The following is a 57,454-nucleotide window of genomic DNA, read 5'->3' as shown; positions in this document are numbered from 1 at the left end:
TCAAAGTCAGCGTCGTCGGCACAGAAAGCCTGTCCATCTAAATTGCGAAGATAACGTAAAATCGACGACGAATCGTGTAATTTTAGCTCATTATGATGGAAGTACGGCACACGTTTTGCCGGTGACTGCTGTGCACTTTGCGCATAGTCGGTAGGCACCAACTCAAACGGATGTTGTTGTTGGGCCAATACGATTCGACAATGGCGCACAAAAGGTGAGGTATAACTGCCAAATAGTTTCATGTTGCGTCCTGAAAAAGCTAAGCTAGAACAAACTTACAAGAGATTAACACAATGAAAAAAGCCATACAGTATTTACTTCGCGGCCTTGCGATATTGTTACCGATTGTCGTGACCATCGCCATTGTGCGCTGGCTTATCATGACCGTGGAAACCACGTTGCGCCCTATTTGGGAAGCCATTGTCGGGCAAGCCTACTACTTCCCTGGCTTAGCCACGCTCAGTTTTCTGGGGCTAGCCTTGCTGATTGGATTTAGCTCACGCTGGATGTTTGTCCACAAAATCTGGCAATTCCCCGGCCAAATCATGAATAAAATGCCGGTGTTGAACAGCGTTTACGGCACCATTAACGATGTCATCGAAATGATGTCAGGGAAAAACTTCGCGGAAGAATCCGTTGTCATGGTGACACTCCCTGGTGGCGACTTGAAACTCATTGGTATTGTTACCAAAAAGAGTGGCATTGAAGGCGACCGTTTATCGCAGTGCATCGATGACGACCACGTCGCAGTGTTTTTACCGATGAGCTACAATGTCGGCGGTTATATGGTCATGGTGCCACGCAACTGTATAGAGCCTATCGATATGAGCCCTGCCGACGCCTTGCAACTCACCATAAGCGCAGGATTAGGGAAAAAAGTTTCAGAAGTGAAGGAGAAGTAAATGGCCTACTTGCCATGTGTTGAAATTGAACCGCAAGAACCCGCAAACCGTGCTGTCATCTGGTTACATGGCTTAGGTGCTGATGGCAATGATTTTGCCCCCTTAGTGCCACATCTACAAATACCTGCAGGATGCCAAGTACGCTTTGTGTTTCCTCATGCGCCGCAGCTTGCGGTCACCATCAACGGTGGCATGCGCATGCCAGCATGGTACGACATTCTATCCGCCACCCTTGAGCGAGAAATTGATACGGCGCAATTACGGGCTTCAGCAGCTGCGATCAGCGCACTTATTGAACGCGAACAAGAGCGTGGTATTGCCCCTGAACACATCTTCTTAGCAGGGTTTTCTCAAGGTGGAGCTGTTGCTTACGAGGTGGCACTGAGTTATCCACAGCGCCTCGGTGGTTTGCTGGCATTGTCGACCTATCTGGCGACCCAAGACAGTGTTGCATTAGCGCCAGCCAATCGCGATTTACCAATTTTAATTCAACATGGTAGCCAAGACCCCATCGTTCCAGAGGCCTTGGGTCAACGCGCAGCAACATGGCTAACTGACGCGGGCTACAAGGTGACGTATCAAAGCTTCGCCATGCAACATCAAGTCTGCGGCGAACAAGTGCAAGCCATCAACGCTTGGTTAGGCGAGCACCTGTAACTTTTCACGCCACTGTTTTACCCAAGTTTTCGCTGTCGCAATATTGGCTGTACGTACGTTCACGTGGCCAACTTTGCGGCCTGGGCGCGCTTCTTTGTTATACCAATGGCACTGCACATCTTGATGATGCCACAAGCCGACCGGTAATTGTGCCACACCAATAGCGTTCAACATTAACGTAGGTTCAATACGGAGCTGCGGGAAAGGCATCCCCGTTAAGGCACGTAAGTGCAGATCAAACTGACTGCAGTTCGCCCCGGTCATGGTCCAATGCCCAGAGTTATGTACCCGAGGCGCAACTTCATTAATAAGGAGCTGCTGTGCGTCACCGTCACCCACCACAAAGAACTCAATGGCAAACACCCCCACATAATGCAATGCATCGGTGAGACGATGGAATGCCGCTTCAGCTTGCTGCTGCAAGGCTTCAGGAACCTCTTCTAAGCCGCCGAAGCTATAACTTAAAATACCCTGGGTATGCACATTGGTGGTGAGTGGATAACAGCACACGCTGCCGTCTTTACCACGGGCACCAACTAAAGAGACCTCTTTCACAAAGGGAATCTTGTGCTCGGCAATCCCTGGGGCACGCCCCGCTTCAGCCACGATGTCATCGATAGCATCACCAGGTTTATAGTGCCACTGGCCTTTACCGTCATAACCACCCTGAGCGGCTTTGAGGACAAGAGGTTGTTGCGCGGCACGTAACAGCTTCTCTAATTCATTTGGCGTGCTATAGCTTTGCCACGGTGAGGTTGCGACACGACAGTCGTCAAACAGTTTTTTCTCAGCACGGCGGTCGGTAAGGCTTTTAATGCGCGCTGGGTCCATCAAAAACTTATCATGTGCGGCAGCAATAACATCGGCTGGAATCGCCTCGTGCTCCCAACTCACCACATCGGCCCAAGCAATCGCTTCTTGCAGGGTCCAAGGCAACGCAACCTGTGCCGATAGCGGCTTCACTTCTTGCGTGCGCGTACTGTACAGCAAACACTCATGGCCATAGCTGATGCCACTGGCACCCAACATCTGACCAAGCTGCCCATCACCTACAAATAAGACCTTCATGCTTCTGGTAACTCCAACTTCGGGCCGTTCATTACTTTTTCACGTTGTGCTTTGCGAAATGCCTGCACACGCTCACGTACTGTAGCATCAGTCGTGCCAATGATTTGTGCCGCAAGTAGACCAGCGTTTGCAGCACCCGCTTGGCCAATGGCCAAAGTGCCGACCGCAACGCCTTTTGGCATTTGCACAATCGATAACAAGCTATCTAAACCTTTCAGCTGCTTACTAGGCACAGGCACGCCCAGCACAGGAATCGCCGTATATGCCGCCAACATACCAGGTAAGTGCGCAGCACCACCGGCGCCAGCAATGACTACCGGCACGCCATCTTGCTCGGCTTGAGCCATTGAAGATTGCAGAAGGTCTGGGGTACGGTGGGCAGAGACCACCTCAGCACGCCACTCAACGCCAAGGTCTTTTAACATTTGCGCGGCGTGTTGCATCACGGGCCAGTCAGACTGCGAACCCATAAGAATTAGTACAGGTGCCATGAACTGCTCCTTTTTTCGAAAGGTGCGAATTGTAGCTAGGCGCGCAGCGCGGTGCAAATTTATTGCGCGACTTTTAGCCTGTTCCGGCCTTGGCTTTTTGCTTGAAACAACGCTGCGTCGGCAGCTTCAAGCCACTCACTCCAATGTTGGCGTGCGCGATACAGTGCCAAACCACCGCTGGCGGTTACCGTCACCGTCAATGATTTAACGGCATAAGGCTCTAAACGAATACGATCGAGCATTTCGTTGGCCAGCTCGGTTGCTTCTTCAAAGGTTGTATTTGGGAAAATCGCAATGAACTCGGCGCCATTGCTACGGATCACGCAATCGCCCTCGCGCGCAACATTCAATAAGCGCCGCGCAGTTTCAGCCAAGACTTTATCGCCAAGCAAATAACCATAGCGATCATTGAGTGCCTGAAACGAATCCATGTCGATTTGCACCAAAGCTAACGGCTGCTTTTGCTTCATCGCTTTCTCAACAGCGGCCTGTACAAAGTCACTCAGATACTCGCGTTTATAACACCCCGTTAGGGAATCGGTCGCTGCTGCGGCAAACAAGCGTTTTTGCATGCTGCTCATCATAACGAGAAAAGCGGCGCCAACGCCAATCAGTACAAGCATCGAAACGGCGACACGCCACGCATAATCGAATGGCAACACTTGATAAATAACAGCGGCAAATAAGGCGTAAATCAGCATGATGACGAGGACGAAAATCGTCTTATCAAACATGAAAAACACCATTGCTAAAATCGGGTACATCCAATACACGCCAAGGATGCCGGCAGACTTCATCGACACACTCACCAAAGTGCCAAGACAGCAAATAACGAGGAAATTAATCCATTGCGGTGCCAATTCGTTACGGTAGAGAAAACCGATAATGAAGAAACCAGACGAGACACAAAGCAGCGCCAACCCAGCAAGCCAATTACTCGCCAACAAACTGTAAAGGCCGCTCCCCGCGATGACCAGCCCTGAACCGAAGTAAATCGTACGCATTGCGAGCAAACGAAAGTGTTGCCATAAGTCGTGCGTGGCTGAGGTTTTACTCGAAGGTACCGGTGTCATAACATTATCCATTGTAAGGTTATTATTATTTTCGCCTACTTTACCTGCTTCACCGCCATTTGCCTATATTTTACAGTTGTAGACTTGCATCCCGACTGACACTGCTGGCTTTTCGTACTTGATTACGCCCTTTGCGCTTGGCTTCTAATAATGCAGTATCAGCACGATTCAGCCATTCAACCCAAGACTGATCTTTGACCACCTCGGCAACACCGAGTGACAAAGTAACTTCAACTTGCGTCGTTTTACCACGAAACGGTGTCTGCGAGATGGTGTTTTTCAGTTTATCCGCGACGCGCAAGGCGTCACTCAATTGCGCCTCGGCAAGTACAATTAAAAACTCTTCACCACCGACCCGAAATAGCTGATCATTTTGCCGCAACACACTGCGCATACGCTCGGCCACTTGCTTTAAAATCTGGTCACCAAAGAGGTGCCCGTGGGCATCATTTAATTTCTTAAAATGATCCAAGTCAGCCATGATAATACTAGACGGTCGCCGATATCTTGCAAAACGATAGCTTGCTTCTTCCAATACTTGGGTCACTAAGTGACGGTTTTGCACGCCAGTCAACGTATCGGTGACCACCAATTTACGTAAGAGTTGTTGCAGCTGCTCTAGTAAGACTGCAAACACCGCGCCTAGCACCAAAATAATGGCTAATGAGGCACAGACGCGCCAGCTGTCGTTCAACGGTAAGCTAACAAACACCACCGTACTGAAAAGAAGTGTCAGCACCGCTGCAGCGCCAATGCCTTGGCGACCACTGAACAAGAAAAAGCATGCCACCAACAGTGGGTAGGTCCAGTACACCCCGATATAACTATTCAAAACAATAGACATCGCGGTAATTGCAGAAAGCAATCCAATAAAAGAAAGGCGAATAATGATAGGGATGCGGCGACCGTGATAACGCCAAGCCATGCCGATAAAAAACACGCCCGCGACGAGCATCACACTGCCCTGCGCAGTATTACCAATCAACAACTGGGCCACCGTCAATAAGAGTACGGTAATGCCTCCCGCCCACATGATGTTACCGGTAACTTTAATCTTAAACTTCTGCAGCAAGTCATCTGCAGATTCGGTGGATAGCTTTTTCGCGATGCGCTGCATGGTTCTTCGTCAAAATTTCGTCTAAACGCCAAGCTAGCGCCAAGCGCTAGGAATAGCAAGAATATTGCGGCACAATGCATGCACCTATTTCATTCTATTTTGCAGGTAGTCGTTATGCTTCTAAATGCTTCAGAGACCCTCTTGGTCATTGTCGACGTGCAAGAAAAACTTGCGCCAGTGATTCACCAACGCGACAAATTGATCGGACGCATGCGCTGGCTCGGTGAGATTGCCGACGAACTCAATGTCGCCACCCTCGTTACTGAACAATACCCTAAAGGTCTCGGTATTAGCGTCGATGACCTCTCGGCAATTATCGAAAATGCGCGGGTCATTGAAAAGCTCCACTTTAGTGCTTGGCAAGAACCGCAATTCGTTGATGCCGTAAAACAATCAAGCAAACAGCAGTTGGTGCTGATGGGCATGGAAGCACACGTTTGTATCTTACAAACAGCGATCGACCTCAAAAATGCCGGATTTGATGTTTACGTCGTTGAGGATGCGGTTGGATCACGTCGCGAATCAGATAAAAGCACTGCGCTGCAACGTATGCAACAGTATGGCATTGAGATTATCTCATCTGAGATGGCGGCGTACGAGTGGCTGCACAAAAGTGGCACCGACACTTTCCGACATATCACCAAACACTGGATCCGCGGATAAACTTAAGGTTTCGCTAAAAAACTTCATTTGACAGAGGGGGCGATCAGCGTATACTGAGAGTCGCTAGAAAAAATTCGGCTGTCTAATTGTGGCCTGTTACGAAGTCTATTGCTGTACCTCGTTTTGTAAGTCCCAAGTAATACACGTATTTTTATTAGCAATACCTTAGATTTTCACATGCATTACGAGGAATATTCAGCATGTCTACTGTAACTGGTAAAGTAAAATTCTTTAACGAAGCTAAAGGTTTCGGTTTCATCGAGCAAGAACAAGGCGCAGACGTATTCGTACATTTCAGCGCTATCCAAGCTGACGGTTTCAAAACCTTAGCTGAAGGCCAAACTGTTCAGTTCACTATCGCTCAAGGTCCTAAAGGCCCACAAGCTGAAAACGTAGTACCTATGTAAGACGTTGCTTTTGCAACGCTAAACTAGCGAAACGAATTTTAAAAAGCCGCTCTATGAGCGGCTTTTTTTATGGTCATCTTCTCGCTGCTTGGCAGCCTCTTGCTCAGCATTTAAGAAATCAACGTCATCGACGTCCACTTCTGGAATTTCTTCACACACATTGCCACCGAGTTGATTCACTGCACAACACAAATCCGATACCTTCTGATCTAAGAAATGCACATGATCAAGCATACGGCCAATCGCTGTCGCTACCGGGTCGGGGTTATCAGGGGAAATAGCATAGGCATCAAAACCATACTGCTTCGCCATTTGTGCACGGCGCTCATTCAATTCAGGTGCAACTTTGGTATTCGCAACCCGTGCTGGGATACCCACCACAGTCGCATCGGCAGGTACATGCTTGACCACTACCGCATTTGAACCAATGCGAGCATTTTTGTGCACCGTAATTGGGCCCAACACTTTCGCGCCTGCACCGATCACCACCCCGGTCTCTAACGTTGGATGACGCTTGCCTTGATTCCAGCTTGTACCGCCAAGGGTGACGCCATGATAAATCGTCACGTCGTCGCCAATTTCAGCCGTTTCACCAATCACGACGCCCATCCCATGATCAATGAAGAAACGCCTGCCGATCCGTGCGCCAGGATGGATTTCAACACCGGTAAACCAACGCGCTAAGGTCGACGTAAAGCGCGCCAACCAACGCAATCGCCAGTTCCACAACTTGTGACTAAGTCGATGCCACCAAATCGCATGCAAGCCAGGATAAGTCGTTAACACTTCAAACCAATGACGTGCAGCTGGATCGCGAGCATAAACACTACGGATGTCTTCGCGGAGGCGTTTGAACATTACATTTGTCCCATGACTGGATTAGACGGTAATTATATCAAGTTAATGGCGCTTGTGCGTTCATTGCACCACTATCTGCGGTCTGCACGCGTCATAGCTATTGATTTGCTAACGCGGCTGCGCTTACATTGGAGATTACCCCCAATGACCAGCTAGAGGATCTCATGAAAAAAAATAAAAATAAATTCCTAATCAACGCGATCGTTGCCAGCCTTGCACTTGGTATGGGTAGCGCATCTGCAGATACCCTCATTCATGCAGGCCGCGTCATTGACGGTACAGGTGCAGCGCCAGTGACAGAGAAAACTGTAGTGATTGTTGATGGCCGCATTCACGCCATTGTGGATGGCTATCAAAAGCCCGAACAAGGTGACACCGTGATTGATCGCCGAGATAGCACTATTATGCCTGGCTTTATCGACATGCACACCCACGTCACTTCACAGCTGGCACAAGGCAGTTATATTCATAAATTCACTAAAAACGCCGCTGACGTCACTCTTGATGCAGTGACCTATGCCGATAAAACGCTGCAAGCGGGATTCACAACAGTGCGCGATTTAGGTGACTCTTACAACGCAAGTATTGCCTTACGTAATGCGATCAATGCAGGAAAAATCGAAGGCCCGCGCATCTTTACTGCTGGTAAATCTATCGCTACAACCGGTGGCCACGCAGATCCAACCAACGGTGCAAAGGCTGATCTGTACCCTTCACCAACGCCCGCTGATGGTGTCATCAATGGCCCTTATGAAGCTCGCAAAGCGGTTCGAGCACGTTACCAAGATGGTGCAGACCTAATTAAGCTGACGGTGACTGGCGGCGTCTTAAGTGTTGCCAAGAGCGGCCAAAACCCACAATTTATGCTCGATGAAATCCAAGGTGTCGTCGAAACAGCCAATGACTATGGCATGAAAGTTACCGTACACGCACACGGTAAAGAGGGCATGCTACGTGCCATTGAAGCCGGGGTTGCCTCGATTGAACACGGCACCTATATGGATGAAGAAGTCATGGCGGCGATGAAAGCCAAAGGCGTCTACTATGTGCCAACGATTACAGCGGGTAAAGCGGTCGGCGAACGCGCAGAGATCCCGGGGTTCTTTCCTGCAATTGTTGAACCCAAAGCACGTGCTATCGGCCCCAAAATTCAAAGTACCTTTGCGGCCGCCTACGCGTACGGGGTAAAAATTGCCTTTGGTACCGATTCAGGCGTCTATGACCACGGCGAAAACTATCGCGAGTTTGAATATATGGTTGAGGCGGGTATGCCTGCACTTGAGGCGATTAAAGCAGCGACCTTCGATGCTGCGACCTTACTCGGTACGATTGATGACTTTGGTACCCTAAGTAAAGGTAAGCGCGCAGACATCGTCGCGGTGAAAGGCAATCCACTGGACGACGTGCGCACGCTTAGTGATCTCAACTTGGTCATGAAAGACGGTAACGTCTATCGCGACACCGTTAAGTAAAATCTTTTAAGAGCTGGCGGACGTCTGCCAAAATGACATCTTCCAGCTCTTTTTCGTACCCTTCACGCTCGTTATCCATTTTACGAATTTCTGCCTTAGGATAGGTTTTACGCGCTTCATGCGTCGGCATATGCTTGATCTGCTCATACATCTGATGAATTGCTGCGTAGCGGCTACTGTAATCAGGTTTATCAGCTTCTACACGCAAGTCGAGGAGAACCACCAGTCGCAACGCCCCCTCAGAAAGTGGGCACTGTCCCTGGTCCATCGCCTTTGCGATGGTGACGATGCTTTCGTGGAGACGCTCATTACGTTTAGCAATGGCTTGCTCGCGTACTTTCTTTTGATCATGCAACTGCGCAAATAAACGTCCTGCGATAAAGGCCAACACGCCAATCACCACAACACCAGCAGCCAGCGCAAGCCACAGCCACCATGGCATATCAGTCATCCTCTTCGTCCTCCCAGATTTCGTCATCTTCAAGGTCGATACCCAGTTGCTCTGCAAGCTGCTCAAAGCGAGCGGTACAGGTGTCAACATAGGCAAGGTCGTCACGTGTCAATTCCTCACCCTCTTCCATGGCTTCGAGAAGGCCTTGTAAGCGATGATCATTTTCAAGTTGCTGTAATTCACGTTCTGCAGCTTTGCGATCAAAGGTTGCGGTTGCTGCTTCTGCCTCTAGCGGCGCAGGTTTACTGCTGACCAATTGAATCGGCTTCTTGCTACCGTGACGAGGATCATTCGATGCAGTGCTTTGCGAAGCGCCTTGGCTTGCGGCTTGCGAGGCGACATTAAAACGTGAGCCAGGCTTCTTGCCTTTGCCTTTGTGTTTCGTCTGCTCGGAAGCTGCACGTTGCAAGTTGGCTTTCGGCGCTTTCGATGGGGCGAGTGGCCCAGTTTTGCGAGTCTTCTTCTTACGCGTCATAACCTGTTATTCCTCATGAAGTGATGACGCGTAGTTTACCTGAGAGTGAGGGGAAATAAAAAGGCGATGCATAAAGCATCGCCTAGGGTATTCTCTCTTTAGTCACACAGCGCACGTGCGATTATCGAGAACGGTTGTCAATTCATCCATGTTCTTAATTATATCTTCCGTATGCGTTTTTATTATTATTGTTATTTTTTCGCGCGTTTACCAAGCCTTAGTCTTGTTATTGTTCGCTTGGTTAAACAAGGCCTCCTGGCCTTTTTATTATTCCCTGGATTAAATAAATTATTCGCTTATTTAATCTTGAGACCTCGCTCTGCTGGCGATTTGCTCAAATTGGATGGCATTCAGACTACTGATTCAGAATAATTTATCAATGATTTTTATGATCTAAAAACCACTTTTCTTATTACTTATAAGTTTATGCCTTGGTTTCTAAAGACTTTCTTAGCACTTCTTGTAACAAAAAAACAAAAAAAGCAGCACCTAAGTGCTGCTTTTTTGTTCGCCAAGTTGGCTAAACTTAGTACAAGCCAGCCAAATACTGCGAAAGAATTTCAATATCTTTGTCAGTTAGCTTCGCAGCTACATCACGCATCATCTCGTTCATGTCGTTGCCACGCTGGCCACTACGGAACTTCTCCAATTGCGCTTTAATGTACGCTGGGTGTTGACCTGAGATATCAGGGAACTTAGCTAACCCCATGCCATCACCACGTGGACCGTGACAAGCAACACAAGCTGCGATTTTACGCTCGGCATCACCACCCATGTATAAGGCTTGACCTGCCGCAACAACATCTTCAGAAGCAGTCCCTTCCATTGGATCCTGGCTCGCAAAGTATGCCGCCAAATCTGCAATATCTTGGTCATTCAAGTTCGCGACTTGTCCCTGCATGATTGGATCAGCGCGTCCTTGTTCACCGTTGGTTTGCGCCGCCAACTGATAATCGTGCAGCTGCTTTTCAAGATAAGACGCATGTTGTCCGTTCAATTTCGGATACATGTCTGATGGTGAACTGCCAGTTGGACCATGGCACGCAGCACATACTTGTGCTTTCGCTTTACCAGCTTCAGCATCACCAGTAGCTGCCATAACAGCGCCGCTTAAACCTAAATACAGCCCAACGAACAATGCAATTTTTTTCATGGTCGGTTTCTCTGCTTTGGATATATAAATACAGACGCTATTTTACACAAAACTTCTAAGGATTAAACGCCTAATCGTGTTAGCATAGGCATTCCTTCGCAGCATTTTGAACATCATGGAACCGACAACCCTCAACTTTCAGCCAACAACCTTCATTACCAGCGCTCCAGATATTCGTCAGTTACCTGCCGATGATGGTGTTGAGATCGCCTTTGCCGGTCGTTCAAATGCTGGTAAATCAAGTGCTTTGAACACACTTACCCGTCAGCGGAACTTGGCACGTACCAGTAAAACACCTGGCCGTACCCAACTGATAAACGTGTTTGAGGTACTGCCTGGCAAACGTTTGATCGATTTACCTGGTTACGGTTACGCAAAAGTACCTCTGGCAGTCAAAGAGAAATGGCAACGGGCGTTGAGTGAATACCTTGAAAAGCGCGATTCCTTGCGTGGCTTGGTGATTTTGATGGATATTCGCCACCCTTATCGTGACGTCGACCAAGAGCTGTTACATTGGGCCACGGCATCTGATATTCCAGTGTTAGTGTTATTGACCAAAGCTGATAAGCTCAAGCCTGGCGCACGTAAAACCACGTTGCTACAAGCGCGCGAAGCTGCACTTGTGTTTGGCGGCGATGTCACGGTGGAAATGTTTTCTTCATTAACCAAAATTGGCCTGCCACAAGTGGAGGCTAAGTTAAGTGAGTGGTTGATGACTGATGCATCATGAGACGCCTCCGTTAAAAGCATGGCTTCTTCTTGGTTTACTCGCATTAATTTGGGGCAGTTCTTTCCTTCTTATTAAAAAAGGACTGCTCGCCTTCAGCCCCGATCAACTTGCCGCTATTCGAATAGCCTCTGCTGGCTTCGTACTGCTACCCTTTATCCTACAACGGGTTAAAACCGTTCGCGCACGACATTGGTTGAAACTCATTAGCGTGGGTTTAGTCGGGAGTTTTATCCCAGCGTTTCTGTTCGCCTTTGCACAAACCGAATTACCCTCGGGGGTCACCGGGGTCCTCAATACCTTCACACCATTGGCAACCTTAATCATCGGCGTGGTGCTTTTTCATCAACGTGCGGTGGCGCAACAATGGATTGGCGTGCTGATTGGCTTAGTGGGGACGACCTTATTGGTCACAGCAAGCGCGTCAGGAGCTTTCGAATTTAATCGCTACGCGCTGCTTATCATCGCGGCGACCATTTGTTACGGGCTAAACCTGAACCTGATTAAACATCATATTCATGACCTTAGCGCCCTAACCATTACTGGGGTGTCACTGTTTTTGGTTGCGCCGCCAGCACTGGCCTATCTGCTGTTAGCAACGCCATTTACATCGCAACTGGCGACACCCGAACAATGGTTTTCACTGAGTGCGATTTTAATCTTAGGTGTGGTCGGTACCGCTATGGCGCTCGTGATTTTTAATACCGTGGTGAAAATGACCGACACAACCTTCACCAGCTCGGTAACCTATCTTATTCCTATCGTGGCATTAGTGTTGGGGATTATTGATGGCGAGCCTTTCTTTATTCAACAAGCACTTGGCTTAGGCGCCATCCTAGGCGGGGTTTGGATTGCCAATAAGCGCAAACGGCAACCCTTCAATACGCAACGCTAACGCTGCGCTTATTTGCGTTCAGAAAAGAAAAAGCCCGGCGAGGAGCCGGGCAAAAAACTTACAATCCAGGGAGAGAACATCTCATTGAAAGGACTTCCCATCGAGACAATCTGTCTCACTTAATGCGCCTTTCACTAATTCAGACTCGCGCTTTTTCAGATAGTTCAAAAAAATTTCAATTTCTACCAAAAAAATTAGTGCGCTTCGTCCCAGTCCGCGCCAACTCCCGCTTCCGCGATGAGAGGCACATCCAATTTCACTGCATTCTCCATGATTTCGACCAATTTTTTCTGCAAAGATTCCACCACATCTTCACGCACTTCAAACACCAGTTCATCATGTACCTGCATAATCATCCAAGCTTGCTCGCTAGGTACTTCACGACGCAAGTAGTCCGCTACTTTGATCATCGCATATTTAATAATATCTGCGGCTGTACCTTGCATCGGTGCGTTGATCGCTGCCCGTTCAGCAGCTTTGCGGCGCATGGCATTCTGAGCCCGTATTTCAGGTAAGTGCAGACGGCGGCCAAAGATGGTTTCAACGTAGCCATCACGCTTCGCTTGCGCCCGCGTTTTGTCCATATAATCCTGCACCCCTGGGAAGCGCTCAAAGTAGCTGTCCATATACTGCTGTGCTTCGTGACGAGGAATATCGAGCTGACGCGCTAAACCAAACGCAGACATCCCGTAAATCAAACCGAAGTTGACTGCTTTCGCGCGACGACGCTGCTCAGCAGTGACCTGCTCTAAGGGCACGCCAAACACTTCTGAAGCAGTAGCTTTGTGGATATCACGACCTTTCGAGAAAGCCTCAACAAGGTTCTTGTCTTGCGACAAGTGCGCCATGATTCTTAATTCAATTTGGCTATAGTCAATCGCCATAATCCGATAATTTGCAGGCGCCGTGAACGCCTTACGCACACGACGACCCGCTTCGGTGCGGATCGGGATGTTTTGTAAATTTGGATCACTCGATGACAAACGTCCTGTCGCAGTCACCGCTTGGTGATACGAGGTATGAATACGCCCCGTCCGAGGGTTGACCATTTTTGGCAGCTTATCGGTGTATGTTGACTTCAACTTACTGAGTCCACGGTGACGCATAATCACGTCCGGCAGCGGATAATTCAAGGCCAGTTCTTGCAGTACATCTTCTGCAGTTGACGGCGCCCCTTTCGGGGTTTTCTTAACGACCGGCAATTGCAGTTTCTCAAACAAGATCTTTTGTAGTTGCTTTGGCGAGCCCAAATTAAATTCTTCACCGGCTATGCTGTAGGCTTGCTGCTCAAGCTCCGCAAGTTCTAACGCAATTTCATTGCTTTGTTTTGCAAGCAAATGCGCATCAATTTGCACACCACGTTGTTCAATATCTACCAACACAGGAATCAGTGGCAACTCAATCTCTGTCAACACGCTAAGCAACGACGCATGCTCGGCAACAAGCGGCCATAATTTTTCATGCAAGCGCAGGGTTACATCCGCATCTTCAGCGGCATAAGGCGCTGCTTCGGCGAGATCTAACTGATTAAACGTGAGTTGCTTAGCACCTTTACCGGCAATGTCTTCAAAGGCTATCGGGCGGTGGCCTAGGTATTGGAGACTTAAGCTGTCCATGTCATGACGCGAACCCACACTGTTGAACACATAAGAAGCCAACATGGTGTCGTTTTTAATGCCCTGCAGACGAATACCATAGCGCCGTAAAATATGGCTATCGTATTTCAAGTTCTGGCCTATTTTGGTTGTACGTGGATCTTCTAAAAGTGGCTGCAATTGTTGCAAGACAGCCGCCCGCTCCAATTGTTCAGGTGCATCCATATAGTCATGGGCAAGCGGAACGTAAGCTGCTTTCCCCGCTTCACAAGCGAAGGAAATACCAACCAGCTCAGCTTCCATATAGTTCAAGCTGGTGGTTTCAGTATCGAATGCAAAAACATCTGCTTGGGCAAGTTTATCTAACCAAAGCTGCAACGCTTCTTGGGTGAAAATCACCTCGTAGTTGTCACGCTCAATGGTCACCGCCGCGCCACTGTCCGACGTTGCTGCACTGGATTGTTGTTCAGTTACCGGGCCGTCTTGCAAGACTTCATCGAGCCAACGGCGAAATTCACACTGGGTATAGAGCTCAACCAATTTATCGCGGTCAGCATGGCGAATCGCTAACGCTTCAGGAGCAACCCCGTCAAGTTCGACATCAAGTTTAATGGTCGCCAACTCACGTGAAAGCATCAAAATATCTTTATGCTCGGCCAGCTTTGCAGGCATTGATTTAGCGCCACGAAAGCCCAGCTCGGTCAACTTTTCTGGCGCCTCATACATAGCATCAATCGACTGCATACCTTGCAGCATCGCCAACGCTGTTTTTTCGCCAACTTTAGGTAGACCCGGAATATTGTCTGAGCTGTCACCCATAAGCGCCAGATAATCAATAATTTGCTCAGGCGTCACACCATATTTATCCGTTACCCCCTGCACATCGAGCAAGGTATCCGTCATGGTATTGATGAGCATGACATGCTCATTAACCAACTGCGCCATATCTTTATCACCGGTACTGATCAGCGTAAAACGACCTTCCTCCGATGCCTGACGCGCCAATGTGCCTATCACATCATCGGCTTCGACGTTATCGATACAAAGCAATGGCAGCCCAAGCGCTTCAACAATCGCATGCAATGGTTTTATTTGTGAGCGCAAATCGTCAGGCATCGGTGGCCGATTTGCCTTGTACGCGTCGTACATATCATTACGGAACGTCTTGCCCTTGGCATCGAACACCACGGCCATATGGGATGGGTGATACTTTTTGATCAGGCTGCGCAGCATGTTCACCACACCGTAAATTGCGCCGGTGGGCTCCCCAGCAGAATTGGTCAAATGTGGTGGCGCATAAAATGCACGAAATAAATAAGACGAACCGTCCACGAGAATGAACGGATTTTTTGGAACAACTGGAGCTTCTTTCGCGGCCATAATACTGATGCTAACTCGATTCGGAACGTTACCGCTAAGCATGCCATACCCGCACCATCCAAGCTAGTTTTAACAAGACCTTGGGCTAGGATAAGATTGTGGGTAATATGTGGATAACTCTGTTGACAATAGCCTAACCGCACCACAAATGACGTTTATCAAATGTTGTGTTGTTAACATCTAAGCTATTGGTTTAACAGGGTATTTACTGATAAAACGAATGCCCTGAAGCTTTGTTATTATTGTTGTTGTCAGTTGTGGAAACTGAACTTTGAATGACGTACTGACGAGCAAAAATTAACGGGTCACATTCAAAACGACTCATTCGCTGAGTCGAAAACTAAGACTACCACAAGTTGCCCTGATTACCAGTTCATCGCGATGAAATTTTAGAATATTTTTCGCATATAAAAATAGGTTGATATACTAATAAGGTATCAGAGAATAGTTGCAATTTTGTATTGCAAACGTCATATTAGCGTTTGCAAACTTAGGATAAATGCATTCTCCTACCCCCAAAATTTAGAGAGCAGTCATGGAGTTACAGGAAGCGAGTTACCAAGTAAGTAGTCATGTTAAAACGCAACCTTCAAAAGAGCGCCGTAACCACGCACTTGAACCATCCCAGTGGTGGGATCGTTTATCCATGGATCAAAAGCTTGGCGTTTATCAGCTCAATAAGTTCGGCTACGACCTAGCCTTTATCCGTAATACGCCGCAAGGCCCACTCGCCATCGTCCGTCGCGACGGCGACTATGCCACGGTCGATCACACCGGTGACGTCGATCTTCAACCTGAGATAGTGATTCGCGATTAACCGCTAAGCTCAGCACGTAATTGATGTAAGACTGGAAGCGTCTCCGGTACATGGCCATTGTGCCATAGCGAAAAAGCTAACGCAGCCTGTTCCACCAGCATCCCTAGGCCGTCTGCCAGTTCGCCTGCACCTGCACGTTTTGCTTGTTGCAAAAACGCTGTCAACTGAGCGCCGTACATCATATCGTAGGTCAGCACCCCCGCGGAAAACCACCCATCATCGATCGGCAACGCATGCCCAGCCAACGACGCCGACGTTGCATTGATCAAACAAAAATTCGCGTTAAATTCCTCACTCGGTGAATGTCCTAACGCCTCGAAAGGTAACACTTTTAGCGCACTGAAACGTTGCACTAATGGCGTGACTTTTGCAGCGCTACGATTGCTTAAGTAAACCTCACATCCCGCCTCTTGGAAGGGCTCGATGACACTTCGCGCAGCACCACCTGCACCAATGATCACCACTCGCTGAGGTAGCCCTTGCGCACCGACAAGACGTTCTACATCGCGCAACAGCCCCATACCGTCTGTGGTATCGCCAGCAAGCTGACCTTGTCCCAAGGGAATCAACGTATTCACCGAAGCCGCTCGCGCGGCACGCGGGGTGAGATGGGTCACAAGTTCTGCGGCTTGCTCTTTAAATGGTACTGTGACGTTCGCACCTTGTCCGCCGGCACGAAAAAATGACGCAACAGCGCCAGCAAAGCGCTGTTTCGATGTTAAACTACGCGAATAATCCAACTGCTTGCCACATTGTTCAGCAAACAGCTGATGGATGCGCGGCGATAAACTGTGTTCAATCGGGTTTCCAAAAACGGTAAATTGCATCATGTTGTCATTCTTCAAAAGTAAAAAAGCGGCTAACGAACCGGCCTCTCAATACCAACAGCTCGGCGGTGAAACTGCTGTGCGTGCAATGGCAGAACGCTTCTACGATATCATGGAGCAAGATCCCCGTGCACGCGAATTGCTGGCGATGCATCCACAACCCTTAACGGCGATTCGAGAAAAGTTTTTTGAGTTTTTAAGTGGTTGGTTAGGCGGACCCCAGTTGTTCGTTGAAAAGTACGGCCATCCGCGCCTGCGCGCCCGCCATCTTCCGTTTCGTATCGACACCGCGATGCGCGACCAATGGTTGCTATGCATGTATCAGGTACTGGATGAACAAGTCAGTGACCCGTTGCTGCACATGCAGTTAAAGCAACAGTTCACTCGACTCGCACATCACATGATCAATACCGATTAAAGTTCTGCAAGCCAATCTCGAGGGCGTAAGTAGTCTTCATATAAACGTGCTTCAGCAGAGTCTGGTTCCGGCGTATAACCATATTCCCAACGCACTAGCGGGGGCATCGACATCAAAATCGATTCGGTGCGTCCGCCGGTTTGTAAACCAAACAACGTCCCTCGGTCCCACACCAAATTAAACTCGACATAGCGGCCACGGCGGTACAGCTGGAACGACCGTTCACGCTCGCCGTAAGGTGTGTTTTTACGCCGTTCAATAATCGGCAAATAGGCGTGCAAATAGGCATCGCCCACCGCGCGCATAATCGCGAAACACTCGTCGAACGGACGTTGGTTCAAGTCATCAAAAAACAAGCCGCCTACACCCCGAGTTTCGCCGCGGTGCTTCAACCAAAAATACTCGTCACACCAGGTTTTAAACTTCGGATACAAGGCTTCATCAAAAGGGTCAAGCGCGTCTTTCGCCACTTGGTGCCAATGCTTTATATCCTCATCAAACGGGTAAAAAGGGGTTAAATCAAACCCTCCACCAAACCACCAAACCGGTTCCGCGCCTTCTTTTTCCGCAATGAAAAACCGCACATTTGCATGGCTCGTCGGCACATACGGATTACTCGGATGCATCACCAAAGAAACGCCACAAGCATTAAAATCACGCCCCGCGAGCTCGGGTCGATGGGCCGTCGCAGAAGCAGGCATTTGCGGACCGTAAACATGGGAAAAGCCAACGCCGCCCTGCTCTAAAACATGGCCATCACGCAACACGCGAGAACGGCCACCGCCACCATCTGCACGTTGCCAACTTTCTTCTTGGAACGCTGCACCACCGTCGGCCTGCTCTAGCGCTTGGCAAATACGGTCTTGTAAATCTTTTAAGTAATCAATAACTTGTGATAACGCTGGATGACTCATAATTACGCTCGATACACCTCTTGGGTCAGCGGATCTAGAATACGCGAAGGCGTAGCAGCACCTCCTACTTCGGCATCCATCACCCATGCTATGGCGTCGCCAAAGGCTTCGCGGACTGCTGACGCGGTTGTTAACGATGGTTGGCCGGTAAGGTTCGCGCTGGTTGAAACAATCGCACTACCAAGCGCTTTACAAAGTTGGCGCGTTGGCTCATGTGCAGTAACGCGCACAGCGATTTGGCGACGGCCTCCAGTCAACCATGCTGGCGTATCATCAGCCGCAGGAAGCACTAAAGTTACCGGGCCGGGCCAATGCGAAAACACGCTAAAGCGCTTGTCTTGAGGAATAGCTAAATCAGCGACATAACGCACCACTTGGCTATAATCCGCGGCAACCAAGATCAAACCTTTTTCTACCGGGCGTTGCTTTACCTGCAATAATTTTTGTACCGCAGCTTCATTCCGCGGGTCACAACCTAAGCCAAACACGGCTTCGGTCGGATAAGCCAACAGTTCACCGTCGGCAAATGCTTGTTTCGCAGCCTGCCAGTCCATAAATTCTCCTCGCCGGATTGTTTTCGCTATTATCGTATTGCTGACTTATAGTCGCAATCACTATTGCCGCAGATCAAGCGTTCACCCGCCGTTGTCTTTTTTCGCAACAATACTGGATAGGCACACTTTGGACATGCTTCAGCGACAGGCGGCAAAGGCACCGAAAAGCGACACGACGGATAGCGATCACAGGCATAAAACGAATGCCCATAACGGCTGGTTTTTTGCACCAGCTTACCGCTACCACAGTCAGGGCACGTTACATCTGTACCAGGATCAAAATCCGCAGAAGTCATGTAATCGCAGTCAGGATAGCCGCTGCATCCGACGAATAAGCCAAAGCGGCCTTTTTTGAGTTGCAGCTCTTTCTGACACTGGGGGCAAGGCACCCCCAGCGGTTGAGGTTCTAAAAAATTGTCGTTCATTTAATGCAGAAGGCCTTCTGGCTCCTCAAATAATAACCCTTCCATTTGATTGTAGGCATCTTCGCACCCAGGCACATTAAAGAGCACCATAAGTACCACCCACTTCAAATCATCTAACGCCACTTCAGGCATATCGAGTTCCATAACACGATCCATAACCATTTCTCGTGTCGCGAAATCTAATACACCTAAGTTTTCAAGATAGATTAGGAAACCGCGGCTAGCGCAGTCTAAACGGGCCGTTTCTTCTGCAGTAAACACTCGCGTTGCACTGCTTTGAGAACGATTAAGATAAGGCTTTGCCTGACTCTCTTGAAGATCAGCCAAACGCTCCAACCATGCCAACGCTTTATGGATTTCTTGCTGACGAAAACCAGCGCGAGTCAACTCATCGGTTAACTCTTCATGGTTCACCACCACCTCAACATCCGAGTGGATGAAGTTCTCGAACAGATACATGAGGATATCAAACATCTTTAGCGCCTCCCCACTTTACAATAACCACCGGCGACTGAAGCCACTCGCCCTTCTAGTTCTAATAACACCAACTGCTCTGAAACCACAGCGACCGGTAGTCCGCTGCGTGCTACGATAGTGTCCAATGATGTAGCTTCTGTTCCCACATTAGCCAACAATTGTGGGTTTGCCAAGCTTCGCTGGGAATTATTTTCGAGCACCTCTTCACTACATGGTGCCGTTCTTGGCAAATTCAACTCATCAAAGATATCTTGGACCTGGGTGACCAGCGCCGCCCCTTGTTGCAACAATCTTAGATTGCCACTCATCTCAGGATCCCAAATGGACCCAGGAATCGCCAGCACCGAACGATTTTGCTCAGTCGCTATCCGTGCTGTCGTGAGTGTGCCACTGCGCGTTTGAGCCGCAACGACCAACACCCCTTTGCTCAAACCGCTTAGAATTCGGTTACGACGAGGAAAATGGTCACGCTTCGCCGGCGTGCCAGGTGGGAACTCGCTCACCAACACACCCGCCTGCTCAATTTGTTGCTGTAACTGTCGATGTTGTTTGGGGTAAACGTTGTCAGGCCCCGTTCCCAGCACTGCAAGCGTTGGGCCAACTTGCAATGCTCCAACATGTGCAGCGCGGTCAACCCCCTGCGCCATACCGCTACTTACCAACACACCAGATTGCGTCAAGTGTTCGGCAAAATAGCGACTCGTATGTAATGCTGGGGGACTTGCTTTGCGGCTGCCGACAAGGGCAACTTGTGGAGCCTCAAGTAAGGTCAGGTTACCCGCTACAAAAAGCACCAACGGAGGGTCATGGATCGCTCGCAATTGCGTCGGATACGCAGACGAGAACCAGTGCAACACACAACGCTGGCCGCCCGATAACCACTGTTGTGCGGTGGCCAGTGTTCGCTCAGGAATCCCCGCCATGATAGGTTGAAGTAACGCCTGACAAGACGCTAAGGTCGCACTTTGGCGAACCTGCCGACGCGCAGACGAAGCTAGACGCTGCAGCGCTAGCAGTTCGAGAAGAGATGGTTGCATCGCACATCCTTGTGCAAAGAGCAGCGTTAGTAATTACTGCTCTACTGAAATAATTTTAGGAACGAAATAGCTGCCTACTTCAAACCATTCATAAGACTCAACGACAATGGCAGCACTCGCCCCATCAAAGACTTGAATCACTAATAATTCCGCACTAGTGCGCGGCGGCAGTTTTAACGCATCGCGCCATGAGCGTGACAAGTCATCATAAGGTTTATAAAGGTTCGCTAACTCGGGAGCTTCACCGTCAGTGAAAATGGTGGTACCTGGGCGTACCGCTTGAAACATTTGCCCAACCGCAACACCTTGGCTGCGCCCCTTATCTAAAATAACAATATCGTACTTACCATTTTTAACGCGACTATTCAGCGTCGCCACCACGTGGCCGTCCACTGGGGCACCGTTGGTCGGTATGATCACGTCAGGCAACTCAACGGGATGTGGCGCCATCACCACATCACCACGGCTAATTTCACGCTTCGGCTGGATCAGTTCGCCCTCTGTCATATCTTGCTGCTGGTAACTTACGCGCAGTCCAGCGACATCTAATACCACGACCTGTTCATCAAAGCGCTCTAACGGCGTAAACACACGGTACTTCTGATCGGCCTGCAAGGTACCGTCGATAAACACTGGGGTCATACCATTGACCCGCGGCGCACCACGGTTATCGCCAAGGACTTTAGGCAAATCAGCAAGCTCAGCAGTACTTAACACATAATGGGCATCTAAAAATGGCTTCAACACTTCATAGTCAAATGTCGGCAACGGATTTCCTTTCGCTGCAATGACCCCTTCTGGCGTAAGTGACTTGAAGGCTTTACGTGTCAATTGCGGGCGCCCGTTCACCCAGCTCAAATACAAACGATCACCAGGATAAATTAAATGTGGATTCGCAACCGTGTCGTTAACCCGCCACAATTCCGGCCACAACCAAGGATCGTTTAAGAACATTGCTGAAATGTCCCAAAGCGTATCGCCTTTTTTAACCACGTATTCGCGTGGCGCATCGTCACGTAAACGCAGCACGTCGCCCTGTTCGGTGGTTGCCGTTGTTGCACCGTCTTGAGGGGTTGCCTGTGCCGCTGCAGGACCCATCAGCAATGCGCCGAGAGCTACAATCGTAGGTAATCGCCAGGTTGTCATGTTGAGCTCCATTGTAAACCCGTGTGTTCATCCCCAAATTACGTTAAAATTAAGCAAGATGAAACTAACGAATTACGAGTTATGACCAAATTAACTATCTTAAAATATCCAGATGAACGGTTACGTACCGTCGCTGAACCTATTCATAGTGTAGATGATTCTGTGCGCGATACCATCGACGCGATGTTTGAAACCATGTACGAGTCTAACGGTGTGGGTCTTGCCGCAACGCAAGTGGATGTCCATCAACGGTTGTTCGTCGCTGATTGTAGCGAAGATCAGAACGAGCCGTTAGTGTTTATCAATCCAGAGATTACAGAAAAAGACGGTTTATTCACCAACGAAGAAGGCTGTCTTTCGTTTCCTGGGGTCTACGCCAAAGTTGAACGCGCTGGAAAAGTAACGGTGCAGGCGCAAGATCGTAATGGTGAAACGTTCTCGCTTACGGCTGAAGGCTTGCTCGCGATTTGTATTCAACATGAAATTGATCATCTCAACGGCAAATTGTTCGTCGATTACTTATCGCCATTAAAGCGCGACCGTATTCGCAAAAAGCTTGAGAAGGAAGCTCGCTTAACCGCGAACTAATCATCATGCGCATTATTTTTGCCGGCACGCCCGAGTTTGCCGCGGGACATTTACAAGCGTTATTGGCTGATGGCCAACATGACATCGTTGCCGTCTACACGCAGCCGGACCGTCCTGCTGGACGTGGCAAGAAATTGCAGGCGAGCGCCGTTAAGCAACTTGCGCTACAGCATCAGCTGCCGGTCGAACAGCCACTGAGCCTAAGAGACAGTGACGCACAACAACAGCTAGCGCGGTATCAAGCCGATCTCATGATTGTTGTCGCGTACGGCTTAATTTTACCGCAAGCAGTACTCGACCTGTTTCCCCATGGCTGTTTGAATGTGCATGGCTCGTTACTACCGCGTTGGCGTGGTGCAGCACCTATTCAGCGCTCAATTTGGGCGGGTGATAAAGAAGCTGGTGTGGCGATCATGCAAATGGAAGCCGGACTCGATACCGGTCCAGTGCTATTGAGTAAAGCGCTGCCCATCGCTGCAGAAGACACTTCCGCATCACTCTACGCAAAATTAGCTGAGTTAGGCCCGAGCGCATTGCTTGAGTGTTTAACGGATCTGCCACACTATGCGGCACAAGCGCAAGTGCAAGACCCCTCGCTGGTTACCCACGCCCACAAACTGAGCAAAGAAGAAGCACAGCTGGACTGGCAGCAACCGGCGAAAACCCTTGAGCAATGGGTGCGTGCCTTTAATCCTTGGCCCGTCGCTTGGCTCTATTCCGCCACGCAAGAGGTCATTAAAATTTGGCACACCGACGTTGTTACCGGCGACGCGTCCCAAGCGCCAGGCACCATTTTAAGCGCAGACAAACATGGCATCGTTATTCAAACCAGCGCGCAAGCTTTGCGCCTGATTGAACTGCAACCCGCGGGTAAAAAAGCAATGCCAGCAGCGGCCTTCTTAAACGGGCGCAGCGAACAGTTTCCTATTGGCAGTTGTTTAACAGGACCTCATCATGAGTAAAGGAGCTGCGTCTCGCGCCGCCGCCGCACGTATTGTTGCCGATGTTCTTGAACATGGTCGCTCCTTAAGTCAGGCGTTACCTCAACATACCGAAACCTTAGATGCGCGCGACCGCGCCCTAGTGCAATCACTGTGTTATGGCGTGCTTCGCAACCTGCCCATTCTTAACGCCGCGCTAACCGAATTTTTGACCAAGCCGCTGAAGAAAGATCTCGTAATACTACACCACCTGCTGTTAGTGGGCGCTTACCAACTTCTTTACATGCGTACCTCTGATCATGCCGCAGTTTCAGCAACCGTCGAAGCGACAGAACGCTTGAAAAAACGCCGACAAAAGGGTCTTGTGAATGCGGTGCTGCGCAATTTACAACGACAACGCGACACGTTGTTACCTAAGTTGCAGCAGAATCCAGAGTTACAATCAGCACACCCTCGTTGGCTTGCTGATGCGATACGTCGTAATTACGGCGCACAAGCGACGGCTATCTTCGCCGCCAACAACAGCCAGGCTCCCATGTGGCTACGCGTAAATACGCAACAGGTCAGCGTAACCGAGTTCAAGCAAGCGCTCCATGCCTATGATCCTGAGTTACAGGTCACAACCGAAGCCCCCTTGGCCGAAGCTATTCAGTTGCAACACGCTGTTGATGTTCGCCAACTTCCAGGCTTTGCCGAGGGCTGGTTCTCGGTGCAAGATTTGAGTGCGCAATTTGCCGCGCCAATCCTTGCGGCGCAGGCCAATGAACGTATTTTGGATTGCTGTGCTGCTCCTGGGGGGAAAACCGCGCATGTCTTAGAGCGCGAGCCTTCCGTAGCAATGACCGCACTAGATGTCGACGCCCACCGATTGGAACGCGTTGAAGAAAACCTGACACGGTTAAAGTTGCACGCCAACATTGTCTGTGCCGATGCAGGCGCCATCGATAGCTGGTGGGACGGCCAAGCCTTTGATCGTATCCTGTTAGATGCTCCCTGCTCTGCAACAGGCGTGATCCGTCGCCACCCAGACATCAAATGGCTGCGGCGTGCCAACGATATTCAACAACTGGTGACCTTGCAAGGCGAGTTGCTTGACGCCCTCTGGCCATTACTTCGTGCCGGTGGTAGGTTAGTTTATGCGACATGCTCGATTTTACATGATGAAAACCAACAACAAATTGAAGCCTTCTGCGCACGACACGCAGATGCCCGTCTAACGCCAATAAGCTATGCAGACAATGCCACGTGTTGGCAACGCCTGCCCGGCCAACAAGGCGGTGATGGTTTCTTTTATGCCTGTGTGGAAAAACAACAATGAAAATAGTCATCCTTGGTGGCGGTCAGGTCGGTGGAACACTCGCTGAAAACTTAGTCGGAGAGGACAACGACATTACCGTTGTTGATACCGATCAAGACCAGCTCAATTGGCTGTCAGAGCAGCACGACATTCGCACGGTGCCGGGTCATGCGGCCCACCCTCGCGTGCTTCGCAACGCCGGGTGTGAAGACGCTGACATGCTGATTGCCGTCACGCCGAGTGACGAGACCAACATGATGGCGTGTCAGATCGCTTACACACTTTACCGTACACCAAAGCGTATCGCCCGTATTCGCTCTGAAGAGTACATCGACTTTAAAGATCAGTTGTTCCATAAAGATGATGTTCCTGTCGATCACATTATTTCGCCAGAGCAACAAGTCACGCACTATATCAAACGCTTAGTAGACTACCCCGGGGCCTTACAGGTCATGGAGTTTGCCGGTGGCCGGGCGAGCTTGGTGGCGGTGCGTGCGTATTATGGCGGTAAGTTAGTTGGCCATGCGATTTCCAGTTTGAAAGTGCATATGCCCAACGTGGAAACCCGCGTTGCCGCGATTTTCCGGCAAGGCAAAGCGATTAAACCTATGGGCACCACCATCATCGAGGCTGGCGACGAAGTGTTCTTTATCACAGACACGCGCTATGTGCGTATGGTGATGGAAGAAATGCAAAAGCTGGAACACCAATACCGCCGTATTGTCATTGCCGGCGGCGGAAATATTGGTGCAGGCCTCGCGCGTTTGCTGGAAGAAAATCATCATGTGAAACTGATTGAGCACAATCGCGAACGCGCCGAGTTACTCAACGAACAATTACGCCATACCACGATTTTACACGGTAGCGCCTCTGACTTCCGCTTGCTGAATGACGAGCATATTGACGATGCTGACGTCTTTATTGCGGTTACCAATGACGATGAAACCAATATCATTTCTGCCATGTTGGCCAAGCGTATGGGCGCCAAGAAGACCATGGTGCTCATCCAACGTCCAGCCTACGTTGATTTAGTACAAGATGGCGTGATTGATATTGCCGTATCGCCACAGCGCGCAACCGTCTCGGCGTTACTATCACTGATCCGTAAAGGTGACATCGTAAATGCCTACTCGCTGCGTAAAGGTGCTGCTGAAGCCATTGAGGCCATTGCCCACGGGGACGAGCAAACCTCAAAAGTGGTGGGTAAGTCGATCAGCGAAATCAAACTCCCGCCTGGCACCACCATTGGTGCGATCGTCCGAGGCCATGAAGTGATGATCGCGCACGATGATACGGTCTTACATGCGGATGACCATGTCATTTTATTCTTGGTTGATAAGAAGTATATCCGTGAGGTTGAGCGCCTGTTCCAGCCAAGCGCCCTGTTCTTCTAAGTTGAAGGTCGTGGCGCTCGGTTACGAGCGCCAGAAGGTCGGTGTCAACAATACCAAAATCGTAAATACTTCCAGCCGGCCAAACAACATAGCTATGACGAGCAGCCACTTGGCGGTATCAGGAATCGTAGAATAGTTGGCCGCAACTTCACCTAAGCCTGGCCCTAAGTTATTCAAACACGCAGCGGTTGCCGAAAACGCCGTAATATCATCTAAGCCAGTCGCCAATAATCCCAACATAATAACCACAAACACCAGTGCGTATGCTGCAAAAAAGCCCCAAACAGCTTCAACCACTCGCTGTGGCAAAATGCGGTTCCCCAACTTCACTGAGTAGACCCCCGCCGGATGGACCAAGCGATTCAGCTCACGCACGCCTTGCCGGAAAAGCAACACCACCCGTACTACTTTTAGGCCACCCGCAGTTGAACTGGCACAACCACCAATGAAACTGGCGAAAATAAGCAAGAGCGGCAAAAATAGCGGCCAAGACGCAAAATCCGTAGTAGCAAACCCCGCCGTAGTACCAATAGATACCGCTTGGAACATTGCTTGGTTAAAGGCTGTCCCCGTGTCCGCAAACTCCTTATGCACCAACACCGTAGCAAACACCACGAAAATAAGTACAGCCTGAATGCCAAGAAAAGCTTTCACTTCAGGGTCACGTGCATAACTTAACAATGAGCGACCAGTAATGGCCGCATAGTGAATGGCAAAGTTAATTGATGACAGTAATAAGAACACTACGCAGATGGTGTTGATGGTACTACTATCAAAATAGCCCATACTGGCATCGTACGTACTGAAACCGCCCACGGCAATGGTCGAAAACGAATGGCTAATGGCGTCAAACCAGCCCATACCTGCAAGCTTGTAGGCAATGGCACAGGCCGCGGTTAACGCCACATAAATATACCAAAGATGCTTGGCAGTATCGGCGATTCGAGGGGTCATCTTGGCGTCTTTCTGCGGCCCGGGGATCTCCGCCCGATAAAGCTGCATGCCACCGATACCAAGCATCGGCAGAATCGCTACGGCCAGCACGATGATCCCCATACCACCCAACCATTGCAGTTGCTGACGATAAAACAAAATACTGTGTGGCAGCGTTTCAATACCTTGAATCACCGTCGCACCCGTGGTGGTCAGGCCTGAAAACGACTCAAATACGGCATCAGTAAAGGATAAGGGTAATTCTTCAGCAAACCATAACGGCATCACCCCAACCATGCCAAGTACGGTCCAGAACAATACGGTCAGCAGAAAGCCGTCACGTACCTTTAAATCAGAGTGCACTTTACGGTTTGGGTACCACACCAAAAAGCCGATCACTAGGCTAATCGCAAACGCCAACATAAATGCAGTACCACCGCCGTCACCGTAATAGACTGCCACGGCAGCTGGCGGCAACAGCGTGCCGCTAAACAAGCAAATCAATAAACCTAGGATGCGAAATATACCTCGAAGGCGCACGGCTGTTCCTTAATTTTTTTGGAGTTCTACGCGCCCTTGCGTCGCGTTTCTTAGTACTTCTGCTAGCTTGTCAAAATCATCGTCGGCAATCGCGACCTGTTGTTCGATGCTTGCCGCAAAGGCTTGTTGCTGAGTGATGGCATCGTACTGCGCCAACCAATGGGAAACAACTTTTTGATCGGCATAATCGTAGTGTAACTGTGCGAAAGTGCGAACTTTTTTTTCTTCCCAAGCGGTCGCTTGTAAAGCTTCAACCGTCGCTTGCGAATAGGCGCGTTGCAAACCACCAGTGCCAAGCTTGATCCCGCCAAAATAACGCGTCACGACCACCGATACTTCGCCGACCGATTGATTCAGCAACACATTCAACATTGGTCGACCGGCAGTACCACTTGGCTCACCATCGTCACTCATGGCATAACACTGACTGTTGTTGGGCGCACCAAACACAGCTGCGCTGCAGTAATGACTCGCACCCGGCCACTTTTGCTGGCACAGCTGAATGTGAGCCTGATGCTCACTCGCGTCTTGGGCACGCTGCACAGAAGTGATGAAACGACTGTGCTTGATTTCCAATTCACTGACCGACCCCTGCGCAGGAACGGGATAACTTTTCATGATTTACAATCCAACGCTGGCTTTGCTCACCGTCATCTTAACAACATCTGTAAAACGGTTCTCGGCGTTCGCTTGCGCCACCAGCAAATAAATCTGTTGGTACGCCAAAACGTTCTTCACATAATCACGCGTTTCTTTATAAGGAATGGTCTCGATCCAACGGTCGATGGCAATGGCTTGCTCCGGAATCCAGTCATTTACGCGATAGATACCGCCATTGTATGCCGCTGTTGCTAACACCCAGTTATCACCTAAACGGCGCTTAAGATCAGCCAAATACTTGGTGCCAAGATGTATGTTAGTACTCACTCTCTTTAAATCACCGTGGTCATAAGTACGGCGCCCAACATAACGTGCAGTGCTTGGTAACAGCTGCATAATGCCGTAGGCTCCGGCGTGCGAATGAGCATCGAAACGGAATGAGCTCTCCCGTCGTGAGATCGCCATCGCCCACTCCATGTCAATACCCGCTGCATCAGCAAATTCCCGATGCTCTTTCTCATACGCCAGTGGAAAGCGTTGTTCAATGGCATCAAATTCGCCCAACTGCCCCAAGGTATAAATGACTTGGTCGTGCCACTCCCATTGCGATGCTAACACTGCTAACAACTCTTGCTGACGACCATCGGCACTTTGCAGCAATTGATACCACTCGCGACGGGCATCAACAAAGCGGTTCAACTGCAGTAATTCATAAGCGCGTTGTACCCCTGCCAATTGACGCACAGCTGCTAACTCTTGCGCACTATAGTTGATCGGGCGCGCGCCTAGCCGTGGCGTTTGCCCAAGCTTGGTCGCGGCAAGAAAGCCATAGTAGTTCCGCTGGTGTGCAATTTCCTCAAATTGGGCTTGGGCGCGTTGAGGCTGGTTCAGCTCCTCGTAGGCACGCCCACGCCAATAGCGCCATTGTGCATCGCCACTGGCGGTTGCCATATCAGCAACAGGATCATCAATAAACGCCTGCCACTGTCCCTCTCGTACCCACTCCGCGAGTTGCCACTGCAAGGTCGATTGAGTATGTTCTGCAGGTGACAGCTTCACCAACCAGGTGTGGGCTTTCGCATGATTTTTAACACTCAACGCCACCGCAAAGGTTTGCTCAATTTCAGTCCATTGTGCGGCACTTAAAGGGATACTTTTCGGCAGTTTCGCAACTGTGGCAAGAGCGGTGTCAGGATCACGCCAAATTAAACGGTTCAAACCATAAGTCACAATACTTGCGGCACGCTCAGCAGCGACACCCTTTTGTTGCCCTAAGGTCTTCATTTCTCGAACCAAGTTGGCGGGATTACGGCGTACTTGTCGATAACTTAAAATCAGCGAACGGGTCGGCTCTTCCACCAAGGTCGACAGATAGCGAAGTAACGAATGCTTGCCCCCTTCGGCGGCAAGTTTGGCCCGTTGCCAAACCAGCTCATCGCTACGTTGCCCTGCTTTCGTCCAAGCACTTAATAACGGGTCGCACGACTTCGGCAACGACTCGCCAGTCAACCATAACTGGTCAACAGCCCGCATCACGGCTTCGCGTGGGTGTGACTTTTGCTGTAATGCAAAACGCCAATAGTAACATTGATGAGCGGTTTTACCCGGGAAGCGAAAATCGCGCATAAAGCGCTTTTGCTCGTCTTTATGGGCTAAATAATCTAACCAGGGATAGCGCAACTGCCATGCCATCGGTGAATCGTCAAAGCTAGCAAGAAACGCCAGCACACGATCTTCGTTGGCCAGATAGCCCACCTGCTGAAGTCGCTCTAATTCAAGATAAGGGCGCAACGGATAGTCATCGAGCTGATCAAGCAGCTGTTGATACTCAAGCAGTCGCCCTCGGCGCGCTGCGTATTCTGCTTTCACAAACAACTCGCGCTGTTGCTCGCGTTGTTTATCACCCGCCAGCACTGGGTCGTAAAGCTTTGGTTCAGCAAAACTTATCGGTGTGGTGAGTACCGTAAATAGCAGTGCACAAGCTGTACTTCTTAATAACCGCATAGTTTCAAACGCACGTTTAAATAATCATTGAAAAATAACCCTAATCGGGCCACACTCTTTGTGACTACAAATCATACGCTAACCGAAAGCAATCTGAAAATCAGGAGACCTTTTATGATTTATCAAGGTGAAAGCATTCGGGTTGAATTCGTTAACAATGGTATTGCTGAGTTGCAATTTGCAGCCGCAGGCTCCGTTAACAAATTCGACCAGAAAACCTTGGAAGAATTCAGTCAGGCTTTAGCGACACTCGCCGAAACGCCAGATCTTCGCGGTGTAATTGTAACCAGCAGTAAGCCAACCTTCATTGTAGGTGCTGATATTACCGAATTCCAAACATTGTTTGCTGATCTTGAACACACCAAAAAGTGGGTTCACAAAGCATCACGTGTGTTTGACCAATTAGAAGACTTGCCTGTCCCTACCGTCGCAGCTGTCACCGGCTTCGCCCTTGGCGGTGGCTGCGAGGCAACCCTAGCTTGTGATTATCGCGTCGCCGATACCACAGCCACCATTGGCTTGCCAGAAGTGAAGCTAGGTCTCATCCCTGGCTTTGGTGGAACCATGCGCTTACCGCGCATCATCGGTCCTGACAACGCACTTGAGTGGATCACCACAGGTAAAAACAACCGCGCAGCAGACGCCCAAAAAGTCGGCCTTGTCGACGCTGTTGTGGCACCAGAGAAACTCCGTGATGCGGCGCTTGCAATGGTGCAACAAGCCATTGATGGCGATCTCGATTGGCGTGCCAAACGTCAACCTAAACTAGAACCGCTACAAGCCAATGATACTGAACTCACCATGACCTTGGTCACCGCGAAAGGCATGGTCGCTGCGAAAGCTGGGAAGCACTACCCTGCACCACACGCAGCAATTAAGGCGATTGAAGATGGCGCGCGTAAGCATCGTGAAGAAGCACTGAATGCTGAAAACGAAGCCTTCGTTGGCCTCACGCAAACAGACGCTTGTCATGCGCAAGTCGGTATTTTCATGGCCGACCAGTATGTCAAAGGTAAAGCGAAGAAAGCCGCGAAACAAGCGAGCAAAGAGATCAAAACAGCAGCGGTCCTTGGCGCAGGCATTATGGGCGGCGGTATTGCCTACCAGTCCGCTTCTAAAGGCGTTCCGGTGGTCATGAAAGACATCCGCCAAGAAGCCCTCGACCAAGGCATGAATGAAGCCAGCAAAATCCTTAGTAAGTTGGTAGAACGCGGCAAAATCGACCATAAGAAAATGGCGAAAATTTTGTCGTCAATCACGCCAACGTTGCTCGATGATGCGGTAAAGCACGTCGACATCGTGGTCGAAGCTGTGGTTGAGAACCCAGACGTGAAAGGCAAAGTACTGGCGCAAATGGAAGACGTGGTGGCAGATGATGCAATTATCGTCTCAAACACCTCGACTATTTCGATTGATCGCTTGGCCAAAAACCTAAAAGACCCGTCACGTTTCTGTGGCATGCACTTCTTCAACCCTGTCCACAAAATGCCATTGGTCGAAGTGATCCGTGGTGAAAAAACCTCAGATGAAACCGTGGCGGCGGTGGTTGCCTACGCAGCGCGTATGGGTAAAACCGCGATTGTGGTCAATGACTGCCCAGGATTCCTGGTCAACCGTGTGTTATTCCCTTACCTAGCAGGCTTCGCTGGCATGGTTGATGAAGGTGCCGACTTTGCCGGCATCGATAAAATCATGGAACGCCAGTTTGGTTGGCCGATGGGCCCAGCTTACTTATCTGATGTGGTCGGTATTGATACTGCGGACCACTGTACTGTGGTCATGGCTGACGGTTTCCCAACGCGGATGCCACGCGATACCAGTAGCGCCATAGCCAAACTCGCTGCTGCGGAACGCTTTGGCCAGAAAAATGGTAAAGGTTTCTACAACTACGGCGTCGATAAAAAAGGCCGTCCGAGCAAAGAAAAAGCCCCTGAAGTGTATGAACTTCTGGGCATCTCGGGCAAAGAACTGAGCGCGGATGAAATCATTGCCCGTACCATGATCCCGCTGGTGAATGAGTGCGTGCGTTGCCTCGAAGAAGGTATCGTCAGCTCTGCTGCTGAATGTGACATTGCCCTACTTTACGGTCTCGGCTTCCCGCCGTTCCGCGGCGGTCCATTCCGTTACCTTGAAACCATGGGACTTGCCAACTTTGTTGCGCTTGCAGACCAATACGCCCACTTGGGTGAAATGTACCACGTTACCGATGGCCTGCGTGACATGGCTAAAGCCGGTAAATCGTACTTTGCGGGCTAACGGGAGGATTTTATGAAAGACGTAGTAATTGTCGATTGCATTCGTACGCCGATGGGCCGTTCTAAGAATGGCGTATTTCGCAACGTTCGTGCTGAAGATTTATCCGCACATTTGATGAAAGGCCTACTTGAGCGCAACCCACAAGTAGATGTCAACGAGTTAGAAGACATTTACTGGGGCTGTGTACAACAAACTCTCGAGCAAGGCTTCAACGTCGCACGTAATGCCGCACTTATTGCTGGCATTCCACACCATGTGGCGGCAGTAACGGTAAACCGCCTCTGCGGCTCATCCATGCAAGCCATTCATGATGCTGCCCGCGCCATTATGGCCGGTGACGGCGACATTTTTATTGCCGGCGGTGTTGAGCACATGGGTCACGTACCTATGACCCATGGTATCGATTTTCACCCAGGTATGAACAAATCTGTCGCGCGTGCTTCAGGTTCGATGGGAATGACCGCCGAGCTACTCGCGCGCAAATTCGACATCGACCGTGCAGCCCAAGATGCCTTTGGTGCACGTTCGCATCAACGGGCGCATCAGGCGACCCTTGACGGTCGTTTTGCCAAAGAGATTTTGCCGATTGAAGGTCACGATGCCGACGGCGTGCTTCGCCTCATTAAAGACGATGAAGTCATTCGCCCTGAAACCACCGTAGAAGGACTTTCTCAGCTTCGCCCGGTGTTTGACCCAGCCAACGGCACGGTCACCGCAGGTACGTCGTCAGCCCTTTCTGATGGTGCTGCCGCCATGTTAATCATGTCCGCAGACAAAGCGAAAGCACTTGGTCTTAAGCCACGCGCGAAGATTCGTGCTATGGCAGTGGCCGGTTGCGATCCATCCATCATGGGCTACGGTCCAGTACCAGCGACGCAAAAGGCACTGAAGCGCGCAGGTTTAAGCATTAGTGATATCGACCTGTTTGAGCTGAATGAAGCCTTTGCCGCACAATCGCTGCCGGTTCTTAAAGGTCTCGGCCTGCTTGACCAAATGGACGAGAAAGTGAACTTGAATGGCGGCGCGATTGCCCTTGGCCATCCGCTAGGCTGTTCAGGCGCACGTATCTCAACCACCCTACTAAACTTGATGGAAGACAAAGATGCAACGCTCGGTCTCGCCACCATGTGTATCGGTTTAGGCCAAGGTATTGCAACGGTGTTTGAACGCTTGGATTAATCCACGCTTTTTCAATACTTAAAATTGCCGTAAACTAAGCGCCGCATCTGTCAACGATGCGGCGCTTTTTTTCGCTTGTATGACAAACAAAAGGAACACTCCGTGTCAGAACCCATCACTGAAACACTTGATACCTTAGGCTTACGTTGTCCTGAGCCAGTGATGCTGATCCGCGTGGCGATGCGCAAATTAGACGATGGCGCTTTGCTTGAGGTCATCGCAGATGATCCGGCGACCACCCGCGACATTCCTAGTTTTTGCCGCTTTATGGACCACCAGCTAGTGACGGCTGAAACCAGCTGCACACCTTACCGCTACGTGATCCGTAAAGGGTTATCGAATTAGATATACTTCTGCCAAAACTCTGCTTTACCGTTAGCTTCGTCCAGTTGATAAGGCTCGAAACCAAATTTCTCGTAGGCGACTTTGGCAGGCGTGTTGCCCTGTAAAACCTCTAACGTTAGCTTACAACACCCACGAAACTGGGCTAAGGTTTCCACCTCTTGCAACAAGCGTTTGGCAATGCCCTGTCCACGATATGCTTTAGTTACCGCAATATCATGAATATTCATCACAGGTTTAGCTGCAAAGGTTGAAAAGCCTTCCACACAGTTTGCTAAACCCACCGGTTCGTCATCAACAAAAGCCAACAGTGAAAACACGTAATCGCGTTTCAGCATTTCATCCATCAGATTTTCTTTGGTTTCTTCCGGTAACGGCTCACCACCGCCCATGGGATCACGTGCGTAATCATCAAGCATCGCAATTACTGCTTGGCGATGCTTCGGGTTTTGATAATCCGCGAGAGTTATTTCAACCATGTCATACTCATGTTGTTAGGGAAAATGCATGCATTTGCTGGCAAACGTCGTCATAGCAATGACAATCAACCAAATGGTCATTGACCATGCCAACAGCCTGCATAAATGCGTAACAAATCGTTGTGCCGACAAAACTAAAGCCTGCCTGTTTTAAGGCTTTGGCCATAGTATCAGAAACTTTATCTGAGGTGGGAATATCGCCGCCCTGACGCGCGAAAATACGCGGTGCACCATCACTAAATTGCCAAAGGTATTCATTAAAAGGTCGGCCACTATCGCGTAGCGCCAAATACGCCCGCGCATTCTTAAATACCGACTCTATTTTTAACCGATTACGGACGATACCCGCGTTGTGCATCAATTCGGCTTTATAAGCCTCAGGTAACTGTACGATCGCCTCTGGGTCGAACTGACAAAAGGCAGCTTCGTAATTTTGCTGTTTGCGCAAGATCGTCAACCAGCTCAATCCAGCTTGTTGTCCGTCTAAGCAAAGCTTCGCAAACAACTCTTGGCTATCAGCAACAGGTCGCCCCCACACTTTATCGTGGTAGTCTACGTACTGCGGATCTTCTCCACACCACGTACATCTGGTCAATGAAGTCTGCATTTTTGGCTGCGCTCCTGTAACCGTAGGCCAACAAAGGGTATAATTTACGCCAATTTCGATTAAAAATCAGCACGAGAACAACGCATGGCCAGCTATGATGTAAAAACCTTCCAAGGTCTCATCCTCGCGCTCCAAGATTACTGGGCGCAACAAGGATGTGCAATCGTACAACCGCTTGATATGGAAGTCGGTGCAGGTACGTTCCACCCGATGACTTTTTTGCGCGCGGTCGGTCCTGAGCCGGCAAACTTCGCCTATGTTCAGCCATGCCGTCGTCCGACCGACGGACGCTACGGCGAGAACCCGAATCGCTTGCAACACTATTACCAGTTTCAAGTCATTTTGAAACCTTCACCAAGTAACATCCAAGAGCTTTATTTAGGCTCGCTGGAAATGCTTGGCTTTGACCCACTTGTTCACGATATTCGCTTTGTTGAAGACAACTGGGAATCACCTACGCTCGGCGCCTGGGGGCTTGGCTGGGAAGTTTGGCTCAACGGTATGGAAGTGACACAGTTCACCTACTTCCAACAAGTCGGCGGTTTAGAGTGTAAGCCTGTCGCCGGTGAAATTACCTATGGCCTTGAACGTCTGGCCATGTACATCCAAGGCGTCGATAGTATCTACGACCTGGTGTGGACCGATGGCCCGCGCGGTAAAATTTTGTACCGCGACGTGTTCCATCAGAACGAAGTTGAACAGTCGACGTACAACTTCGAGTATGCCGATGTTGGGGTACTGTTTGAGCGCTTTGATGCCTGTGAAAAAGAGTGTCAGTTGCTGCTCGAGCAAAATCTTCCGCTGCCGGCCTACGAGCAAGTCATGCGCGCCTCACACGCCTTTAACTTACTTGACGCGCGTCACGCCATTTCGGTCACCGAACGTCAACGCTATATTTTGCGCGTTCGTACCATGGCAAAAGGTTGTGCAGAAGCATACTACGCAGCGCGTGAAGCGCTTGGTTTCCCTTTGGCTGAGCAAGGAGCTTAAGACGTGGAAAACGCTACCCTACTCGTAGAAATTGGTACCGAAGAGTTACCACCTAAAGCACTTAAAGGTTTAAGCGAAGCCTTCGCACATAACCTTGCCCAACAGTTACGTGATCACACCATTGCGCTGGGTGACGTACGTGCGTTAGCAACACCACGTCGGTTGGCGGTGATGATTCATGACGTCGCGGCAAAGCAAGACGACCAAACCGTTGAAAAACGTGGCCCATCGGTCGACGTTGCTTTCGATAGCGACGGTCAACCCACCAAAGCAGCCGAAGGCTGGGCGCGGTCAAACGGTATTACTGTTGCCGAAGCCGAGCGCCTCACCACCGACAAAGGTGAATGGCTGCTCTACCGCGCTGACGTGAAAGGCCAACCCCTTGCGGAATTGCTGCCAGGTTTCGTCCAAAAGGCGCTCGACCAACTCCCTATTCCCAAACCGATGCGTTGGGGGAATAGCTCTGTACAGTTCATTCGTCCCGTACACACCGTTACCATGATGCATGGCGACCAGCTGATTGCTGGCGAAGTCATGGGCATTGCTTCCGCAACGCGTTTGCTTGGCCATCGCTTCCATTGCCCACAAGGCACGCATTTGGCACACGCAGATGCTTATGAAGCAACGTTAGAGCAAGCTTGGGTCATTGCTGACTTTGCAGCGCGTCGAACGCGCATCGAGCAAGGCTTAGCAGAACAAGCACAAGCGGAGGGCGGCCACATCCGTCCTGACCAAGAACTACTTGACGAAGTGACCGCACTCGTCGAATGGCCAGTGGTACTGACTGCGAGCTTTGATGAGCAGTTCTTGAGTGTACCGAAAGAACCGTTGATCGTTACGATGAAAGATGACCAACGTTATTTCCCGCTCGAAGACGAAGCAGGCAACTTGCTCGCCAAGTTCGTTTTTGTGACCAATATTGAAAGCAAAGACCCAGCGCAGATCATCGCGGGTAACGAGCGCGTCGTACGCCCTCGCCTTGCCGATGCGCAGTTCTTTTTTGAGACGGATAAAAAGACGCCTCTTGCAGAGCGCGTTGAGAGTCTTGCCAACGTGCTGTTCCAGAAGCAATTAGGCAGTGTTAAAGATAAATCAGACCGTATTGCGAGCGTCGCAGCAACCATCGCCCAACAGCTTGGTCATGACGGTGCTATCGCACAGCGTGCAGGTTTCCTATGTAAGGCGGATTTAAACGCTCAGATGGTCCTTGAGTTCCCTGAAACCCAAGGTGTCATGGGTATGCACTACGCACGTCATGATAACGAGCCTGCGGGCGTTCCAGAGGCGATTTACGAGCATTACCTGCCACGCTTCAGTGGTGATGCGTTACCACAGAGCATTGCCGGTTGTGCCGTTGCTCTGGCGGACAAGCTCGATTCATTGGTGGGCATTTTTGGTATCGGTCAGACACCTAAGGGTGACCGCGACCCATTTGCACTACGTCGCTCGGCTATCGGTCTGCTCCGTATTATTGTAGAGAAAGACTTGCCGCTTGAGCTGACCACACTTATTGCTGCATCTCGCGAGAGCTTTGGTGAATTACTTACCAACGTAAATGTTGAAGCTGAAGTGCTTGAGTTTCTCTTAGGTCGCTTCCGTCCGATGTATCAAGAGCAAGGCATCAGCGTTGACGTTATTCAAGCGGTGTTAGCACGTCGCCCGACTGCCCCGGTCGACTTTGACAAGCGTGTGCATGCGGTTGCTGCCTTCCGTGAACTTCCTGAAGCGACTGCCCTCGCCGCTGCAAACAAACGTGTTGCGAATATCTTGGCGAAGATCGAAGCTGAGGTGCCAAGCCAGATCGATACCAGCTTGCTTTCAGCACAAGAAGAAATTGCTCTTGTGAAAGCCCTGGAAGAAGCTGAGCTGGTTGCCAACCAAGCACTCGCCGAAGGCGACTATGCGAAGGCACTCAAAGCCCTAGCCGCCTTGCAAAAGCCTGTCGATGCATTCTTCGATAATGTCATGGTGAATGCTGATGAGGCAGCTGTGCGTGAAAACCGTCAGGCGTTGTTACAACGACTACGAGGATTGTTCTTACAGATCGCAGACATTTCTGTATTGAATTAATTGTTAGAACAACAAGAAATAAAAAAGGAGCCATATGGCTCCTTTTTTTATAAGCACGCGATCGTCACTAGACGTCTAAGTTGGCAACTTTCAGTGCATTGGTTTCAATGAATTCACGACGCGGCTCAACATCATCACCCATCAGGGTGGTAAACAATTGGTCCGCAGCAATCGCGTCTTCAATGGTCACACGCATCATGCGACGCGTTTCAGGGTCCATGGTTGTCTCCCAAAGCTGCTCAGGATTCATCTCACCAAGACCTTTATAACGCTGAATATAAACGCCACGCTTCGATTCATTAATCAACCATTCAACCGCTTCCACGAAGTCAGTTACAGGCTTTTCTTTATCGTTGCGACGTACGAAACCGCCCGGCTCAACCAGACCATTAATTTTCTCACCGATACTGACAAGTTGGTCATAATCGCGTGACATTAAGAACTCAAAGTTAAGCGGATACTCGGTATCGATACCGTGCTGACGCACAATCACGACCGGCAAGAATACACCTCGCTCTTCATGCTTCTGTAGCGAGAGCGTATAGGTCGCTGAGTTGATTTCACGACTGGTAAGGTCATGTTGTAAAGTCTCAACCCACTGCTGCATGCCCTGCTCGTTCTTCAACAACTCTTCAGTAAGACGTGGTGCGTATAGAAGACGTTGTAAGAACGTCTCAGGCATACGACGCGACAAGCGCTGTTTGATAGCGTTCTGCACCAACTGATAGTCATTCACTAACGCTTCAAGGTGTGTACCTGAAATACCTGGTGCATCAGCATTGACGTGCAGAGAAGCATTTTCCAACGCCATACTGGTCAGGTAAACAATCAAACCTGGATCGTCTTTAATGTAGGTCTCTTGCTTGCCTTTCTTCACTTTATAAAGTGGTGGCTGAGCAATGTACATATAACCGCGCTCGATCAATTCAGGCATTTGACGATAGAAAAAGGTCAACAGCAACGTACGGATGTGCGAGCCGTCGACGTCAGCATCCGTCATGATAATAATGCGATGATAACGGGTTTTATCCGGATCATACTCGTCACGACCAATCCCACAGCCCAGCGCAGTAATTAGCGTTGCAACTTCTTGTGAAGAGAGCATTTTGTCAAAACGAGCTTTTTCGACGTTAAGGATTTTACCTTTCAACGGCAAAATCGCTTGGAACTTACGGTTTCGCCCCTGCTTCGCAGAGCCACCCGCAGAGTCACCCTCCACAATGTAGAGTTCAGAAAGTGCTGGGTCTTTTTCTTGGCAGTCTGCCAGCTTACCTGGCAAACCAGCTAAATCTAATGCTCCCTTACGGCGGGTCATTTCACGCGCTTTACGAGCTGCTTCACGTGCACGTGCCGCATCGATAATTTTGCCAACAATGATCTTGGCGTCGTTCGGGCTTTCGAGCAAGAAGTCAGACAGCTTCTCGTTCATCGCCTGTTCAACTGCCGACTTCACTTCCGACGAAACCAACTTGTCTTTGGTCTGCGAAGAGAACTTCGGATCCGGTACTTTTACCGAGACGACAGCGGTCAAACCTTCACGTGCATCATCACCTGTTGCGTTGGTTTTGTACTTTTTATTGAGCCCTTCTTTCTCCATATAGGAGTTCAAGGTACGGGTCAAAGCAGCACGGAAACCGGCCAAGTGAGTACCACCATCACGCTGAGGGATGTTGTTGGTATAACAATAGATATTTTCTTGGAACGAGTCGTTCCACTGCATGGACACTTCAACCGAGATACCGTCTTCACGCTCAGTGGTGAAGTGGAATACGTTCTCGTGAACAGGTGTTTTCTTGTCATTCAGGTACTGAACAAATGCTGAGATACCACCTTCGTACTTGAAGTGATCTTCGCGCTCGTCACGTTCGTCGCGCAGAATAATCGAAACGCCTGAGTTCAAGAACGATAATTCGCGTAAGCGCTTCGCTAGGATATCGTAGTGGAACTCGATATCACTGAAAATGGTTGGGCTCGGCCAGAAGCGGATTTGTGTACCCGTCTTATCGGTATCACCGATCTGCTTCATAGGTTCTACAGGGTCACCAAGTCCATAAAACTGCTCATAAACATGCCCCTGACGATGAATCGTCAACTGCAGTTTGTCAGATAACGCGTTCACCACAGATACACCAACGCCGTGTAAACCGCCTGAAACTTTATAAGAGTTATCATCGAATTTACCACCGGCGTGGAGTACGGTCATGATTACTTGAGCCGCTGAGACACCCTCTTCAGGGTGCATATCCACTGGGATACCACGACCGTCATCTTTAACCGACACTGAGCCATCAGAGTGAATGGTAACGACAATGTCCTTACAATGTCCTGCCAAGGCTTCATCGATAGAGTTATCGACGACCTCGAAAACCATATGGTGCAATCCAGTGCCGTCATCGGTATCACCGATGTACATGCCTGGGCGTTTGCGTACTGCATCAAGCCCTTTTAAGACTTTAATACTGGACGAATCGTAATTATTTTCTGCCATAACAAGCTTCTCTATAGTTCCTTGACGGTTCCATGTTCCACGTGGAACATCTTTGTATCAGCGTCTGTTATTATGTCAGGGAGTTCACCCTTATTTATCGCTGAAACGAATAACTGCGCTTTCGTTGCTATTAACGCCTCACAAAATTTCTGCTGGCTCTTTGCATCGAGCTCGGCGGTAATATCATCAACTAAATAAATACATTGTACTCCTGTTTTGCGAAACAGGTACTCGCCTTGTACCAATTTTAACGCCGCAACCAAGAGCTTCATTTGGCCTCGAGAGAGAATGGCTTTTACATCCTCACCGTTCGCCAAAATCCGTAACTCAGCTTTATGAGGACCGACGGTCGTATGACCATAACGCAGGTCAATATCGCGGTGCGCATGTAACGCATCCGCAAGCGATTGACTCGCATCCCAGCCCCACTTCAACTGAAATTTAAATGTATATTGGGGTAAGAAGCTTTGTAGTCGTTCCAATAACACCGGTTCAAAGTCCTGCAAATACTTCGCTCGATGCTCCGCAACCAATGCGCCGTAGTGCGCAAACTTCTCATCCCAATACACATTCTGTTGATCAAAACGCTTTTTCTTTAACAGTGCATTGCGTTGTTTCAACAAATACGAAAACTTGTTCCACTCTTCCAAAAAGGAATGTTCCACGTGGAACACACCCCAATCGATGAACTGCCGCCTAACTTTTGGACCGCCTAATACCAGCTCAATTGTTTCTGGAGTCATCAACTGAACGGGGACCAACTTCGCCATCGGCCCGAACTTCTTCGTCACTTCACCATTGACGCGAATTTTTACGTCGCCATTCAAGAAACGCTGAAATCCTAACGTATGCTGATCGCCCTGCTGCTCCGTTACCTTTGAAAAAATAACAAAGCTCTGTTCTGCGTGACGAATAAGCTGCTTGAAGTGACCTGGGCGAAACGACCGGCCAGAACCTAAGCAATAAATCGACTCAAGCAAAGACGTTTTACCGCTACCGTTCTCACCAACAATAAGATTAACTTGACGCTCCGGCGTTAACTTCGCTTCTTCAAAATTACGAAAGTTCGTGAGCGTTAGAGCGTCAATATACATAAACGAGCGTCATTACCTCAGCGATTACAAACGCATTGGCATGACGACATACAATGAAGCATCGTCTTCGCTGTCTTCAATCAAACCACTCGCGTCTGAGCTCGACAGCGTCATTTTCACTTTGTCGCCGTGAATGGTATTCAACACATCAATCAAATAGCTGACGTTAAAACCAATCTCGAGCGGCGCACCTTGATATTCAACTTCGACGACTTCTTCGGCAGTTTCTTGTTCTGGGTTGTTTGCCGTCAAACACATCTCACCATCCGACAAGGTCACACGCACGCCTCGGTACTTTTCGTTCGACAAAATAGCAGCACGCGCACACGCCTGTTTCAGTACATCACGATCCGCGATCACGACTTTGTCTCCGCCTTGAGGCAGTACACGACGATAATCAGGGAAGCGTCCATCAACAAGTTTACTGGTAAACGACATACCGTTGGTTTCGACACGAATATGGTTTGCGCCAATCGCAACCTTAACTTCAGCATCAGCACCGTCAAGCAAACGCATCAATTCCATAATACCTTTGCGCGGCACAATCACTTGGCGCCCGGCAAGATTCGGTTGTGGAATCTCGACAGAGCTCATCGCCAAACGGTGACCGTCCGTAGCGACCGTGCGCAAGGTATTGCTGTCCGTCTCAAACAACATACCATTGAGGTAATAACGCACATCTTGGTTCGCCATTGAAAAATGGGTGCGATCCATCAAATCACGCAACACACCTTGGGATGTCACCAATTGAATATCGCTTTCCCAATCATCAATATTTGGAAAGTCTTCGGCAGGTAAAGTTGCTAAGGTAAATTTACTCCGGCCTGAGCGAATGGTGGCTTTCTCTCCGCTTGCAGAGACTTCAACCATCGCGTGGTCCGGTAGGCTACGAACGATATCGACCAGCTTCTTGGCCGGAACCGTCAACTGCCCTTCTTCACCACCTTCGATAGCGCACAATGACACTAACTCGACTTCCAAGTCAGTACCGGTCAAACGAATATGATCTGATTTCACTTGAATCAGCACATTCGACAAAATTGGAATCGTGTGACGACGCTCTACGGCACCACTTACGACTTGTAGAGGTTTTAAAAACGCATCACGATTGATGGTAAATTTCATCCCGTTTCCCCTATGTTCATTCTTAGTGCCATGAGCCTACGCTTAGGCAGATAAAGTCCGAATCAAATTTCTGTAGTCTTCTTTTATATCATGTTGCGCGTCTTTTAACGTTTGTATTTTACGACACGCATGCAAGACAGTGGTATGGTCGCGACCACCAAAAGCATCACCGATTTCCGGCAAGCTATGGTTGGTCAGCTCTTTCGCCAGCGCCATTGCCAGTTGCCGTGGACGCGTAACAGAGCGTGTACGACGTTTCGACAACAGATCTGCAACCTTAATATTGTAATACTCAGCAACTGTCTTCTGAATATTGTCTATAGTAACTAACTTCTCTTGCGCTGCAATCAAATCACGTAAGGCTTCACGTACAAAATCAATGGTGATTTGACGACCCGTTAAATTCACGTTCGCAGCGAGGCGGTTCAATGCGCCTTCAAGTTCACGTACGTTGGAACGCAAACGCTTCGCAATGAAAAACGCAACTTCATGTGGCAGCGTAATGCCTCGCTCTTGCGCCTTACGAATAAGAATCGCAACCCGGGTTTCTAACTCTGGCGGTTCAATCGCGATGGTTAGACCCCAACCAAAACGTGAGCGCAAGCGATCCTCTACCCCTTCAATCTCTTTCGGGTAGAGATCACTGGTCATAATGATCTGCTGATTACCTTCCAATAACGCATTAAAGGTATGGAAAAACTCTTCTTGAGAGCCTTTCTTATTGGCAAAGAAGTGAATGTCATCAATAAGTAAGGCATCCACCGAACGATAATACCGCTTAAACTCGTTAATTGAGTTATTTTTCAACGCGTTAACCATGTCTTGAACGAAGCGTTCAGCACGCATGTAAAAAACCTTTGCGCCCTTTTTGTTCGCCATAATCGCATTACCAACAGCGTGCAATAAGTGCGTTTTACCAAGACCCGTGCCTCCGTAAACGAACAACGGGTTATACACGCCACCAGGGTTTTCAGCGACTTGTGACGCGGCAGCGCGGGCAAGTTGGTTCGATTTACCTTCAACAAAGTTATCAAAGGTATATTCTGGGTGGATGTTACTTTCAAAGGCAGGTGCAGGAGTGTCTTCGTCCCACGGGCTTTGACGACGTACAGGACGCTCTACCGCTGCACGACGAGGCTCCACCGGACTTGGGGCGCGCTCGCTCGCTTCAGTTTTACGCTTAACACCGCCCACAGCAAAAGAGACATTCGGTGCCTGCGCACCTTTGTCTTTCACTGCTTCACCAAGGTAATCTTTGATCAGATTTAGGTATTTGTCTTTGACCCAGTCGACAACGTACATATTGGGCGCATAGAGCGTTAATGTATCGTCCGCGAGATCCGCCTGCAGTGGGCGGATCCAAGTATTATAGTGCTGTGTCGACAGTTCGCTTTGTAGGCGTTCGGTACAATATTCCCAAAGCGATTTACTCACACTCCACTCCCTGAAACTCTGTTATACGGCGATCCTCGCTGATGCCCCCACTTTTGCACCAATAACACGAAAATCGTCGGTTAAATTATGTATAATTCAGAACCCTAGATTGTACTGAAGTCAGGCCTTATTCGCCAGTCTGAAAGGCAAATTATGCGACCAAATGCAGACGGAGTTATCCACAATAAGAATCATTCTTCTTTATCAATTGTGGATAGCTTTTAGCGTTGACTTTGATCCTTTTAATGGGTAGAATTCGCGCTCTAAATTTTTAGGTAAACCGATTACGGAATTAGCATTATGAAAAGAACATTTCAACCAAGCGTATTGAAGCGCAAGCGTAGCCACGGATTCCGTGCTCGTATGGCAACGAAAAACGGTCGTGCAGTATTAGCTCGCCGTCGTGCCAAGGGCCGCAAAGTCCTGTCTGCATAATTGAAGCAGTATTCCTATGGACGGGAGTTACGTCTGCTAACTCCCGCTCAATTTCAGCAAGTCTTTAATCATCCCCCGGTGAAAGCTGTCACGGCTGAGCTCACCATGCTTGCGACCCCCAATCAACTTGATCATCCTCGTATTGGCGTCACCATTTCCAAGAAACGTGCGAAGCGTGCTGTCGACCGAAATCGAATTAAACGTAAGATTCGCGAGAATTTTCGGCTGAAACAGCATAAAATACCGCCATTCGACATTATCGTCATTGCAAAAAGCGGTATTGCCGATCTTGAAAATGATGTTTTGCAACAACGGCTCGATTATCTATGGCGAACATTAAGCAAGCGCTGCGTGCAATACCTATCGGCTGCATCCGATGCTACCAGTGGTTCATAAGTCCACTGCTCGGTCCGCGCTGTAGGTTTCAACCCACCTGCTCGCAATACGCCATCGAAGCGATCCAAAAACATGGTATTATGCGGGGCTTCTGGCTTGCCAGTAAACGCATCAGTAAATGCCATCCCGGTCATCCGGGCGGCTTCGACCCGGTGCCAACGAAAAACAGCGCATCGGAATCAACGAAAGAAAGTAAAACAGAGACGAAGGACTTATGAATTCGCCACGTTCTATATTGTTTATTGCTTTTTTGGTAGTGAGTTTTTTCCTCTATCAAAACTGGGTCATTGATACGGCGCCAGGCACGCAAAAAGCTGCACAAACAACAACACAATCAACGCCGAATACCCAAGATAGTGGTATTCCAACTGCTGATCCTAGCTTGCGTGACGACAGTGTACCTAGTGCAACGCCAAGTGATACGCCAACTGCGAACTCAGTATCGAAAAGCGCGCGTATTCATATCAAAACCGACGTACTTGATCTCGAAATTGCCTTACGTGGCGGTGACGTTGTTAACGCCCAATTGCTGCAATTTGCGCGTGAACAAGACTCTGAAGCGCGTTTCGAGCTCTTGCACGACGATGCCGCGAACCTCTACATCGCGCAATCGGGCTTGATTGGTAAAGACGGCACCGACTCTTCGGCGGGTCGCCCACTGTTCTATGCTGAGCAAACCACCTATGAAATGACCGGTGACCGCATTGAAGTGCCGCTCACCTATACCCTCGAAGATGGCTCAAAAATCATTAAAACCTTTGTGCTAAACAAAGGCTCATACGCAATTGACGTGATTTACACCATTCAAAACACGGCAAGTGCGCATAAAGAAGTACAGTTTTACGCTCAGTTAAAGCAAGTGATTGCCGAGTCGAGCGGCAACATGATGATGCCAACCTATCGTGGTGGCGCCTACTCATGGGACGACGATCGCTACGAAAAATACTCGTTTGACGACATGCGTGACGCGCCTCTAAGTCGTGCCACTGACACTGGCTGGGTTGCCATGCTTGAGCACTACTTTGTCAGCGCCTGGATTCCACGTAGTAATGGCACCAAACAAATTTCATCAAGCATTCTTGGCAGCAATCAAGCGCTAATGCGGGTGATTTATCCGACGGCAACCATTGCACCAAATAGCGAAGCTGAAATTCGCTCAACGCTTTTTGTTGGTCCCAAAGACCAAGACGCCATGGCATTAGTGGCTGATAACCTTGATCTCACTGTCGATTACGGCTTCTTGTGGTGGCTTGCACAGCCAATCTTTAAGTTATTGCAGTTCTTACAGAGCTTCTTAATTAACTGGGGTCTGTCTATCATTGCGGTGACTGTGATCATCAAAGCTGCCTTGTACCCATTGACCAAAGCACAATACGTGTCAATGGCGAAAATGCGTATGATCCAGCCGAAGATGAAAGCGCTGCGTGAGCGTTATGGTGAAGACCGTCAGAAGATGTCACAAGCCATGATGAAGCTCTACAAAGAAGAAAAAGTAAACCCGCTGGGCGGCTGTTTACCGATGTTGCTGCAACTGCCAATCTTCTTGTCGCTGTACTGGGTTCTGTTGGAGAGCGTGGAACTTCGCCATGCGCCACTATTCCTCTGGATCGATGACTTATCAGCAAAAGACCCGTATTACATCTTGCCACTCTTGATGGGTGTCTCAATGTGGTTCATGCAACGCTTGCAACCAGCACCGGGTACCGATCCGATGCAGCAGAAGATCATGCAGTACATGCCAGTGGTATTTACCGTATTCTTCCTGTGGTTCCCATCAGGCTTGGTATTGTACTGGTTGAGTAACAACTTGATCACTATCGGTCAAATGCAATGGATTTACCGCGGCCTTGAGAAAAAAGGCATGATGGAGCGTCGTAAGAAAAAATGAGTCTCGAACTGAGTAATGACACTATTGTTGCTCAAGCAACGCCACCCGGTCGCGGTGGCGTTGGTATTGTTCGCGTTAGCGGACCTGCAGCGCGTCAGGTGGCCGATGTCTTAATTGGCCACTGCCCCCCGCCTCGCAAAGCCGAATACGTGCCCTTTCATGATGCACACGGACAGTTGCTTGATGAGGGTATAGCGCTGTTTTTTGCCGGTCCTAACTCATTTACCGGCGAAGATGTACTTGAGTTACAGGGTCACGGTGGCCCTGTTCTCATTGATATGATCATTAAAGCCATTCTCGACTTACCGGGCATTCGTCCAGCTCGCCCGGGTGAATTCAGTGAGCGTGCGTTTCTCAACGACAAGCTCGATTTAACCCAGGCAGAAGCCATTGCTGATCTCATCGACACCACCTCTGAACAGGCCGCGAAAGCCGCCTTACAGAGCCTACAGGGCGGTTTCTCTCATGAAATCGATACCTTAGTCGATGCTGTGATTCAATTGCGTATGTACGTCGAGGCTGCGATTGACTTCCCCGATGAAGAAATCGACTTTCTCAGTGACGGTAAAGTAGCGAGTGATCTCGAAGCTATCGTCGACCATATGCAGCAGGTCATGGTGCAGGCCAAGCAAGGCTCGTTGCTACGCGAAGGGATGAAAGTAGTGATTGCAGGGCGTCCGAACGCCGGTAAATCAAGCCTATTGAATGCCCTCGCCGGTCGCGAATCAGCTATTGTTACTTCTATTGCGGGCACCACCCGCGACGTCTTGCGCGAGCACATCCAAATTGATGGCATGCCACTGCATATCATCGACACAGCCGGTTTGCGCGAAAGCCCTGATGAAGTCGAACAAATAGGTATTCAGAGGGCGTGGGATGAAATCCACGGTGCCGACCGTGTGTTGTTCATGGTTGATGCCACAGAAACCCAAGCCGTCCACCCTGCCGATATTTGGCCGGAATTCTTCGAGCAGCTTCCTGCCGAATTACCTTACACGGTGATCCGCAACAAAGTGGATTTAAACGAAGAACCCGTGCAAATCGAGACTATTTCTGGCATTCCAGTGCTGCACCTTTCGGCAAAAACAGGCCATGGTGTTGAGTTACTGCGTGACCACCTCAAACAGTGTGTCGGCTATCAAGCCACCAGCGAAGGCAGCTTCATGGCGCGCCGTCGTCATTTGACCGCTCTTGAAAAAGCACGTGAGCACTTACTTACTGGTCAAGACGCACTAGAACAACATGTTGCTGGCGAAATTCTTGCTGAAGAGCTACGTCTCACCCAGCAACATTTGAACGAAATCACCGGAGAATTTACCTCTGACGACCTACTCGGCAAAATCTTCGGCTCCTTCTGTATCGGCAAGTAAATCCGTTCAACCGAAACAACATGATAATTTCGTCTTCTAGGGAGCTGTAGCATGTCATCGTTCACAAAATCAGCGTACACCCGCACCGCAATGGGTTTATTTCTCTTAGGAACGACCTCTACGGTACTGGCTGACGCATATGATGTCCTGATGGAAAGTTTCCCAACGCCTGAAGATATCGCGCTCGCCAAACAGCGTTTGGCCGAAACAGATATCGAGAAACCTTGGCAAAAAGGTTGTCCCTATCAAGAGCTAACCAGCGCTTCCGAGGCCGAGGACGATGAGTATTACTTTCGCTGCCAACGTTGGAATGACTGCAGCTATGTAAGTCAATCGGCTAGCATCTACAGCGAAGCCTTCTTCCAAAATCATCAACGAAAGCCTGAGCAGCAGATGCCATGGGAATATTTTAAAGACGGCAGTATGTTTGGTCTCGGAACAGCCGATTTCGAAAACCTCACAGGTCACTTAAGACGTTATGCCCTGGAATCAGCAGAGGAAAACTGGCGCTTGTTTGAAGGACGAGATGCTGCTGAGGCAAGTGACTTAGTTGAACAAAAATTCTGGCAATGGTGCGCAGCAGAACCACTCTCGCTGTGGGAAGCAGAGTACCAATAACAGGTGAAATAATCTAACCGTCATCGCCCTGCCACATTTATCAGTTAGCCTCCGCGCCCAACATTGGGACGCGAATAAGGATAACCACAGATGGCTGGACTCACACGGCGACAGTTTTTAAAAGGTAGTACGGCAGTGGCTGGAGCTACCTTGCTCTACCCACAAATTGTGCGGGCTTTAAGCTTACCAGCTCGCGTTCAGCATCGCAGCATTGAAGACGTTGAACACGTTGTGATCCTGATGCAGGAAAACCGCTCGTTCGATCATTATTTTGGCACTATGCCAGGTGTTCGCGGCTTTTCAGACCCATACCCGGCGCCAGCGCGGCCGTTAGCATCTTATCCAAAGCGCAACGTCTTTACGCAGCTCAATAGCCAACACCAAGGGCCTGAGCTGATCACACCCTTTCCATTAAATACCCAGCAGAACTTCGCACACATGCGCGTCGAAGGTACACCGCACGCTTGGCCTGACGCTCAGTACGCCTGGGACAATGGGCGCATGGATCAATGGCCAAATGCCAAACAATTGCACTCAATGGGCTACTTTGAACAACAGGATATTCCGTTTCAGTTCGCCCTCGCGAATGCCTTCACCTTGTGTGACGCTTACCATTGCTCCTTCCAAGGTGGCACCAACCCCAACCGCCTCTTTCTCTGGTCAGGCACCAACGATGGCCAAGCCAAACATGGTGGCCCTGCCGTCGGCAATAGTCATGACCGCTTAGCTAGCGACGGCGGCGATCCTGACAGTTACCATTGGGCAACCTACCCTGAGCGCCTATCAAAAGCCGGCATCGAGTGGACCATTTATCAAGATATGCAGGACAACTTTACCGATAATCCATTGGTGGGCTTTCAAAGTTACCGCAACGCTGCCGCAAAAGATGAGGCGAACGATCTCCGCCAGCGCGCATTGACCACCCGTACCTTGGCGCACCTGAAACAAGATGTTATGGCCGATAGATTACCGGCGGTCTCCTATATTATTGCGACCGCTGAGGGCTCTGAGCATCCGGGTCCGTCGAGTCCAGCGCAAGGTGCTGCTTATACCGCAGAAATGCTCGAAGCACTGACGTCTAATCCAGAGGTTTGGGCAAAAACCGTAGTGTTTATCATGTTTGATGAGAACGACGGCTTTTTTGATCACGTACCGCCCCCAGCACCGCCTTCACCCGATCCACATCGCCCTGGTCACTACTTTGGTCACTCACAGGTCGCAACCACCGGCGAATACCATCGAACTAAATCTGATAATCAAGGCAAAGAACGTGATGCCTTAATCGGCCAGCCTTATGGCCTTGGCCCCCGTGTCCCTGCTTATGTAGTGTCGCCTTGGAGTCGTGGTGGCAATGTCTGTTCCGAAGTGATGGACCACACCTCGGTCATTCGTTTCCTTGAACTGCGCTTTGGGGTCGCCGAGCCAAATATTAGTCCATGGCGACGTGCAGTCTGTGGCGACTTTATGAGTGCTTTTGACTTTGTAAATCCAAACAAGGATGCTTTTCCTCATCTCCCCGAGCCTTATCAAGACGCACTGCGGGCAGGACAACTAGACGGGCGCACGGTACCACCGATCCCATCAACACCATCGCACTTTCAGCAAGAACCTGGAGAAAAGCCGCATCGCCCCTGCTTGTATAACATTGAGGTTGTCGAGGAAGATAAGCAACAATGCGGTGACAGCTTCCAGCTAACTCTACGCAACACGACTGCACGTGCAGTCGTCATTCATATCTATGATCGCCTTAATCTTGATGCCGTACCACGCCGCTACACTGTTGCGGGACACCAACAATTACAGGTAAGTTATGCCTACCATCAAGGTCACTACGATCTACAATTGATGGGGCCAGAAGGCTTCCATCGCCGTCTACAAGGCCAGCAAGACATGGCTCATCACATCAGCCTAAAGCGCCAGCGCAATAGTGTGCAATTGTTCACGCAAACACCAGAACTGCTGTACCGTAGCCATTGCGGCGCGTCTTTTCAGACGCTTCCAATGAATCAAGCAATTGAGGTCCCGCTAACAGCGAACCGACGTTACGATCTTCAAGTCAAACACCGACAAGAAAGCTTTATAAGAGAGTTCGCAGGTCGCTTACCCTAAATAATTTAGACAAAGCTAAAGTTACTCTTGACGGATAAGTTACCAAAGGTATACTTAGATTAAGTTACCTTTGGTAACAGAACTTATCCTTCATAAAAAACAATGCCTCTCAAGGCTTTGTTTAGTTGCAGTAACGGAGCTTTGCATGCTTGAACTTAACTTACGTACCATCGACACCGCCGACGCCATCGCCGCACCTATCCTAAAGAATTTCAAAGACCAATACGGTATGGTACCCAACTTTTTTGCCGCACTCGGTATCGATGGTGGCTCATTAACTGGCTACCTCGACTTTGTGAAATCGATCGAAACACATGGCCAACTGGATGAGCGTCAACGTGAACTCATCTCACTTGCTGTTGCCAATTACAACGGATGTCATTATTGTGTCAGCGGCCACACCTTCTCGGCGAAACGCGCGGGACTGAGTCAAGAAGAGTGTGCGCAAGCACAGCTTGGGAAAGCCGCTGATTCTTACGAACAAGCTCTTCTTAACATCGTTGAACAATTGCTTGAAAAACAAGGTCATCTGGACGAACAAGATAAACGAGATGCCTACGACGCCGGCATTACTGAACAAAAATTGATCCAAATTGCGGCGTGGACGGTACTTAATACCTTTAGCAATTGGGTTAACAATATCGTGCAAACGAAGATTGATTTCCCAAAAGTTCCGCTAGCACAACGCTAACTGGAGAATAACGTGACCACTCGACTGACCAAGGATGCCCGCCGCGATCAACTGCTGGACGTGGCAACCCAAATCATCCGAGATAAAGGGACAGAAGCCCTTACACTCATTACCCTCGCGCAGGCCGCGGGGGTAACTAAACCTATTACTTATAACCACTTTGCCACCCGACAAAGTTTGCTACACGCCATCTACAAGCGCTGTGACAAACTATTTGTCGACACCATGAATGCCAAAATTGAACACCAAGCGAAAAGTTTCGACGAAGCTGTTCAACTTTTCACTGAAGCTTACCTTGAGTGTGTGCAGCAAAACGGCCGCGAATATGAAGAAGTGGTGTTCGCCCTTATGGCCTATCCCGATCATCGCCATATTCGCCGTGTCATCCGCGATTTTTTCTGCGACGTATTGAGTGATGTGTTCCGTCCTTTTGTCGCACAACGCGAACTGTTATCGCCACTGCGTATGGCTGCGATCTTCGGCGCCATTGAAGGTATCGCAGCGATGATCAACGAGTCGCGTGTTAAACCTGCAGAGGCTCGCCGAGCGATAGAAGACTTACTCTGTTGCCAATTAAAAGGTTAACCAACCACTCAGCACGCCAACAGACAGTGAAGACCCACTAGAAAATAGGTAGAATAGCGTCTACTTATAACTAGACATCGACAAGAGAAGCATCGACTATGGGTCTCATTATCAAACTTGTTTTGGGTATTATTGGAGGCGTGCTGGTTGGCCTTTACACCCCTCACTGGGTGTCACAACTGCTGCTTACCTTTAAAGAATTGTTCGGTCAGTTGCTATTCTTTACCATTCCCCTGCTGATTTTATTTTTTATCACCAGTGGTATCGCTGGTTTACCACGCAACTCCGGAAAGTTACTCGGCAAAACCCTCTCTATCGCGTACCTTTCAACGGTACTCGCGGGTACTTTAGCTTACTTTGTTGCTAGTTTGGTGGTTCCCCTGTTACGTAAAGTCGAGGGCGGAGTACAAGACGCGACAGGTACCGTACTCGAACCATTCCTCATGCTCGATTTGCCACCTGTATTCGGCATCATGACAGCATTGGTATTGGCATTCATTTTTGGTTTAGGGATTACCGTCACCCAAGCCCAACAACTCAAGCAAGTCTCTGATCAAGGACGTGACATCATCGAGTGGCTGCTCGGTCGCGTGATCATTCCATTGTTGCCATTTTACATCGCCGGTGTCTTTGCTGAAATGACGGTCGCAGGCACTGTGGTAAACACCCTACAAACGTTCGGTATCATTTTGGTCCTAGCAATTGCCTTGCACTGGGTCTATTTAACCACGATGTTTATCATCGCTGGCGTACGTTCAGGAGCAAACCCTGCGCGCCTGATCAAGAACATGCTACCGGCTTACTTTACCGCCTTGGGTACCATGTCTAGTGCAGCTACCATTCCCGTCACGCTGCGCAGTGCTAAAGCCAACAAGGTCAATGACGATGTTGCGAACTTCGTAGTTCCGCTCTGTGCTACCACACACTTAGCTGGCTCCACCATTACCATTGTCAGCTGTACCTTAGCCGTCATGTACCTGCAAGATGCCTTGGCCATACCGCCGTTCTTCACTATCTTGCCATTCATTTTGATGCTCGGTGTGGTTATGCTTGCAGCACCTGGCGTGCCTGGCGGCGCAGTGATGTCCGCCGTGGGTTTGTTAGGCTCAATGCTGGGCTTTGGTGAAACCGCAATCGCCTTGATGATCGCCTTGTACATGGCGCAAGATAGTTTTGGTACTGCCTGTAACGTGACTGGAGATGGAGCTATCGCACTCCTTGTTAATGAGCCAACTGAAACATAATTTTGCCAAATTAGGATTTGATTACTCGCGCTTCCGGTTCGGTTTCCGAACCGGGGTCGCCGCCTGCTTAGCACTTTTAATTGCTTGGGCTATGGGGCTTGAACATCCCCAGTGGTCGGCCATGACCGTGTGGGGGGTGTCCCAACCGACCCGAGGCTTACTGTTAGAAAAAGCCGGCTACCGGAGCTTAGGTACACTCATCGGTACCGCTGTGGGAATGCTGATCGTAGTGATCAGTGGCGATGACATTTTGATGGCAGCATTAGGGCTAACACTGTGGGTGACCATTTGTGTCTATATCGCCACCTTGCTACATGGCCTGATTGCCTATGGGGCGGTGCTCGCTGGTTACTCCTCGTCCATGGTAGTGCTCCTTGTCCGTACACCAGATGTGCTGATGCCACTTGGCATTGACCGCATGCTAACAGTGATGGTGGGCGTACTCACCGCCCTCGTTATTGGCTGGCTCTTTACCTATGCCCGAGCGGAACAAACCTTAGTGAATAAAATCCGGCGTCAAGCTGCAGAAACGCTCCGTTTGATGGCCCGTGCTTTTGACCAAGGTGCGGTTGGCGAATTGCCCATCCACGATCAAATTTCGACCCTTGCTCATTTAGAAACGCAGCTCAGTGATCACGGTTCAGGCTCACCGTCAGCACACCTTTCAGCCAAATTGTTTCGCCGTTTACTAAACGCCCAATTAGGTCTTCTGGCACAGCTCGAAACCTCGCAATTACAGATCGATAGCGCGCTTGCTGAGCTCTTGCGTGAATGCGCGCAAGCCTTAACCGATAACAATGCTGAATCAATACGCGCGGCTCTTGCACGCACCTACGCCTACTTAAAAACGAGCGAATTTACGTATGAATTTAACGACTTTTACAACGCCATTGAAGCCCGTTTAGAATTTCGTGAAAGTGGCAAAACCGCGCGTTCACCGACCTCAACTTATGCCCTGCTGCATCGCGATTGGCGCGGCGCGCAACAAGCAGCAATCCGTACCTTTACCGTCATGACCTTGATCAGTTGTGGCTGGGCCTACACGGGTTGGTTTCAATTAGCGTACTTACTGTTAGGCGCCAGCATTATGCTGACCTTATTCTCGGGGCATGAGAACCCCGCTAAAACCATGTATTACGTGTTTTTAGGGCAAACAGCTGGGGCGCTTACAGCAATCTTTATTCAAGCCTTTTTATGGCCACATACCGATTCCATATTAGCGATGTTACTTTGCTTAATGCCGGTTATTCTATTGGCTGGATTTCCGTTGGCACACAACCGCACCGCGCCCGGAGCGATGGACTTTAACTTAGTCTTCTTACTTTTAATGCAGCCAGCCTTACACTACCACTTTGACTGGACGGCCTCGGTCAGTATTGCCATCGCCGTCATTGCCGCGCCTTTGCTGGCAATGCTCAGTTATAAGATCCTATTCCCAACCAATTTACGCAGTCGCCAACGCCATATTATCAAGGCACTTGAGCGAGAATTAGTGGAAATGGATGAACGGGAGTTAACAGCAAACCAAATTGAGCGCTACCGGGCACGCTTTCACCACCGCCTCTTTAAGCTCTATCAAATGGCCGATAAATTAGGGGTAAATGACAAACTTACCTCGGCGCGCTACCTTGCCCGAGTGCAACACCAACTGAATCGTTACCATTAAAAAAGCGAGCTCTAAGGCTCGCTTTTCATTAGTGCTCTCCAACGATCAGGATTACTGACGGTTTGGCACAATACGTAATTCAACCCGACGGTTTTGTTGACGGCCGTTCACCGTATCATTCGATGCAATCGGCTGCGACTCACCGTAACCAATCACGGTCAAACGACGGGTATCAACGCCTTGACGCGCTAAATGGTTACTGACCGACCAAGCACGACTCTCAGAGAGTTGCTGGTTGTATTGCGCGGTACCTGTACTGTCGGTATGACCTTCAACAACCATTGTGGTTTTGTTGTACTGGTTCAGTACGCGTGCAACGTCCGCTAACACAGGATCGAAGTTGCTTGAAATCACTGAGCTGTCGGTCGCAAATGTAATGTTGCTCGGCATTTGCAAACGGATGGTATCGCCATCACGTACCACTTGTACGCCACTACCAGAGAGCTCTTCACGGAACTGTTGTTCTTGCTTGTCCATGTAATTACCAATGGCACTGCCAGCGAGTGCACCTACAGCGGCACCCCACACATAGCGACTTTTATCGTGATCGCCGGTTCCTTTACCAATCAACGCACCGGCTACAGCACCAATCGCCGCACCTTTTTGCGTATTGTTCATCGGTGTTTGACAACCCGCTAATAAAACTGAAGATGCCACAACAATCGGAATCCAAACTTTCATAAAGTTACCTCTTTGGCTTTTACGTTAGTATCTTTACAAAGTTAGCACATACGCCGCAGCTTTCCTGCTGACTTTACTTAATCTTTAGGCGCAGAGAGGCGTAACAAGCGCCCATTATCACTGTCTGTTAACAGCCAAATGGCACCATCGTCAGCCACAGCCACAGCACGCAAACGCGCCTCGTTTGAGGTGCGATATTCGGCCGCTACCTGCCAGGTGTCATGCTCTGGCATTAACACCTGCAAACGCTTACCAGCAAGGTGAGTGATCAACAGTCCACCTTGCCATTGTGGAAACATTGTACCTTGGTAGAGCGCCATATCTGCAGGCGCAAGCGACGGGGTCCAGTGATATTCAGGATCAACAACCCCAGGTAAGGCTTCATAGGGCGTTACCATTGCCCCAGTGTAATCAATCCCCAAGCTCACTATCGGCCAACCGTAATTACGGCCTGCTTGGAGACGATTTAATTCATCACCGCCGCGCGGACCGTGCTCATGTTGCCAAATTACCTTGCGTGTGGGGTCATAAACAATGCCTTGGCTATTGCGATGCCCGTAACTAAAAATCCGACCATCGGTTTTATCCGGAAATGGATTGTCCGCGGGGGCTTCACCGGTCATGGTCAAACGCACAACTTTGCCAAAATGATTTTCAAGGTTCTGCGCTTGCTCGCGATAATCGAAGCCATCGCCGAGGGTCAACAACAAGGTTTGATCCGGTAACCATGCCATGCGCCCCCCATAATGGGCCGCACCTTTACGCAACGGCCGGGCAGTAAACAACTTTTCGGTGGCTTGAGTGCGATAAGGCGTGGTCTTTGACAAGCGCGTCCGCGCCAAACACGTTGTGTTGGCATTGGGCGTGCCGCACGCATAACTTAAATAGAGCCAACGCGACGTAGCAAAGTCCGGCGCTAAGATCACGTCAAATAATCCACTTTGCCCTGCAACATACAATCCAGGCAATTGCAGGGGGACCTGAACCTTGGTGCCGTCATCCGCGACATGGATAAGCTGTCCCGTACGTTCAGTAACCAACCAACCGGCTTTACGTTCGGGTAACTGCACCAGTGCCCAAGGATAATCGAACCCAACAGCAATCTCATCGCTTATTACTGCGACCTCAGCGGCATGTACAGGAAAGGTGAGCTGCCCAAACAGCAACACACTCAGTATTAACATCGATTGTTTCAGTCGTTTCACACTACAGGGTCCTTTAGATCACGTACCGTCGGTCGCCACACACGATGAAAGAGCCAACCCGCAAGCCCTCCCGTTGCCGCCATTAATAACCACCCCGACCAACTACGCGTGGCCGCAATAAAGGTAGGCATTGGGGCCAACTCGTTCACAATGGCAAAACAAAGTAATAAGCCGATAAAACCAGCAAAAGTAAACCACAGCCGTTC

58 protein-coding genes (2 of these 58 only partly in view) are annotated in these 57,454 nt (G+C 49.6%); 29 read left to right on the top strand and 29 right to left on the bottom strand.

Going from position 1 to position 57,454, the window contains the following annotated elements:
- A protein-coding gene (locus G535_RS0105860) for a glutathione S-transferase family protein (RefSeq protein WP_026861207.1) crosses the window boundary here: on the bottom strand, positions 1-242 show its beginning. Its footprint begins 319 nt before the window's first position; the window shows 242 of its 561 coding nt (coding positions 1-242); the start codon lies at positions 240-242; the stop codon falls past the left edge of the window.
- 51 nt (positions 243-293) lie between these two features.
- On the opposite strand from G535_RS0105860, the gene G535_RS0105855 reads away from it, so the two are divergent.
- Positions 294-902 (top strand): DUF502 domain-containing protein, encoded by a 609-nt coding sequence (locus G535_RS0105855; RefSeq protein ID WP_026861206.1) that lies wholly within the window; start codon positions 294-296, stop codon positions 900-902.
- Positions 903-1,559 (top strand): alpha/beta hydrolase, encoded by a 657-nt coding sequence (locus G535_RS0105850; protein ID WP_026861205.1) that lies wholly within the window; start codon positions 903-905, stop codon positions 1,557-1,559.
- Here G535_RS0105850 and G535_RS0105845 read toward each other — a convergent pair.
- The 4 genes from G535_RS0105845 to G535_RS13045 form a co-directional block, all read right to left on the bottom strand.
- Positions 1,542-2,627, bottom strand: coding sequence for an ATP-grasp domain-containing protein (locus G535_RS0105845; protein ID WP_026861204.1), 1,086 nt, complete (start codon positions 2,625-2,627; stop codon positions 1,542-1,544). The genes G535_RS0105850 and G535_RS0105845 overlap by 18 nt on opposite strands.
- Positions 2,624-3,118, bottom strand: coding sequence for a 5-(carboxyamino)imidazole ribonucleotide mutase (gene purE / locus G535_RS0105840; RefSeq protein WP_026861203.1), 495 nt, complete (start codon positions 3,116-3,118; stop codon positions 2,624-2,626). Before purE ends, G535_RS0105845 begins: the two co-directional genes overlap by 4 nt.
- Positions 3,119-3,177: 59 nt before the next feature.
- Positions 3,178-4,191 carry a GGDEF domain-containing protein gene (locus tag G535_RS0105835; protein ID WP_026861202.1) on the bottom strand — a complete coding sequence of 338 codons (1,014 nt, stop codon included), beginning with the start codon at positions 4,189-4,191 and terminating at the stop codon, positions 3,178-3,180.
- 70 nt (positions 4,192-4,261) lie between these two features.
- The gene (locus G535_RS13045; protein WP_051206990.1) at positions 4,262-5,308 is read right to left on the bottom strand and encodes a GGDEF domain-containing protein; all 1,047 of its coding nucleotides are present in this window, start codon (positions 5,306-5,308) and stop codon (positions 4,262-4,264) included.
- A gap of 114 nt (positions 5,309-5,422) precedes the next feature.
- Between G535_RS13045 and G535_RS0105825 the strand changes: the two genes are divergently transcribed.
- A complete protein-coding gene (locus G535_RS0105825; protein WP_026861201.1) occupies positions 5,423-5,971 on the top strand; it encodes a hydrolase in 549 nt (182 codons plus the stop codon).
- Between the two features lie 200 nt (positions 5,972-6,171).
- Positions 6,172-6,378, top strand: coding sequence for a cold-shock protein (locus G535_RS0105820; RefSeq protein ID WP_026861200.1), 207 nt, complete (start codon positions 6,172-6,174; stop codon positions 6,376-6,378).
- Between the two features lie 51 nt (positions 6,379-6,429).
- Here G535_RS0105820 and cysE read toward each other — a convergent pair whose 3' ends face one another.
- Entirely contained in the window at positions 6,430-7,236 is an 807-nt protein-coding gene (cysE, locus tag G535_RS0105815; RefSeq protein WP_026861199.1) for a serine O-acetyltransferase, read from the bottom strand.
- A gap of 164 nt (positions 7,237-7,400) precedes the next feature.
- Between cysE and G535_RS0105810 the strand changes: the two genes are divergently transcribed.
- The gene (locus G535_RS0105810; protein ID WP_026861198.1) at positions 7,401-8,708 is read left to right on the top strand and encodes a metal-dependent hydrolase family protein; all 1,308 of its coding nucleotides are present in this window, start codon (positions 7,401-7,403) and stop codon (positions 8,706-8,708) included.
- Here G535_RS0105810 and G535_RS0105805 read toward each other — a convergent pair.
- From G535_RS0105805 to G535_RS0105795, 3 genes are all read right to left on the bottom strand, one after another.
- The gene (locus G535_RS0105805; protein WP_051206989.1) at positions 8,701-9,159 is read right to left on the bottom strand and encodes a DUF2489 domain-containing protein; all 459 of its coding nucleotides are present in this window, start codon (positions 9,157-9,159) and stop codon (positions 8,701-8,703) included. The two genes, G535_RS0105810 and G535_RS0105805, sit on opposite strands and share 8 nt — an antisense overlap.
- The gene (gene yihI / locus G535_RS0105800; RefSeq protein ID WP_026861196.1) at positions 9,152-9,634 is read right to left on the bottom strand and encodes a Der GTPase-activating protein YihI; all 483 of its coding nucleotides are present in this window, start codon (positions 9,632-9,634) and stop codon (positions 9,152-9,154) included. Before yihI ends, G535_RS0105805 begins: the two co-directional genes overlap by 8 nt.
- A 526-nt stretch (positions 9,635-10,160) precedes the next feature.
- On the bottom strand, positions 10,161-10,787 hold the full coding sequence (locus tag G535_RS0105795; protein WP_026861195.1) for a c-type cytochrome: 627 nt from the start codon (positions 10,785-10,787) through the stop codon (positions 10,161-10,163).
- Between the two features lie 115 nt (positions 10,788-10,902).
- On the opposite strand from G535_RS0105795, the gene yihA reads away from it, so the two are divergent.
- Together yihA and G535_RS0105785 are read left to right on the top strand one after the other, a co-directional pair.
- Positions 10,903-11,517 (top strand): ribosome biogenesis GTP-binding protein YihA/YsxC, encoded by a 615-nt coding sequence (gene yihA / locus G535_RS0105790; RefSeq protein WP_026861194.1) that lies wholly within the window; start codon positions 10,903-10,905, stop codon positions 11,515-11,517.
- Positions 11,507-12,409: a DMT family transporter gene (locus G535_RS0105785; protein WP_026861193.1), complete on the top strand. Its 903-nt coding sequence runs from the start codon at positions 11,507-11,509 to the stop codon at positions 12,407-12,409. The genes yihA and G535_RS0105785 overlap by 11 nt, the downstream gene beginning before the upstream one ends.
- Before the next feature lie 194 nt (positions 12,410-12,603).
- Here G535_RS0105785 and polA read toward each other — a convergent pair whose 3' ends face one another.
- Complete coding sequence (gene polA / locus G535_RS13040) at positions 12,604-15,384, bottom strand: DNA polymerase I (RefSeq protein WP_034727779.1); 2,781 nt, start codon at positions 15,382-15,384, stop codon at positions 12,604-12,606.
- Positions 15,385-15,919: 535 nt separating this feature from the next.
- Here polA and G535_RS13035 point away from each other — a divergent pair.
- Positions 15,920-16,201, top strand: coding sequence for a hypothetical protein (locus G535_RS13035; protein ID WP_051206988.1), 282 nt, complete (start codon positions 15,920-15,922; stop codon positions 16,199-16,201).
- Here the strand turns inward: G535_RS13035 and aroE are convergent.
- Positions 16,198-17,031, bottom strand: coding sequence for a shikimate dehydrogenase (aroE, locus tag G535_RS0105765; protein ID WP_026861192.1), 834 nt, complete (start codon positions 17,029-17,031; stop codon positions 16,198-16,200). The genes G535_RS13035 and aroE overlap by 4 nt on opposite strands.
- Here aroE and G535_RS0105760 point away from each other — a divergent pair.
- Positions 17,030-17,446, top strand: coding sequence for a group II truncated hemoglobin (locus G535_RS0105760; protein WP_051206987.1), 417 nt, complete (start codon positions 17,030-17,032; stop codon positions 17,444-17,446). The two genes, aroE and G535_RS0105760, sit on opposite strands and share 2 nt — an antisense overlap.
- Here G535_RS0105760 and hemF read toward each other — a convergent pair.
- The 6 genes from hemF to G535_RS0105730 are packed head-to-tail and all read right to left on the bottom strand — an operon-like array spanning position 17,443 to position 21,999.
- Positions 17,443-18,360 carry an oxygen-dependent coproporphyrinogen oxidase gene (gene hemF / locus G535_RS0105755; protein WP_026861190.1) on the bottom strand — a complete coding sequence of 306 codons (918 nt, stop codon included), beginning with the start codon at positions 18,358-18,360 and terminating at the stop codon, positions 17,443-17,445. The genes G535_RS0105760 and hemF overlap by 4 nt on opposite strands.
- A gap of 2 nt (positions 18,361-18,362) precedes the next feature.
- On the bottom strand, positions 18,363-18,914 hold the full coding sequence (gene tsaC, locus G535_RS0105750) for an L-threonylcarbamoyladenylate synthase type 1 TsaC (protein WP_026861189.1): 552 nt from the start codon (positions 18,912-18,914) through the stop codon (positions 18,363-18,365).
- Positions 18,915-18,943: 29 nt separating this feature from the next.
- The gene (locus G535_RS13030) at positions 18,944-19,339 is read right to left on the bottom strand and encodes a DNA topoisomerase family protein (RefSeq protein ID WP_051206986.1); all 396 of its coding nucleotides are present in this window, start codon (positions 19,337-19,339) and stop codon (positions 18,944-18,946) included.
- A complete protein-coding gene (locus G535_RS0105740) occupies positions 19,340-19,813 on the bottom strand; it encodes a DUF494 family protein (protein ID WP_026861188.1) in 474 nt (157 codons plus the stop codon). It abuts the gene before it with no gap.
- A 2-nt stretch (positions 19,814-19,815) separates the two neighbouring features.
- Positions 19,816-20,853: a DNA-processing protein DprA gene (gene dprA / locus G535_RS13025; protein ID WP_051206985.1), complete on the bottom strand. Its 1,038-nt coding sequence runs from the start codon at positions 20,851-20,853 to the stop codon at positions 19,816-19,818.
- 33 nt (positions 20,854-20,886) lie between these two features.
- Complete coding sequence (locus tag G535_RS0105730; RefSeq protein WP_026861187.1) at positions 20,887-21,999, bottom strand: LysM peptidoglycan-binding domain-containing protein; 1,113 nt, start codon at positions 21,997-21,999, stop codon at positions 20,887-20,889.
- Positions 22,000-22,080: 81 nt separating this feature from the next.
- Between G535_RS0105730 and def the strand changes: the two genes are divergently transcribed.
- The 4 genes from def to trkA are packed head-to-tail and all read left to right on the top strand — an operon-like array spanning position 22,081 to position 26,219.
- The gene (gene def / locus G535_RS0105725) at positions 22,081-22,587 is read left to right on the top strand and encodes a peptide deformylase (RefSeq protein ID WP_026861186.1); all 507 of its coding nucleotides are present in this window, start codon (positions 22,081-22,083) and stop codon (positions 22,585-22,587) included.
- Positions 22,588-22,592: 5 nt separating this feature from the next.
- Positions 22,593-23,549 (top strand): methionyl-tRNA formyltransferase, encoded by a 957-nt coding sequence (gene fmt / locus G535_RS0105720; protein ID WP_026861185.1) that lies wholly within the window; start codon positions 22,593-22,595, stop codon positions 23,547-23,549.
- Complete coding sequence (gene rsmB, locus G535_RS0105715; protein WP_026861184.1) at positions 23,542-24,846, top strand: 16S rRNA (cytosine(967)-C(5))-methyltransferase RsmB; 1,305 nt, start codon at positions 23,542-23,544, stop codon at positions 24,844-24,846. The genes fmt and rsmB overlap by 8 nt, the downstream gene beginning before the upstream one ends.
- Positions 24,843-26,219 carry a Trk system potassium transporter TrkA gene (gene trkA, locus G535_RS0105710; protein WP_026861183.1) on the top strand — a complete coding sequence of 459 codons (1,377 nt, stop codon included), beginning with the start codon at positions 24,843-24,845 and terminating at the stop codon, positions 26,217-26,219. The genes rsmB and trkA overlap by 4 nt, the downstream gene beginning before the upstream one ends.
- Positions 26,220-26,240: 21 nt before the next feature.
- Here the strand turns inward: trkA and G535_RS0105705 are convergent, their stop codons facing one another.
- The 3 genes from G535_RS0105705 to G535_RS0105695 are packed head-to-tail and all read right to left on the bottom strand — an operon-like array spanning position 26,241 to position 30,296.
- Complete coding sequence (locus G535_RS0105705; protein ID WP_026861182.1) at positions 26,241-27,692, bottom strand: TrkH family potassium uptake protein; 1,452 nt, start codon at positions 27,690-27,692, stop codon at positions 26,241-26,243.
- Positions 27,693-27,701: 9 nt separating this feature from the next.
- Positions 27,702-28,310, bottom strand: a complete 609-nt coding sequence (locus G535_RS13020) for a YigZ family protein (protein WP_034727774.1) — start codon at positions 28,308-28,310, stop codon at positions 27,702-27,704.
- Positions 28,311-28,313: 3 nt separating this feature from the next.
- Entirely contained in the window at positions 28,314-30,296 is a 1,983-nt protein-coding gene (locus tag G535_RS0105695) for a transglycosylase SLT domain-containing protein (protein WP_026861181.1), read from the bottom strand.
- Between the two features lie 114 nt (positions 30,297-30,410).
- On the opposite strand from G535_RS0105695, the gene fadB reads away from it, so the two are divergent.
- The 3 genes from fadB to tusA all read left to right on the top strand — a co-directional run bounded on the left by fadB (position 30,411) and on the right by tusA (position 34,076).
- On the top strand, positions 30,411-32,552 hold the full coding sequence (gene fadB / locus G535_RS0105690; protein ID WP_026861180.1) for a fatty acid oxidation complex subunit alpha FadB: 2,142 nt from the start codon (positions 30,411-30,413) through the stop codon (positions 32,550-32,552).
- A gap of 12 nt (positions 32,553-32,564) precedes the next feature.
- Positions 32,565-33,731: an acetyl-CoA C-acyltransferase FadA gene (gene fadA / locus G535_RS0105685; RefSeq protein WP_026861179.1), complete on the top strand. Its 1,167-nt coding sequence runs from the start codon at positions 32,565-32,567 to the stop codon at positions 33,729-33,731.
- A 102-nt stretch (positions 33,732-33,833) separates the two neighbouring features.
- A complete protein-coding gene (tusA, locus tag G535_RS0105680; RefSeq protein WP_026861178.1) occupies positions 33,834-34,076 on the top strand; it encodes a sulfurtransferase TusA in 243 nt (80 codons plus the stop codon).
- On the opposite strand, the gene G535_RS0105675 is transcribed toward tusA, so the two are convergent.
- Both G535_RS0105675 and G535_RS0105670 read right to left on the bottom strand, forming a co-directional pair.
- Positions 34,073-34,552 carry a GNAT family N-acetyltransferase gene (locus G535_RS0105675; protein ID WP_026861177.1) on the bottom strand — a complete coding sequence of 160 codons (480 nt, stop codon included), beginning with the start codon at positions 34,550-34,552 and terminating at the stop codon, positions 34,073-34,075. The two genes, tusA and G535_RS0105675, sit on opposite strands and share 4 nt — an antisense overlap.
- Before the next feature lie 7 nt (positions 34,553-34,559).
- Positions 34,560-35,159 carry a DNA-3-methyladenine glycosylase I gene (locus tag G535_RS0105670; protein ID WP_026861176.1) on the bottom strand — a complete coding sequence of 200 codons (600 nt, stop codon included), beginning with the start codon at positions 35,157-35,159 and terminating at the stop codon, positions 34,560-34,562.
- An 84-nt stretch (positions 35,160-35,243) separates the two neighbouring features.
- Here G535_RS0105670 and glyQ point away from each other — a divergent pair, with 84 nt between their 5' ends.
- Both glyQ and glyS read left to right on the top strand, forming a co-directional pair.
- Positions 35,244-36,149, top strand: a complete 906-nt coding sequence (gene glyQ / locus G535_RS0105665; protein ID WP_026861175.1) for a glycine--tRNA ligase subunit alpha — start codon at positions 35,244-35,246, stop codon at positions 36,147-36,149.
- A 3-nt stretch (positions 36,150-36,152) separates the two neighbouring features.
- Positions 36,153-38,219 (top strand): glycine--tRNA ligase subunit beta, encoded by a 2,067-nt coding sequence (glyS, locus tag G535_RS0105660; protein ID WP_026861174.1) that lies wholly within the window; start codon positions 36,153-36,155, stop codon positions 38,217-38,219.
- 67 nt (positions 38,220-38,286) lie between these two features.
- On the opposite strand, the gene gyrB is transcribed toward glyS, so the two are convergent.
- The 4 genes from gyrB to dnaA are packed head-to-tail and all read right to left on the bottom strand — an operon-like array spanning position 38,287 to position 44,360.
- Positions 38,287-40,707 (bottom strand): DNA topoisomerase (ATP-hydrolyzing) subunit B, encoded by a 2,421-nt coding sequence (gyrB, locus tag G535_RS0105655; protein WP_026861173.1) that lies wholly within the window; start codon positions 40,705-40,707, stop codon positions 38,287-38,289.
- Between the two features lie 11 nt (positions 40,708-40,718).
- A complete protein-coding gene (recF, locus tag G535_RS0105650; RefSeq protein WP_026861172.1) occupies positions 40,719-41,801 on the bottom strand; it encodes a DNA replication/repair protein RecF in 1,083 nt (360 codons plus the stop codon).
- A gap of 24 nt (positions 41,802-41,825) precedes the next feature.
- Positions 41,826-42,926 (bottom strand): DNA polymerase III subunit beta, encoded by a 1,101-nt coding sequence (gene dnaN / locus G535_RS0105645; RefSeq protein WP_026861171.1) that lies wholly within the window; start codon positions 42,924-42,926, stop codon positions 41,826-41,828.
- A 42-nt stretch (positions 42,927-42,968) separates the two neighbouring features.
- Positions 42,969-44,360 (bottom strand): chromosomal replication initiator protein DnaA, encoded by a 1,392-nt coding sequence (gene dnaA / locus G535_RS0105640; protein ID WP_026861170.1) that lies wholly within the window; start codon positions 44,358-44,360, stop codon positions 42,969-42,971.
- 300 nt (positions 44,361-44,660) lie between these two features.
- Between dnaA and rpmH the strand changes: the two genes are divergently transcribed.
- The 11 genes from rpmH to G535_RS0105595 all read left to right on the top strand — a co-directional run bounded on the left by rpmH (position 44,661) and on the right by G535_RS0105595 (position 55,362).
- A complete protein-coding gene (gene rpmH, locus G535_RS14060; protein WP_084616802.1) occupies positions 44,661-44,795 on the top strand; it encodes a 50S ribosomal protein L34 in 135 nt (44 codons plus the stop codon).
- Positions 44,796-45,191 carry a ribonuclease P protein component gene (rnpA, locus tag G535_RS0105635; protein WP_026861169.1) on the top strand — a complete coding sequence of 132 codons (396 nt, stop codon included), beginning with the start codon at positions 44,796-44,798 and terminating at the stop codon, positions 45,189-45,191.
- Positions 45,122-45,409, top strand: coding sequence for a membrane protein insertion efficiency factor YidD (gene yidD / locus G535_RS14055; RefSeq protein ID WP_084616801.1), 288 nt, complete (start codon positions 45,122-45,124; stop codon positions 45,407-45,409). Before rnpA ends, yidD begins: the two co-directional genes overlap by 70 nt.
- Positions 45,406-47,079, top strand: a complete 1,674-nt coding sequence (gene yidC, locus G535_RS0105630) for a membrane protein insertase YidC (protein ID WP_026861168.1) — start codon at positions 45,406-45,408, stop codon at positions 47,077-47,079. The genes yidD and yidC overlap by 4 nt, the downstream gene beginning before the upstream one ends.
- Positions 47,076-48,449, top strand: coding sequence for a tRNA uridine-5-carboxymethylaminomethyl(34) synthesis GTPase MnmE (gene mnmE, locus G535_RS0105625; RefSeq protein ID WP_026861167.1), 1,374 nt, complete (start codon positions 47,076-47,078; stop codon positions 48,447-48,449). The genes yidC and mnmE overlap by 4 nt, the downstream gene beginning before the upstream one ends.
- Positions 48,450-48,500: 51 nt before the next feature.
- On the top strand, positions 48,501-49,067 hold the full coding sequence (locus tag G535_RS14205; RefSeq protein ID WP_198678973.1) for a hypothetical protein: 567 nt from the start codon (positions 48,501-48,503) through the stop codon (positions 49,065-49,067).
- A 90-nt stretch (positions 49,068-49,157) separates the two neighbouring features.
- Positions 49,158-51,176: a phosphocholine-specific phospholipase C gene (locus G535_RS0105615; RefSeq protein WP_026861165.1), complete on the top strand. Its 2,019-nt coding sequence runs from the start codon at positions 49,158-49,160 to the stop codon at positions 51,174-51,176.
- A 145-nt stretch (positions 51,177-51,321) separates the two neighbouring features.
- The gene (locus G535_RS13015) at positions 51,322-51,867 is read left to right on the top strand and encodes a carboxymuconolactone decarboxylase family protein (protein ID WP_051206984.1); all 546 of its coding nucleotides are present in this window, start codon (positions 51,322-51,324) and stop codon (positions 51,865-51,867) included.
- Positions 51,868-51,879: 12 nt separating this feature from the next.
- Complete coding sequence (locus tag G535_RS0105605) at positions 51,880-52,452, top strand: TetR/AcrR family transcriptional regulator (RefSeq protein ID WP_026861164.1); 573 nt, start codon at positions 51,880-51,882, stop codon at positions 52,450-52,452.
- A 98-nt stretch (positions 52,453-52,550) separates the two neighbouring features.
- On the top strand, positions 52,551-53,696 hold the full coding sequence (locus tag G535_RS0105600; protein WP_026861163.1) for a dicarboxylate/amino acid:cation symporter: 1,146 nt from the start codon (positions 52,551-52,553) through the stop codon (positions 53,694-53,696).
- The gene (locus G535_RS0105595) at positions 53,677-55,362 is read left to right on the top strand and encodes an FUSC family protein (protein WP_241970460.1); all 1,686 of its coding nucleotides are present in this window, start codon (positions 53,677-53,679) and stop codon (positions 55,360-55,362) included. The genes G535_RS0105600 and G535_RS0105595 overlap by 20 nt, the downstream gene beginning before the upstream one ends.
- Before the next feature lie 51 nt (positions 55,363-55,413).
- Here the strand turns inward: G535_RS0105595 and G535_RS0105590 are convergent, their stop codons facing one another.
- From G535_RS0105590 to G535_RS13010, 3 genes are all read right to left on the bottom strand, one after another.
- Positions 55,414-56,043 (bottom strand): YiaD family glycine zipper/OmpA-like lipoprotein, encoded by a 630-nt coding sequence (locus tag G535_RS0105590; protein ID WP_026861161.1) that lies wholly within the window; start codon positions 56,041-56,043, stop codon positions 55,414-55,416.
- A 77-nt stretch (positions 56,044-56,120) separates the two neighbouring features.
- Positions 56,121-57,248 (bottom strand): PQQ-dependent sugar dehydrogenase, encoded by a 1,128-nt coding sequence (locus G535_RS0105585; RefSeq protein WP_026861160.1) that lies wholly within the window; start codon positions 57,246-57,248, stop codon positions 56,121-56,123.
- Positions 57,245-57,454: the end of a hypothetical protein gene (locus tag G535_RS13010; protein ID WP_051206983.1), read on the bottom strand. 249 nt of this gene lie beyond the right edge of the window; the window shows 210 of its 459 coding nt (coding positions 250-459); its start codon lies off the right edge, out of view; its stop codon occupies positions 57,245-57,247. Before G535_RS13010 ends, G535_RS0105585 begins: the two co-directional genes overlap by 4 nt.

It is taken from the genome of Pseudidiomarina sediminum DSM 21906, from assembly GCF_000423165.1.
Classification (GTDB): Bacteria; Pseudomonadota; Gammaproteobacteria; order Enterobacterales; family Alteromonadaceae; genus Pseudidiomarina; species Pseudidiomarina sediminum.
The sequence above is the reverse complement of the archived record's forward strand: the minus strand, read 5'-3'. Positions and strand labels throughout refer to the sequence as shown.

Excerpts from the sequence above, each read along its gene's own strand:
- G535_RS0105855 (WP_026861206.1), top strand. The coding sequence starts at position 294 with ATGAAAAAAGCCATACAGTATTTACTTCGCGGCCTTGCGATATTGTTA.
- G535_RS0105850 (WP_026861205.1), top strand. The coding sequence starts at position 903 with ATGGCCTACTTGCCATGTGTTGAAATTGAACCGCAAGAACCCGCAAAC.
- G535_RS0105845 (WP_026861204.1), bottom strand. The coding sequence starts at position 2,627 with ATGAAGGTCTTATTTGTAGGTGATGGGCAGCTTGGTCAGATGTTGGGT.
- purE (WP_026861203.1), bottom strand. The coding sequence starts at position 3,118 with ATGGCACCTGTACTAATTCTTATGGGTTCGCAGTCTGACTGGCCCGTG.
- G535_RS0105835 (WP_026861202.1), bottom strand. The coding sequence starts at position 4,191 with ATGACACCGGTACCTTCGAGTAAAACCTCAGCCACGCACGACTTATGG.
- G535_RS13045 (WP_051206990.1), bottom strand. The coding sequence starts at position 5,308 with ATGCAGCGCATCGCGAAAAAGCTATCCACCGAATCTGCAGATGACTTG.
- G535_RS0105825 (WP_026861201.1), top strand. The coding sequence starts at position 5,423 with ATGCTTCTAAATGCTTCAGAGACCCTCTTGGTCATTGTCGACGTGCAA.
- G535_RS0105820 (WP_026861200.1), top strand. The coding sequence starts at position 6,172 with ATGTCTACTGTAACTGGTAAAGTAAAATTCTTTAACGAAGCTAAAGGT.
- cysE (WP_026861199.1), bottom strand. The coding sequence starts at position 7,236 with ATGTTCAAACGCCTCCGCGAAGACATCCGTAGTGTTTATGCTCGCGAT.
- G535_RS0105810 (WP_026861198.1), top strand. The coding sequence starts at position 7,401 with ATGAAAAAAAATAAAAATAAATTCCTAATCAACGCGATCGTTGCCAGC.
- G535_RS0105805 (WP_051206989.1), bottom strand. The coding sequence starts at position 9,159 with ATGACTGATATGCCATGGTGGCTGTGGCTTGCGCTGGCTGCTGGTGTT.
- yihI (WP_026861196.1), bottom strand. The coding sequence starts at position 9,634 with ATGACGCGTAAGAAGAAGACTCGCAAAACTGGGCCACTCGCCCCATCG.
- G535_RS0105795 (WP_026861195.1), bottom strand. The coding sequence starts at position 10,787 with ATGAAAAAAATTGCATTGTTCGTTGGGCTGTATTTAGGTTTAAGCGGC.
- yihA (WP_026861194.1), top strand. The coding sequence starts at position 10,903 with ATGGAACCGACAACCCTCAACTTTCAGCCAACAACCTTCATTACCAGC.
- G535_RS0105785 (WP_026861193.1), top strand. The coding sequence starts at position 11,507 with ATGCATCATGAGACGCCTCCGTTAAAAGCATGGCTTCTTCTTGGTTTA.
- polA (WP_034727779.1), bottom strand. The coding sequence starts at position 15,384 with ATGGCCGCGAAAGAAGCTCCAGTTGTTCCAAAAAATCCGTTCATTCTC.
- G535_RS13035 (WP_051206988.1), top strand. The coding sequence starts at position 15,920 with ATGGAGTTACAGGAAGCGAGTTACCAAGTAAGTAGTCATGTTAAAACG.
- G535_RS0105760 (WP_051206987.1), top strand. The coding sequence starts at position 17,030 with ATGTTGTCATTCTTCAAAAGTAAAAAAGCGGCTAACGAACCGGCCTCT.
- aroE (WP_026861192.1), bottom strand. The coding sequence starts at position 17,031 with ATGATGCAATTTACCGTTTTTGGAAACCCGATTGAACACAGTTTATCG.
- hemF (WP_026861190.1), bottom strand. The coding sequence starts at position 18,360 with ATGAGTCATCCAGCGTTATCACAAGTTATTGATTACTTAAAAGATTTA.
- tsaC (WP_026861189.1), bottom strand. The coding sequence starts at position 18,914 with ATGGACTGGCAGGCTGCGAAACAAGCATTTGCCGACGGTGAACTGTTG.
- G535_RS13030 (WP_051206986.1), bottom strand. The coding sequence starts at position 19,339 with ATGAACGACAATTTTTTAGAACCTCAACCGCTGGGGGTGCCTTGCCCC.
- G535_RS0105740 (WP_026861188.1), bottom strand. The coding sequence starts at position 19,813 with ATGTTTGATATCCTCATGTATCTGTTCGAGAACTTCATCCACTCGGAT.
- dprA (WP_051206985.1), bottom strand. The coding sequence starts at position 20,853 with ATGCAACCATCTCTTCTCGAACTGCTAGCGCTGCAGCGTCTAGCTTCG.
- G535_RS0105730 (WP_026861187.1), bottom strand. The coding sequence starts at position 21,999 with ATGACAACCTGGCGATTACCTACGATTGTAGCTCTCGGCGCATTGCTG.
- def (WP_026861186.1), top strand. The coding sequence starts at position 22,081 with ATGACCAAATTAACTATCTTAAAATATCCAGATGAACGGTTACGTACC.
- fmt (WP_026861185.1), top strand. The coding sequence starts at position 22,593 with ATGCGCATTATTTTTGCCGGCACGCCCGAGTTTGCCGCGGGACATTTA.
- rsmB (WP_026861184.1), top strand. The coding sequence starts at position 23,542 with ATGAGTAAAGGAGCTGCGTCTCGCGCCGCCGCCGCACGTATTGTTGCC.
- trkA (WP_026861183.1), top strand. The coding sequence starts at position 24,843 with ATGAAAATAGTCATCCTTGGTGGCGGTCAGGTCGGTGGAACACTCGCT.
- G535_RS13020 (WP_034727774.1), bottom strand. The coding sequence starts at position 28,310 with ATGAAAAGTTATCCCGTTCCTGCGCAGGGGTCGGTCAGTGAATTGGAA.
- G535_RS0105695 (WP_026861181.1), bottom strand. The coding sequence starts at position 30,296 with ATGCGGTTATTAAGAAGTACAGCTTGTGCACTGCTATTTACGGTACTC.
- fadB (WP_026861180.1), top strand. The coding sequence starts at position 30,411 with ATGATTTATCAAGGTGAAAGCATTCGGGTTGAATTCGTTAACAATGGT.
- fadA (WP_026861179.1), top strand. The coding sequence starts at position 32,565 with ATGAAAGACGTAGTAATTGTCGATTGCATTCGTACGCCGATGGGCCGT.
- G535_RS0105675 (WP_026861177.1), bottom strand. The coding sequence starts at position 34,552 with ATGGTTGAAATAACTCTCGCGGATTATCAAAACCCGAAGCATCGCCAA.
- G535_RS0105670 (WP_026861176.1), bottom strand. The coding sequence starts at position 35,159 with ATGCAGACTTCATTGACCAGATGTACGTGGTGTGGAGAAGATCCGCAG.
- glyQ (WP_026861175.1), top strand. The coding sequence starts at position 35,244 with ATGGCCAGCTATGATGTAAAAACCTTCCAAGGTCTCATCCTCGCGCTC.
- gyrB (WP_026861173.1), bottom strand. The coding sequence starts at position 40,707 with ATGGCAGAAAATAATTACGATTCGTCCAGTATTAAAGTCTTAAAAGGG.
- recF (WP_026861172.1), bottom strand. The coding sequence starts at position 41,801 with ATGTATATTGACGCTCTAACGCTCACGAACTTTCGTAATTTTGAAGAA.
- dnaN (WP_026861171.1), bottom strand. The coding sequence starts at position 42,926 with ATGAAATTTACCATCAATCGTGATGCGTTTTTAAAACCTCTACAAGTC.
- rpmH (WP_084616802.1), top strand. The coding sequence starts at position 44,661 with ATGAAAAGAACATTTCAACCAAGCGTATTGAAGCGCAAGCGTAGCCAC.
- yidD (WP_084616801.1), top strand. The coding sequence starts at position 45,122 with ATGGCGAACATTAAGCAAGCGCTGCGTGCAATACCTATCGGCTGCATC.
- yidC (WP_026861168.1), top strand. The coding sequence starts at position 45,406 with ATGAATTCGCCACGTTCTATATTGTTTATTGCTTTTTTGGTAGTGAGT.
- mnmE (WP_026861167.1), top strand. The coding sequence starts at position 47,076 with ATGAGTCTCGAACTGAGTAATGACACTATTGTTGCTCAAGCAACGCCA.
- G535_RS14205 (WP_198678973.1), top strand. The coding sequence starts at position 48,501 with ATGTCATCGTTCACAAAATCAGCGTACACCCGCACCGCAATGGGTTTA.
- G535_RS0105615 (WP_026861165.1), top strand. The coding sequence starts at position 49,158 with ATGGCTGGACTCACACGGCGACAGTTTTTAAAAGGTAGTACGGCAGTG.
- G535_RS13015 (WP_051206984.1), top strand. The coding sequence starts at position 51,322 with ATGCTTGAACTTAACTTACGTACCATCGACACCGCCGACGCCATCGCC.
- G535_RS0105600 (WP_026861163.1), top strand. The coding sequence starts at position 52,551 with ATGGGTCTCATTATCAAACTTGTTTTGGGTATTATTGGAGGCGTGCTG.
- G535_RS0105595 (WP_241970460.1), top strand. The coding sequence starts at position 53,677 with ATGAGCCAACTGAAACATAATTTTGCCAAATTAGGATTTGATTACTCG.
- G535_RS0105590 (WP_026861161.1), bottom strand. The coding sequence starts at position 56,043 with ATGAAAGTTTGGATTCCGATTGTTGTGGCATCTTCAGTTTTATTAGCG.